Source organism: Thalassospira sp. UBA4513, assembly GCF_002388495.1.
Lineage (GTDB): Bacteria > Pseudomonadota > Alphaproteobacteria > Rhodospirillales > Thalassospiraceae > Thalassospira > Thalassospira tepidiphila.
In genome coordinates this window covers 128,525-186,195 of the sequence record NZ_DGMR01000003.1, presented here as the reverse complement: position 1 = coordinate 186,195, position 57,671 = coordinate 128,525, and the positions used below count along the sequence as shown (strand labels likewise).

Genomic DNA, 57,671 nt, shown 5'->3' with positions numbered 1-57,671 from the left:
CAACGAAAACATTCCGCTGCCGCAATCGGTTGATGGTGGAGCCAATCCGGTGACAAAGCCGAACCCCATCGGCATTGATCAGGCCGTCGCAACCTTTAACGATATGGGGCTCACACCGGGATATGTCGTGGCCCTGCCGCGCTCGGAAACCGGGGTTTATTCGGCGTCGATCTATCCCGATGACCTGTCGCTGCAACGGGTCATTCACTTGGATCAATATTCCGGAAGGCCCCTGATCGATATGGGCTATGCCGATTACGGGCCGTTCGGCAAGATCATGGAATTTGGCATCAATGTTCACATGGGTCAGGAATTTGGCATCGCCAATCAGATCATCCTGCTGGTGATCTGTGCCCTGATCATTTTCATGTCGGTATCGGCTGGTGTGATGTGGTGGAAACGACGCCCAGCCGGTGCCCTTGGCGTCCCGCCGATGCCGCGCGACACAGGCAAGCTTAAAACGGTCACCGCCATCCTTGTCATTGGCGGCATCATCTATCCGACCGTTGGCGCATCCATGATTGTCATCTGGCTTCTGGATTACCTGCTGGTCGCCCGCCCGCAACGCAAATTGCGCACGGCATAACCCTGCTATTTCGTCGCGGTCCGCAAACATATTCGGGCCGCGACTTTCCATCTCAGTCGCTCTAGTCCTCGACAATATCCGCATCAATATTATGCCGGATCGCCAGTCGAAGCGCATTAAGGATCGCGATGATATCAATGCCTTCCTGCAAAAGAGCCCCGGCGACCGGGGTGATATAGCCTGCCGCTGCAAAGCCCATGGCGACGATGGAAAGCACCATGCCGCCGATGACACTTTGCAAAAGGATGCGGCGCATCGCCATGCTGATGTGAAGTAGCTCGTCAACCGTTACCAATGAGGCTTCGGGGATCACGGCACCAGCGGCGTCAGCAGTGACGGCACTTTCCTTGCCAAAGGCAATGCCGACGGTGGCAACGGCCAGTGCCGGGGCATCGTTGATGCCATCGCCCATGAACAGGGTTGGGGCCTTGGCAGTTTCTGCGCGGACGATCGCGACTTTCTGTTCCGGGCTTTGCGATGCCAGACTTTCCGAAATGCCCAGCAGTTCCGAAAGATAGCTGACCTCGCTTTCCCGGTCGCCAGAAAGCAACATCACCTTGTTGAAATGATGGATGTCGCCCAGATGCCCGACGAAGCTTTCGCCCTCTGCGCGCGGGGTATCGCGGAAGCGGAAGGTCGCGCCATATTTGCCATCCACCAGCACCACGCATTCAAGCCCGGCTGCCGTTTCCGGCAAAAGCCCCGCGATCTCGGGGTCGGATTTCATCAGTTTATTGCGGTGGGTCACGGCAACTTCATGCCCGTCCACCTGCCCGCTTAAGCCCTGCCCCGGTTTTTCCGAGGCATGATTAACCTCATCAAGCGGCAGTTTGCGATCCCGCGCCGCATTCAAAACCGCCGAGGCCAGCGGATGTTTCGAATAACGTTCAAGGCTGGCGGCCAGTCGCAAGACAAGGTTGCCATCCATGTCGGGCCCGGCCAGCACCTCCACCAGCTCCGGTCGGCCATAGGTCAGCGTGCCGGTTTTATCGAAAATCGCCGTTTGACAGGTTGGCAAGCGTTCCAGAACGGTCGGGTCACGGATGACGATACCGCGTCTGGCGGCGATTGAAATCGCACTCATCACCGTGATCGGAATGGCAATCAAAAGCGGACAGGGTGTCGCCACTACCAGCACCGCCAGAAAGCGTGATGAATCGTCACTCAGATACCCGACCAAGATCGCAAACAAAAGCGCTGCCGGGGCAAACCACGCGCCGATCTGGTCACCAAGACGGCGAATGCGCGGGCGTTTTTGTTCGGCCTCGGCCATGACATCCATGATCTGGGCATAACGGGAATCCCGCGCGCGCTTTTCCGCCCGGATGATCAGGACGGCCTCGCCATTGATCGCGCCCGACAGCACATTGGTGCCCGGTGCCTTGGCAACCACATAGGGCTCCCCGGTCAGGTAGCTTTCATCCATGCTGCCATGGCCATCAACAACGATGCCATCGGCGGGCGCAGTTTCATGCGGAAAGACCGCGATCAGATCGCCAATGTCGATCTCATCAATCGCGATATCCGTAATCTCGCCATCGGAGGATTTGCGATGCGCGACACTTGGCATGCGCTTGGCCAGGGCATTCAGGGCCGACGACGCCTTGCGCATGGCAAAGCCTTCAAGAACCTGCCCGCCGGTCAGCATCAGAATGATCAGGCTGGCGGCAAGATATTCCGCCAGCACCACACCGGTAACAAAGGCAATAGCGGCCAGAAAATCAGCGCCCATTTCGCGCCGCAAAAGCTTGATTGCAAGCTGCGCCAAAATGGGGATGCCACCCAGCAAAAACAAAACCAAAAGCGGCAGGTCTGCGGTGCGTTGGCCCAGCATCATGTCGGGTAGACCAAACACCCCAGGAAACATCAGGATAAAATGCCCCGCCATGGCAAGCAGGGTAATGATCAGAATGGTGCGGTTAAGGCCCGGGGCGGACAAGGCATCATCACACCGTTCAAGAACACCAACTGGTGGCGTGTTTGCCATGCCTTACCCCTTATGTGTTTATGGTTTTCAGGCCTGCGAAACCTTGCCCATCGCCATCGATACCATCAGATAACTGAAACCCGACGACAACAAATTGATGCCAATCAACAGACCAATCGCCCAGGTGGCGGAGCTTGGCAGTTCGGCAAAGATCAGGACACCGGCCAGAACCGAAATCCCGCCAGAAACCAGCATCCACTTCCAACCGGGAAACTGTTTGAGCCACAGCGCCATCAGGGTTTCAAAAATCCCGTGCAGCAAAAAGGCAATCGCCAGCAACACGGTCAGTGTCACAATGCCACCTTCTGGCATGAAGGCCAGCCAGCCGCCAATCAGGGCAAAGACAATCCCCTGAACGACATCAAGGCTGCGCCGTGTCGGGGTATCGGCATTCCAGGCCCCGTAAAAATGACCAAGCGCCCCAAACAGGAACAGCCAGCCAATCACGGTTTTAAAGGCAATTGTCGTGACAAAGGGAAAGGCCACCGCCAGTACGCCAAGGATCAGCATCACCACGCCGACGTTGCGCAGCCGTTTGCGCCCCTTTTCCAAAAGGCCACGCATTTCCGGCGTTCCGTCATTAACGATCAAGGTCATGGTAGGGTGCTCCTGACTGCTGTGGATCGCGGCAATATCAACCTGAAATTGCTGCAAATTATAGCCCATCTAACGCCTGTCGAATAGGACAAGTTCCCAAGGGGCTGATCTTAATCACAGGCCTTTGCCGCCGTGATCAGGCGCTCTGCCACCGCACGCACAGCCGGGCGCTGGTCATAGGCCGGCTGCACCAAAAACGTCGCAAGCGGGCTTCGAACCGGTGCGAAAGGCAGCATGATCAGGTCGTGATTTCCAATTGCCGTGCGCGCAAACGGCAGGCGGGCCAAAATCACACCAAGGCCGGCATCCGCCGCAGACAGCCCGACACTGTAATCCTCTAAGCGGCGATCAGATGGCTTGGGCCGATACTTAACCCCATGTTCGGCCAACCAATGCCGCCACCCGGTCGCGTCGCTGTCATTTAAAAGCGGAAGGTTGGCAATTGCATCTGCATCAAGGCTTTGCGGTTCGAGCCCGCCGAGGAGCTTGGGGGAAATCAGCGGCACCAGATCATCGGCAAACAGCAAGCTTGATTTGGTACCCGGCCATTGTCCCTTGCCACAGCGAATGGCGATGTCGGTCTGCCCGCCATCGAAATCGGCCAGCCGTTCGGTAATTTCAAGTTCAAGCCGCACATTCAGATCACGCTCGATCTCGGGCACAAGCTTAAGGAACCAGATCCGGGCATAAGATGGCAGCAAACTTATTTTGATGACATCCGGTCCACGGCGTTGCCGCCAGGGCTGCGCGCCTTGCGACAAAAGATCAATCGCCGCCTGTGTTTCGCGCAAAAACCGTTGCCCATCAGGCGTCGGGCGCACCCCGCGGCCATAGCGTTCAAACAAATCATAGCCAAGCCATTGTTCGACCTGTGCAACATGGCGGCTGATCACGCTATGCGTCACACCCATTTCACTGGCGGCGGCCGAAAAGGACCCGTTGCGCGCCGCGGCCATCACCGCGGGCAAAAGCGCAAGAGGCGGAAGGGAAAGGTCATTGCTGTGCACCATATGCACATCTGATCCCCAAGCTATGTTCTATGTCAACACTCATGATCGCGCTATCAGCAAGACAGAAGACAAATTCATTCGCATAGAACGAGGGGAATGCTGATGTTCTCACAAGCCACTTTGGGCCTTGCCTGTGCCCTGATTACGGTTCTGTCCTGGGCGGCGGCCTTTCCGTTGATCGGGGTTGCGCTTTCGGGGCTTGATCCCCTGCCCCTTGCCGCTGTGCGCTTTACACTGGCGGCCTGTCCGGCTGTGATCTGGCTTGCGATCAAACGCCCGGAAATGCCCAAGCTGGTTGATCTTGCACGGCTTGGATTGGGCGGTGCGCTTGGCATCAGCATCTATAACTGGTTGCTCAATACCGGGCAGCAAACGGTATCACCGGGCGCGGCAAGCTTTATCATCAATACATTACCGATCTGGACGGCGATGCTCGCGACAGTGTTTCTGCGTGACCGGTTCGGGATTGGTGCCTGGATTGCCACAGCGGTGAGTTTTTCCGGCGTTGTCCTGATCGCCGTTGGTCAACCCGGCCCGATGCGTTTTGGCAATGGCAGTTCGTTGATCTTGCTGGCATCCATGCTGTCAGCCACCTATTTCGTTCTGGTGCGTGGGGTGATTGCGCGATATGGCCCGGCCACCTGCACCTGCTGGACACTGATCACCGGTGCGCTATGGCTAACACCCTGGTTGCCCGACGGGATGGCACAAATCAGTGTGGCTTCGGTTTCGGTGATTTCGGCGGTGTTGTTCCTTGGTCTTGTTTCCGCATCCCTTGGCTATGCCACCTGGAGCATCGCAATCGGCCATTTCGGGCCGGCATCGGCGGCAAACTTTTTATATCTGGTGCCACCCATTGCCGTTGTGCTGGCATGGACTCTAAACGGTATTACGCCCGATATCCTGACCCTGATCGGCGGCGCGGTGGCGATAACCGGTGTGGTTATGTTGCGCATTTCCATGGCAAGATCGGCCCGCAAGGCAACGGCGTAGCCAAGGGTGTGCCGGGCCTGGCCCGGCATATCAGAACGATTATAAAGAAAAACTGATAACTGGTTCACAATTCGATGCTTTGACATGGGGGTTTCAAGGGTCTATCAAATTCCAGACCTTATCCAATCTGGATGGAAACCCGTGTATTTCACACCGCTCAACAGCTTGGTTGCACGACGCACCCTGTCACTTTGTGTGGCGTGGCTGTTGCTGGTCAACGCGCTGTTTTTCGGGTTCATGCACGCGCCTGTCGCCCTTGAAACAGTGCCGACGTCGAACACGGAAGTTTCCCAGACCTATGTCCCGCTGATTATCTGTACCGCAAATGGCATCAAAACCATTTCGGTTCCAGCCGACCTTGCCGCAGATCGCACTGCCAATCCGCACAGTTCCGACGCCTTTGATGGCTTCCAGTGCGCCAGTTGCGGCCTTGGCAACCACGTGGTCGGCATGCCGGTTGAACCTGAATTACCGTTGATCCATCGGATCCGGCTGTCTAATAAGGTCACGGCCCTTCACATTACGGCACGTCTGCACGATTTCTGCCCGATTGCCGCATCCCCGCGCGCACCGCCGGTCGCCATCTGACCGGATTTCCAAGCACTGTCTTTCAGGGCCTTGTTGGCGGTTTTACGCCACAACTGTATCTGACGGACGTGGTTCTATCCGATCATCATCCCATGCCAGCCGGTAAAGCCGGCGACTTCCGGGACATCCCGGTTCACAGACTGGTGTCGATACGCGACGGCATTGCCGCGTATCTGTAAGGTTGCCAATGGGAGATCCCCATGAACAAAGACGACGCCTTGCTTGTATTGGAAAAACTTGCCGAACCCGCCGTTTTGACTTTGCCATCCGATGCCAGCATCGGACATCACAGCCAGGACCACACATATGTTTACATTGTGCAGTCCGGGTTAGCACTGCGCTGCAAATACACTGAACAGGGGGAAAGGCAGGTCTGCCGGGTTTATCGCCCTGGCGATCCGATCGGCCTTGAAATGCTGGCGGTGACCGACCCGTCGCTTGTGATTGAAACCATCGCACCCTCGGTAATCAAACGCATCCCGATCCAGCGGATCCGTCTTGCCCAGCAAAACGATGCCCGCACGCAATCGGCTGTGACATCTCTTCTGGCAAGCGAGGTCATGGATGGTCAGCAGCTTAAGATCAGTTTTGGCACCGGATCGGCCATGCGCCGGATTTGCCGGTTCCTGTTGTGGTCTGCCCACAATGATCTGGTATCGCTGCCCAACCGTGAAAAGCTTGGCAATATCGTTGCGACCACGACCGAAACGGCTAGTCGCATGATCGCCAATCTGAGGCGTGAGGGCGCAATCACCCGAAACCCGCGCATGCCATCGACCATGCGGATCGATCGCGACAAGCTGTGCAAGGTCGCAGGCGACCCGCAACAGCAATCCGCGGCATAACTGGCCGTCACGATCATCAAACAACAAACGCACCGGGATACCGTTCCGGTGCGTTTTCTTTTGGACCAACACTAATGCTGATTATGAACTGGGTTGGGCAACCGGGAAACGGGCGGGCGAGGTCAGGTTGGCCTTAAGCAGACTTTCCATATCGCTGGCACTGATCGGCTTGCTGAAATAGAAGCCCTGAACTTCATCGACACCCTCGGACGCGATATGTTCAAGCTGGGTTTCGGTTTCAATGCCTTCGACATTGACCGCCATGCCAAATGATCGCGCCAGGAACACAACCGCGCGCACAATCGCGGCATTGCCATCAGAACTGTCGATATCAATGATGAAGGACCGGTCGATCTTGATCTTGTCCACCGGGAAGCGTTTGAGATAGGCCAGCGACGAATACCCCGTCCCGAAATCATCAATCGCAATGCGAATGCCCTGATTTCGCAGGATACCAAGCGTGATGGCGGCTTCGCGCGGATTGTCCATCACGGCCCCCTCGGTCACCTCGAACTGCAACTGATGGGGATCAAGTTCCGTGCGCGAAAGCACTTCGCCGACACTTTCAATCAGGTCTTCGTGACGGGCCAGTTCAAGCGGCGAAAGATTGACCGATATGGTCAATTGGCCATAGCCGGCATCGCGCCATGCCTTGGTCTGTTCGCAGGCACGTTTCAGCACCCATTTGCCGATATCGGCAATGATGCCCATGCGTTCAGCCACCGGGATAAAATCAACCGGGCTGACCTGGCCGCGTGACGGGCTGAACCAGCGCACCAGTGCTTCCATGCCGATGATGCGATGACCGACGATATCAATGATCGGCTGATAGAACAGCTCCAGCTCGTCATTTTCAATCGCATGGCTCAGATCGCGTTCCATCGCCTTGCGTTCCTGAACCTCGACCTGAAGTTTCGGTTCAAAGAAGTGATAGCGATTGCGCCCCTCGGCCTTGGAACAATAAAGCGCCAGATCCGCATTGCGTAGCAGGTCCTTTTCATCGCGACCATCCTGCGGATACATGCAAATCCCGACCGAGGTCGATGCCTGCACTTCATTGCCATCCAGCATGAAACGTTCGGAAATGCGTTCGATCAGGCGCTGGGCGACAAAGGTCACTTCCTCGACCGAGCCCGGCTCGTGGATCAGAACTGCGAATTCATCACCGCCAAGACGCGCGACCACATCCTCGTTGCGCAGGCAAACCCGCATACGTTCGCCAACCCCCTGCAAAAGCAGATCGCCAATCGGATGGCCAAGCGTGTCGTTGATGTCCTTGAAGTTATCAAGATCAAACATCATCAGGACAAAGTGGCAGCGTTCGCGTTTGCTGCGCGCAACGGCCGCCGCCAGCCGTTCCTGGAACAGGGTCCGGTTCGGAAGCCCGGTCAAGCCGTCATGATGGGCAAGGAACTGAATGCGCGCTTCGCTGCGTTTGCGATCGGTAATATCGGTGATCGATCCGTCAATGAGGGTCGGACGGCCCTTCTCATCGCGGACAAGACGGGCATTTTCCTCGACCCAGATGATTTTGCCGTCTTCGCGGCGCATCTCGGTTTCAAAGCCCTGCACAATTCCATCGCGCAGCAACCGGCCGATAAACCGCAAACGATTGACCGGGTTCAGATAATGAAACGCCCAGTCATGCTCCTTGGCAATCAGACTTTCGACCGCGTCATAGCCCAAGATGGATGCAAAGGCCGGGTTGGCCGACAGGATCGGGCCAAGCGGAATACTTTGAAACAGGCCTTCTGCCGAATTTTCGAAAATACCGCGGAATTTTTCCTCGGCATGGCGGAGTGCTCGTTCGACCGACAGTTTTTCTGTCACGTCCTGACCGATACAGATCACACCGGCAACATCGCCATCTTCGCCGAAATGCGCGCGCGCATTCCATTGCAACAGGCGGGTTTCACCGTCGCGGCGCTTGAATGAAAGGACCTCATCCTTGATGATTTCGCCCGACAGCAACCGGCGCACTGCCATCCGAACACGCGCCCGGTCTTCTTCAACCAGCAAAAAGTCAAAGAAGTTCTGACCTGCCGCCTCCATCCAGGAATAGCCGAACGTCCATTCGCATTCGCGGTTATATTCCAGAATGCGCCCCTCGGCATCGAGGAACAGGATGACGCTGCCCGCCGTCTGAACCAAGGCGCGATAGCGTTCCTGACGCCGACGCAGATCATATTCCGCCTGACGGTTCTTGGTAATGTCGGTGATGGTAACGCTATAGCCCAGCAGCATTCCGCCTTCGCCACGAATTTCGGTGGCATTCACCCGCACCCAGATCTGGCTGCCATCGGCTCGGCGCATTTCAATATCGCGGGCCTGAACCCCCTTGCCGGATGCAAGATCACGACGCAGCTGAATGCGGTCGCTGTCGCTGGCATAAAAGGTTTCGGGATGGCGAAAATAGGCCTGGGTCACTTCGCGTACGGAATCATAATTGAACAGTGACGCGGTTTCTTCGTTCACATTGGTAATCGTGCCTTCAGCATTCAGCTCGATAATACCATGCACCGCATGTTCAAGGGCACGGCGATAGCTTTCCTCGCGCGTGCGTTCCTGACCAAACAGCACCAGACAGCCCGAATTTTCCAGCGTGATATATTGCCACTGGAAGAACCGCTGCCCGTAATGGACGGTGCGCGGACTGTCGGTGTCAAATTGCGGACCTTCGTCACTGACCAGCGGGCGCTGGTCGCTTGGATGCATCAGATCAAGCGGCGATGCCATGCCCATTTCAAGGGCAAGCTGCTCTGCTGCGCAATTGGTGCTGCGCAGGCGACCGTTGGTTTCCACCAGCAACACCGGTTGCGGTGAAATCAACGATCCGATGCCCGATGAAACGGTGGCTTCAATGGTTGTAAAGCGGATATAGGTGCGCCGACCGATACTCAGCTTCCAGCCGAACAACACACATGCAGAGTCCCGGAACCCGCATTCGATATAATGGTAGCCGCCAATATCAAGAAGCCGTCCGGAAAGTTCGGCCAGCGGTTTCGACAGACCTTCAACCGCGTCCGGAGAAACCCATTCGCCGACCTGGACACTCTCGTCATAGGCTTCGCGCCATGCTGAATTTACGAGCAATCGTCCTTCGTCTGGATCATATGCTCCAGACGGCAAACACAGGTGGCTGATCAACGCCGTCAACATACCGACGGAATCGATTGCGTTGATGTCTCCCATAGCGGCTTTATTCGTCATGTTTGTTGTCGCTGCGCGACCATAACTGCTACCCCATGCAGTGCAAAGCCAAATTTTCCCCGACGAGAGCCACCAACCCCAATCATTTTGCTTGTATTTTTGTAGCGGCTTCATTTTTTGTTCTTTTGGTCGCGCATGCCGCCTTTTTCACGGCTTTCAACGCCCGCGCGACCGGTGCCGACAGAATGAACGCGATTTCACTACGTAATCCTTAAAATCCTTGAAAATTCATCGGTTAACTGTTGCCCGTGGAAGTTTATCGGCATACCATCGCTCGGCTCGGTGGTTTTCACACTGTCCGGATCCCAACGTCAAAGTCCGGATAAAAGCGTTTCAGGGAACCATCCTCGATAAGGAGTAACCAACGTGATTTCGCATCAGGACGCCTTGATCTACACAATGGTTATGGTATCGGCCGCCGATAACGATATCACCGACGCCGAACTTTCCGCGATGGGCCGCCGGGTCCGTTATCTTCCGATTTTTGCCGGATTTGACAATGATGGCGTCACCAGTGTTGCGCGCGATTGCGCCAAACTGCTGGGCGAAGAAGACGGCATGGACCGCACGCTGGATATGATCCGCGATGCCCTGCCGCGCAAACTGCGCGAAACCGCGTATGTCTTCGCCTGTGAAATCGTCCTGTCCGACAGCGAAATCAGCCAGGAAGAACTCCGCATTCTTGAATTGCTTCGCCACCGGCTTGATATTGACCGGTTGGTCGGATCGGCCATCGAACGCGCCATGGCAGCGCGCTATGTCCGGCCCGGTGATTTTTGATGTTTGCAACGACGGCTGCGGCACCTTGCCAGCACGGCCTTGTTGAGTGAAAAACGGTTAATTCAGCATTCCAACTTTGTGTTGGGCCTGTCTGATCGAATTTGTGGAACACAAAGCGCATTTTGGGCGTTACGCCCTGAAACTGCTGCTCTTGGTCATCCACAATGGGTCAGGACCCAGCCAACAAAACTTTCCGGTTTCGGGCCAATGGGCGCGGACCGTTTTTGCGTCGCCAATTCAGATATCGCTACCGTCACACAAAGGGATCGCCGTCATGACCGCTCTTTCCGGGGAAAACATCGCCTTTATCGGACTTGGATTGATGGGGCGTCCGATGGCGCTCAATCTTGAAAAGGCCGGTGCAGTCCTGACCGTCAATACCCGTAACCCCGAAACCCTCAATGCCTTCGAAGACCTTGGCATTGCAACGGCCGGCACCCCGGCCGATGCCGCGGCCGAGGCCGATATCGTCATCATTTGTGTTGCCAACACGCCCGCACTTGAAAATGTCCTTCTGGGCGAAGAAGGCATTATTGACGGCCTCGAAGAAGGCACCATCGTCATCGACATGGGCACAACCTCGGTCGAAGCCACACGGCGCTTTGCCGATGTGGTCGAAGAAGCCGGCGGCACATGGATTGATGCCCCGGTTTCCGGCGGCACCCACGGGGCTGAGAACGGCACCCTTTCCATCATGGTCGGTGCATCACCCGAAGATTTCGAACGTGCCCATCGGGTGTTTGACGTCCTTGGGTCGCGCGTTACCCATGTCGGCGATGTCAGTTCCGGCCAGATTGCCAAGGCGGCCAACCAGATGATTGTCGGCATCACCATTGGTGCGGTTGCCGAAGCCTTTTCCATGGCCGATGAAGCCGGTGTCGATCTTGATAAATTGCGATCTGCGCTGACCGGTGGTTTTGCCGATTCCGCCATCTTGCAAAAGCACGGCGAACGCATGATCGAACGCAATTTCGAGCCGGGCGGCAAGGTCGTCACCCAGCGCAAGGACCTGTTCCAGGCGCTTGAATTTTCCGAAGGCGAACTGGGGGTCGAACTGCCCATCACCCGTCTTGCCATGGAACTTTATGACGAATTGATCGACATGGGTCATGCCGATCTCGATCATTCAGCATTGATCAAAGTCTATGAAGAAGACTGATGCCGATAACGTCGAACTGGTCTCGGTTCTGACCTGCCCCGAATGCGGGCATGTCGAAACCGAAACCATGCCGACGGATGCCTGCCAGTATTTTTATGACTGCAAGGGATGCGGTGCGGTTCTGCGACCCAAGGCTGGTGATTGCTGTGTTTTCTGTTCTTACGGCACCGTCCCCTGCCCGCCGATCCAGTTGCATGGGCGGAGTCAGGACGGTGGCTGTTGCGGGCATGGCAACTAAGCCGCCCAATTGATCAGACAACACAGATTAGGCAACACAGGTCAGGCAACAATGCCCGGCTTGTGACTGCCGATCCGATACAGGTAAAGATGGTCCGATCCGGTTTTCATCGGCACCTCGCCAAACGCCTGCCAACCAGGAATGGCAAAGGCGCGTGATATCAAAATGCCGCCATTTGTCATGCGCTGATCCAGCACATCGCCAACATCTTCCATAACCCTTGGGTCAAGAAAACACACCACAACGTCGCCCGGATCGCGATCAAGGGCTTTGAAATCACCCCGGATGAAATCAAGGTTGGTCTGCGCCGCCAAAACCGCCCGCATCCGGCTGATGGCATAGGGGATTGGCGAAAGCTCGATACCGGTGACTTTGACCTCCGGCCTTGCCCGCGCAATCGCCAGTGCCAGATCCCCCCAGCCAGATCCGAAATCCGTCACCGCCTTGGTATCACCCGGGATATAGGCGATGATTTCGTCGGCTGCCTTGGCCGATGTCGGCATCGGAACGGCCTTTAGACGGATTGCATAACCCGCAATCAGCGCCAAAATAATGCCGACAAGGGCCAGTACGGATAAATCAGTCATCAACCATCCAGATATGTTAGGGTCCGTGCCGCGCAGTGGTGCCACAGGCATGCGCGTACCGCAAGTCACGGCATACACAGCCAACTGAACACATTTGCAGAAGATACCGGAATGAGCCACGAAGAAACCGACACCCGCATAACCGAGCTTGAAATACAGCTTGCCCACATGGAAACCGTCGTCACCGACCTGTCCGACATGATCAAAAAGCAGTGGAATCGCATCGATCTGCTTGAACGTCAGAACAAATTAATGTCGTCTGATATTAAACGCATGATCGATTTCCTGCGTACAGCACCCGAAGACGATGCACCACCGCCGCATTATTGATGGCACGCAGGGTTTGCTGGTTTCTGGCGATCGCGCCTGCCAATGAAAGATCGATTTGACCAACCTTTATCTCGACATACCGACCTTTGACGACTTCGGAAAGGTCCTTGATGGCACGGTGTATCATGCCCTTCCCGATGACTGGTGGGTTGGCACATCCGATGTCATTGGATCGACCAAGGCGGTCGAAGCCGGTCGGTACAAGGACGTCAATATGGTCGGGGCATCAGTGATTTGCGCGGTCAGCAATGTGCTTGGCCATTCAGATTACCCGTTCCTGTTTGGTGGCGATGGCGCAAGTTTTGCCTGCCCCCCGGATCAGATTGACGCGGTGCGCGATGCCATGGCATCGACGGCCACCTGGGCGCTCGAAACCCTGAACCTTGAATTGCGTGTCGGTCTGGTGCGGATCGGCGATATCCGGGCTGCTGGCCATGATGTCCGGATTGCGCGCTATGCCGTTTCCAATCCGGTTTCCTATGCCATGTTTGCCGGCGGCGGCATGCAATGGGCCGAAGATCAGATGAAACAGGGCAACAACATGATCCCGCCCGCCCCACCCGGCAGTCGACCGGATCTGACCGGGCTTTCATGCCGCTGGTCCCCGATCCGGGCCGAGGGTTCAGACGTCATTCTGTCGATCATTGTTGCAGGGCGTGACGACCGCACCCGGTTTGATGCCACGGTTCATGAACTGTTTGCCATTCTAGATGACAGCCCGCGCAAAAGCAGCCCGATCCCCGAAAACGGACCAGGTGTCGCCTTCCCGCCGCCCGGCATGCATCTTGAGGCAGAGGCCACCAAACATAAGGAAGGCGGTTATATCAAAGCATGGCTCAAGGCGCTTTATATCGCGCTGATCGCGGCCATCCTGATGAAAACCGGCTGGAAACTGGGCGTGTTTGATCCTCGGCGCTATCGCGATTACACCGGCTATAACACCGACTTTCGCAAGTTCGGTGATGGGCTGTGGATGACGGTGAATTGCAGTTTGACCCGTGCCGAGGAAGTCGAAGCCCTTTTGCATGCAGCAGAACTGCAAGGCGATGTTCATTTTGGCACCCATCGCCAACGCAGCGCGATCATGACCTGCATCGTGCCCTCCATCACAAGTGATGCGCATTTCCATTTTCTTGATGGCGGCGAAGGCGGCTATACCGCGGCGGCCACCGCGTTCAAGGCAAAAAGAAAACGCGATCCGGTCCTTGGCGCATCATCGGCCAATGCATGAAACGCATCGATTGTGGCGCTACAATAGATTTCTTGCATGACCATGGATTATCCCGGAAACTTCCCTGATCCCGAACGGATCAGGATAGCCCCATGGACACCCGCGAGCTTGAAACCCTTATCGCCGTTGCAGACGCGCAATCCTTTCACGGTGCGGCGGATCGCCTTGGCCTGACGCAACCGGCCGTCACCCGCCGTATTCAGCGCCTTGAAGAACGCATTGGCAAAAGCCTGTTTGACCGGGCCACAAAACCCCTGCAACCAACCATCGCCGGGCACCGGGCGCTTACCGAGGCACGCGATCTGTTGCGCCGCCTTGAAGGTTTCAGTGACTCGGTTCTTGGCAACACCAAACGCCACGGCCCGTTCCGATTGGGCGTAAGCCACGGGGCCGCCCCGCTTTTGGCCGCCCAAGAACTCCGTTCCCTGCATCGGGCCTTCCCGGATATGTCGCTTTCGATCAAAAGCGGCTGGTCAGCCGAACTTCTTCCGCTTCTGCGGCGGGGCGAAATTGATGCAATGCTGTCGCTTGATGGGCCAAACGGTATTGTTGGCGGGGTACAAAACCGCGATCTGCCTGCAAGCCTGTCGCCGCAAACCCTGCTGGATGATGAAATCGTTGCCATTGGCCCGAAATCATCCCGTCCCCATCCGACCACCATCACAGAACTTGCCAAACACCCGATGATCCTGATGCCCGAAGGCTGCACCTTCCGCGCGCTTGGTAATGCATGGGCGCATAAAAACGGGGTCGAATTCACATCCGTGCTTGAGGTATCCGCCCTTGAATTACAGATCGAAATGGTCGCCGCCGGAGCCGGTTACGGGATCATGGCACGGCGATTTTGTCAGCACAGCCCGGCTGCAAACCGGATCAAGATCCTGGATATCCCCGGCATGAACTGGGGTATGGCCATCACCCTGATCCGGCGCGCATCAAGTTCTGATCTTGACGATATTATCGACAAGGTTGGCGAACTGGTGATTAATGCGGGCAAAGCATCCGATAACCCCCATGCAGAAATGTTATCAGCATCATAATCCGAATGAATTGGACGCATAGCGCCACCGCGTTCAATATCGCCACCAAACAATAATCCCTCTCGGAGGAACGCCTATGAGCCCCACTCAAAGCTCGCCCCAAAGTCCGCCCCACAGCCCCACACGCATGACCATCATGCGGGCAAAAAAATGGTTCCCGTGGCTGGTTCTACTTTCGGGCTGCCTTGTGTTGTCGTTAAACCTTGGTGTGCGTCAGTCGCTTGGCCTGTTTATCCCTGATATGCTCAATGACACGGGCTGGAACGCTGCCACCTTTGGTTTGGCCTTTGCCATTCAGAACCTGATGTGGGGTATTTCCGCCCCGATCGCCGGTGCCATTGCAGACCGGTTTGGCACGACCCGGACACTGATTGGCGGTGGCATCGTTTATGCGCTTGGGCTTTATCTGATGGGCACATCCGCCTCCCCCGGCGAGCTTTACCTCACTGCAGGTTTCCTGATCGGCACCGGTGTTGGCATCACGAGTTTTCCGGTGGTGCTTGCCGCAATCAGCCGCGTTTTCAGCAATGAAAAGCGAAGCTTTGCCCTTGGTTTGGCGTCCGCTGGTGGTTCAGTTGGTCAGTTGGTAATGGCTCCAACCACCCAGGCGCTCAACAGCTCGCTTGGTTACGTATCGGCGCTTGTTATCCTTGCAGCCATTTCGATGCTGATCATCCCGGCCGCCTTTGCCATGACCGGCAAGGCCGAAGGCAACAGCCCGACCGCCACCCCCGATCTGGGTCCGCAGGGCTTGGCCGCCGCGTTCCACGAGGCCCGCAAACATCGCGGCTTCGCACTGCTCAATGCCGGTTTCTTTGTCTGCGGTTTCCACATCGCGGTGATCGCCACCCACCTTCCAACCTTTACCGAACTGTGCGGCTTGCCTCGTTCTGTCGCGGCCGAAGGTCTGGCATTGATCGGTCTGTTTAACATTGTCGGAACGCTTACGGCCGGCTGGGCCGGTGGCAAATGGCGCAAGAAATATGGCCTGTCGTTTATTTACGGCATGCGTGCGCTGGTCATCGTGATCTTTATCTTCGCACCCAAAACATCTGAAACCATCTTGCTGTTTTCGGCATCGATGGGCGCACTTTGGCTTTCGACCGTGCCGCTGACCAGTGGCCTGATCGCACAGGTCTTTGGCCCGCGCTACATGGCGACCCTGTTTGGTATTGTCATGCTGTCCCACCAGATTGGCGCCTTCTTTGGCGCCTGGATGGGCGGCATTGTCTATGACCTGACCGGTAATTTCGATGCCGTTTGGTGGGCATCCGTCGCACTCGGCGTCTTTGCCGCCATCGTGCATATGCCGATTGACGATCGCGAACTTCGGGTCGCGGCCAGAGGATAACCGACAAGACCAAACTTTGCCTTCACAAAGCAAAGCAGTACCGCAATACAAACGGGCCGTGACGCACAATTTGGCGTCACGGCCCGCTTTTCATTGAAACACTGTGATCAGGCCATCGTGACAATGACCTTGCCGCGTGCCCGGCCCGATGATTGTCGCGCAAAGGCTTGTGCGAAGGCATCAAACGGCACAGTCTGGTCGATCAGAACACGCACATTGTTCTCGTGCAGTGCCGAAGCGACCCGTGCCAGGCGATCCGTGTCAGACATATGAAACACAAATTGCGCATCGACATTGTGGGCATTTGCCAATGCCTCGTCAGGCGGTGCAACAAGCGATAGCAACTTGCCGCCCCTTCGCAAGACGCCGAACGATTTTTGCTGTGTCTCTCCGCCAATCGTATCAATCACCAGATCGATATCCGCAAGCGTTTCGGCAAAGTCGGTGTGGCGATAATCGATCACCTGATCCGCGCCCAGTATTCGGACAATATCAATTCCGTCACCCGATGCGGTTGCAATCACGCGCGCCCCGGCAGCACGTGCGAACTGAATGGCGAAACTGCCGACACCGCCCGCACCGGCATGGATCAGAACCGTCTGCCCGACATCAAGATTGCCTATCTCAAACAAGGCTTGCCAGGCTGTGCCCGCTGCGGTCGGGATTCCCGCCGCAAGTTCAAACGCCATACCGTCCGGCACCTTCACAAGATAATGCGCCGGAACACAGGCAAACTCGGCAAAAGCACCGCCCGCAACCGGATCCAGTCGGGCGATAACCTTATCCCCCCTGCGCCAGTTCGTCACATTTGCCCCGACTTCTTCAATCGTTCCGGAAAGATCCGTTCCCGCCGTATATCCGAATTCCAATGGGAAATATCCATGCAAGACACCGCTTTGCAACTTGATATCCAGCGGATTAAATGCGGCTGCCCGGACCCGGACCAGAACGTCATCCGGACCAATATCAGGTGTGGCAATATCGCCGATTACCGGTGCCCTATTGTAGCTATCAAGTCTGATCGCTTTCATCGTGCATCCCCCTGATCGGCGGTAGGCAATGCGCCCACTTGATGCAGCCAACCAAACCAGTCCTCAAGATGCCAGGTATGGGTCACCTTGCCATTTTCGACATAGTGGAATTCGTGGATCGGCATGCGAAATTCCCGTCCGCTCGCAGCAATTCCGAACCATTCGCCTGAATGCGTGCCTGTGATTTCAGCCCGCACTGCAACTCGGCCCGGCCCACCAATCATCTCATGGATGATGATGTTCAAGTCTGAGAATGCAGCCTGAAACGCCGTGATCAATGGCTTCATGCCATCGCGTCCCGGCTCCTGCCCGGGCGCAAGCGGAATATCCTGCCAGTCGCTGGTCACCGCCTCGTCGAGAAAGTCCACACATTCTGTAAAGGCGCGATAAAGTGCCTCGACCGCTTTGCGGTCCGGGGCCGACACCCCGGAAATCACCGGTGTATTAAGTTGATCTGTCATTTTGATTACCCATTCAGGATTGTTGAATATCGGGCAATGCTATCGGCCCCTTCAGCATACTTGAAATCAATATAAATTATGCAGTAACATCCACCTGATGGATTTACATGGCATCGACCTTAATCTGCTGGTGGCTTTCGATGCGCTGATGAAAGAGCGCAGCGTCACAGGTGCGGGCATTCGCATTGGCCGCACACAACCGGCCATGAGTGCTGCGCTGTCGCGGTTGCGCGGATTGCTAAATGATGAACTTTTCATCCGCAGTCCTTCTGGCCTGCAGGCCACCCCGCGTGCCCTTGAACTTGCAGAACCACTTGGTCATGCGCTGGCCGAAATTCAGCGCACACTTGATTTTACCCAGACCTTCGATCCGACGACATCCACCGCGACGTTTTCCATCGCAGCCTCCGATCATCCGACCTTCAAGGTTCTGCCTGTCCTGTTTGAAGCCCTGCGCCAGAAGGCACCGGGCATCACGCTTAGGGTCGGGAATTTTACGGCGCGCGACGATGCCATTGCGCTGCTTGATGCGGGCGAGGCCGACCTGACGATTGGTGTACCACCGACGGCAACCGGGCGCATTCTGAACCAGCCGCTTTTTTCGGAAGACTTCGTTTGTGTTCTGCGCCGTGACCATCCGGCAACCAAGACACCGCTGGATCTTTCGGCGTTTTTGTCGCTATCGCATTTGCTGGTATCACCGGAAAATGACCGCTTTGGTCTGGTTGATGCCGCGCTGGCAAAGATGGGGCATAAACGCCGCCTTGCCGTAACCCTGCCAACCCTTTATGCCGCCCCGCTTATGATTGCGCGTTCTGATCTGATCGCAACCCTGATGGCTGGCGTCATACCGGCATCGGGTCAGGCCGACGCGCTTGCGATCCGGCCGCTTCCTTTTGAACTTGAGCCGGTCGTTTTTTACATGTCCTGGCATCGCCGCAATGACGTACACCCCGCCCAACGCTGGCTGCGTGATTTCATCGCGGATCTGTCGCTGGATGGCTGACAAAAAGGGACCTGGCGTGAATGCACAGGTCCCCTGTCATAACGATCGGAATATAAAGTGACGGCCGATCAGCCCGCCTGCATGAAATAGCGCAGGGTCGGCGCGACAAAATGCGGATTTTCCCAGGTGGCATAGTGCCGACGGATTTGCTGTTCCAGTGCGGCGGGATCGCCGGTGGCATTTTGCACACGCTGTCTGACATCGGCGAAATAGGCCAGAACCGCCTCGGGCAATTCAGTACCGGCAAGATTGCCATGGCCGGGCACAATTGTGTTGGGTGCAAGGCTGATGATATCGCGCAGAACCGTCTCCCAGCGGGCGATATCGATTTCCTCGGCCTCGATCATCGGCGGGAAGAACGGAACGATTGGAAACATGCGCTCCTCCAGCAAATCACCGGCAAAAACGATCCCCTCGTCTGGCAGATGAATGATCTGGTCACCCGGGGTATGCGCCGTCCCCCATGTCCGCATGTCAACCACTCGATCGCCAAGATCAATCCTTGCCGTTGCACCGTCATACGTCTCATGCGGCCCTGTCAGAACCACACCATCGAGAAGATGGGTCTGCTCGGGTGGCAGAACCCCGTTGCGAAAACCGTCCAGAAGAATATCGCCACGTCGCGCAAGATGATCGCGCTGTGCACTGTTGTAATATATGCGCGCATCCGCACTGAAAACCTGTGCACCAAAGCCGTGTTCGGGATGGGCATGGGTCACTGTCAGAATGATCTTGCGGCCCGGCGCCAACCGCCGCGCGACATCAAGAACATTCTCGGCACTTTCAATACCCAACCCGCAATCAACGACAAGGACACTATCGCGCCCGACAATGATCCCGACATTGGGCACGAGCGTGATCCGCTTGTCCGGCAGGATGAAAACACCGGGCGCGATTTCAGACGGGAACCGGGCATCGACAATCGGCACCGGATTCGACGAAACCGGCGGATCAACGTTGTCACCTGCTTCCTGCGCCATGGCCGGAAGGCCTGGCAACATGCCCGCCAGACCGGCGAACAACGAAAGTTTGAACAAGTGTCGACGGTCCATCGTGGCGAGATCAAACGAGGAGGATTTTTCCATTTCAGTCACCTTTGCAAACAATGATCGGGGTGCGGTGGCACCGGAGACATTTACACAGTGGATAAAGTTTGAGATCGGTGACCATTCCTCTCAAATCGATAATCGATATATGGCTGCATCTACGATTACGATGTCGAAATCACCTCTTTCCCGCGACACGGCCTTGCGTTAAAACCCGCGAATGGACAGACCGATTTACATCACCCCCGAAGGGCTAGACGCCCTTAAATCCGAACTCGACCACCTTTGGAAAAAGGAACGGCCGGAAGTCGTGGCTGTTGTCCACTGGGCAGCGGGCAATGGCGACCGTTCGGAAAACGGGGATTACATCTATGGCAAAAAGCGCCTGCGCGAAATTGACCGCCGTGTGCGATACCTGCGCAAGCGGATCGAAGATGCCGTCGTTGTCCGCTCTGATGAACAACCCGATCATGCCCATATCTTCTTTGGCGCCACCGTCACCTATGTGAATGCCCGCGACGAAGAAAAAACCATCCGCATCGTCGGCGAGGACGAAGCCGACAGCCTAAATGGCAAGATCAGCTGGATTTCGCCGGTGGCCCGTGCCCTAATGAAATCAGGCGTCGGCGATGTCGTCACCGTTCGCACACCGTCGGGCGAGGATGAGCTGGAAATTCTTGAGATCAGCTATCCCGGCTAATCATCACGAACCGTGCGAAGAACGGCCAAAACCGCGGTCGATTTGAATAACATGTTGATATCATGTACACTTGCCCCATTCAGGACAGATGGAGAGCAAGCTTATGGGGACCGAAAACCCACTTTTGACGCGCGCCTATGCCCTGGCCGGGGACCGCGATGATATTCGCGCGGTATATGCCGATTGGGCCGAAAGCTATGACGATGACACCCTGATTGGCATGGGCTATGTCGCCCCGGCGATTGCCGCGGAAACACTGGCATCCGAAATCAGCTCATCGGACCGGGTGCTTGATGCCGGGTGTGGCACCGGACTGGTTGGCAAGGAACTGCACGAACAGTGCGAACCCACGATTGACGGTGTCGACCTGAGTGCTGACATGCTGAGAAAGGCGCGCCAAAAGGGCGTTTATGACGCACTTGAAACGGCCGATCTGACCCAGAAACTTGATATCAAGGATGATGCCTATGACGGTGTCATCAGTGTCGGCGTTTTTACATCGGGCCATGTCGGCCCGAGTGCGATGAATGAACTCGTGCGCGTGATCAAGCCCGGCGCACCGGCTGTCATCACGGTTCATGAAAAGGTCTGGGACAAGGATGGCTATGCGGAGCATCTTGAGCAGATGGAACAGGACGGTATCGCCAAGATCCGCGAAATCCGCGAGGCGCCGTATCATCAGAAAGAAGGCTATTCCTGCAAGCTTTGCATCCTTGAAGCGGCCTAGGCCCGCTCACCCTACATCCGGCTTTTAACCCGACGCGTTGGTTCGGCGATCAGGGGATCGTCGGGCCAATAATGTTTGGGATAGCGCCCCTTCATCTCGGCTTTCACCTGCGCATAGGACCCATTCCAGAACCCGATCAGATCACTGGTGACCTGAATGGGCCGTTGTGCGGGGGATAGCAGATGCAAGGTCACCGCGACCTTGCCATTCGCCACCTTTGGCGTTTCGGTGGCACCAAACATTTCCTGCATGCGCACCGGCAAAGCAGGTGTTTCACCGCTATAATCAATGCGGATGTTTGAGCCCGTGGGCACCTGCCAATGGGTGGGGGCCAGACGATCCATTTCCTGTCGCTGGTTCCAGTCAATCCCGGCGAGTAACGCCTCGGACAGATTGATCTGTTTAAGCTGGCCTCGTTTGGTAATGCCGCCGAGATAGGGTGCCAACCAGTCTTCAAGCGATCCCAAAAGCCCGTCGTCAGAAACATCGGGCCAGGCATCGCCCTCCACCCGATGAAGAAACGCCAGCCTTGCGCGCAAGCCTTCTGATGCCTTGTCCCATGGCAGGCAATGCAGGCCAAGTTTGCGGATACCCTCCATCATCGCTGCAACAATCGCATCGGGATCGGCTTCGTCATGGGTGGCTTTTTCATCCAACACCAGCGCGCCGATCCGGCGTTGCCAGCGGGCGGCAACCGCATCGCTTTGCGCGTCCCAGAAGACTTCCGTGCCCTCGGAAATCTGATCGGCAAAATGGGTTTCAAGAGTTGCACGCGCCACCGGGGCAGCAAGGTAAATCTTGGCCTCGCGCGCCTGCCCGTCCAGTTCGGCCACCGCGATATAGGGCTCCGACGCCAAGCTATCTTCATTGGGTAAAACACCGCCGCGCCCGCCCGAAAGGCGATAGCGCGCGTCCGCCCCCTTGCGCCGCTCCCCGATCCGGTCGGGATAGGCAAAGGCCAGAAGCAATCCGACCTCATCGGCGCGATCCACGCGCGCGGTATCGGGTTTTGCCAACCCGCTCTGCTTTGCAGCATCGCGCAAACGGCGGGCAAGTTGCTTGGCGGCCTCCGATATCATTTTGGGCGCCCGGCCCTTGATGATCGCCTCAACCCGGATGCGCAAATCCGCCCCGCGCCCGCGCATGAAATCACGATCAGACAACAACGCCGCCAGCGCACAGGCGACATCATCAAGGCCAAGCTGAGCGCCGCGCAACATCATATGCGCCAACCGCGGATGGACCGGCAATCCGGCCATGGCAGTGCCCATCGGGGTAATGCGGTTTTCGCCATCAAGTGCTTCAAGGCCGCGCAAGACATCGCGCGCCTGATCAATCTTGGCGCGATCCGGTACATCCAGCCACCGCAGCGTTTCGGGATCGGTAACACCCCAGCGCGCCAGCTCCAACGTCAGCGGCGCCAGATCGGCCTCGGCAATTTCGGGCGCGGTAAAGGGCGCACGCGCACGATGTTCGTTTTCCGGCCACAGGCAATAGCACACGCCCGGCTCCAGTCGCCCGGCGCGGCCACGGCGTTGCTCGGCACTGGCTTGCGATGATTTGACCGTGACCAGCCGCGTCATGCCCGACGCCGGATCAAACCTTGGCAGGCGTTGCAGGCCGCTATCAATCACCACCCGGATGCCATCAATGGTCAGCGACGTTTCGGCAATCGCGGTGGCCAGAACGACCTTGCGCTTGCCGTCCGGGGCGGGCTGGATCGCTATGTCCTGCGCCTTTGTATCCATCGCGCCATAAAGCGAGGCGATGATGACATCACTTCCCACCGCATCCTTAAGCGCACTTTCAACCCGGGTGATTTCGCCCTGCCCCGGCAGGAAGACCAGGATCGATCCGCTTTCCTCGCGAAGGGCGGTTTTGATCGCGCCGGTCATTTCCACATCAATGCGGAAATTGCCCCATTTATCGGGCTTGGGGGCCACGTATCTCGTTTCAACCGGATAGGCGCGGCCTTCGGATGTGATCACCGGGCAATCGCCCATCAGTCGCGCAATCGGATCACCATCAAGGGTGGCCGACATGACCACAAGGCGCAGGTCATCACGAAGTGCTCCCTGCGTTTCAAGGGCAAGGGCCAGGCCCAGATCGGCATCCAATGATCGTTCGTGAAATTCATCAAACAGGACGGCGGCAATGCCGGAAAGTTCAGGGTCATCCTGAATCATGCGGACCAGGATGCCCTCGGTCACGACCTCGATCCTGGTGTCCTTGGAAATCTTGCTGTCAAACCGGACGCGATAACCCACACGCTCGCCAACCGCCTCGCCTAGTAACTGCGCCATGCGCCGCGCACTGGCACGCGCGGCCAGACGACGGGGTTCGAGCATGATGATCTTCTGATCCCCGCGCCACGCGCAATCAAGCAGCGCCAGCGGCACCTTTGTCGTCTTGCCAGCACCCGGTGGCGCCTGCAAAACCGCATTGGTGCCGTTTTCCAGCGCGGAAATCACCTCCGGCAGGACAGCATCAATCGGCAGGGCGGGAAATCGGGAACTCATATGTTTTCAATACTCAGCTTGGCACAGCAGATGTCTGTTTGCGGGCATCGCCTAGCAATATCCCCGCGGGGTTGGCCGGGGCAATGAAAATCACGCCAGAATTTACTCTGGCAGCGGATGCCGATTGATCGGCCTCAATGCGCGCGCCCCTGATGATGATAGAATGATTTTATTGTTTTGGGCAGTTTCCCGCCTTCGATCCGCAAAAATGCGACGGGTCATCTGCACATAATGGTCTCATCCCTTCGGAACAGGAGACTTATGATGAAAAGATATCTCGCAATTACCGCAATCGGACTGATGCTTGCCGGTGCGCTTGGCGTCGCCCAGGCCCAACAAGGCCCGCAAATGATGAACCCTAACGGCCAAGGCATGATGCAGGGCCAAGGCATGATGCAGGGCCAAGGTATGATGCAAGGTCCGGGCATGATGGGTCAGGGATATGGCCCGGGCAACGGACAAGGTTACGGTCCCTGCAACACGATGCCGTGCAATAACGGTGCGATGGGCCCCGGTATGATGAACGGTGCCATGATGAATGGCGGCATGATGATGGGTGGCATGATGGGCAAAATGCATGGCCCGGAAATGATGATCGTCATGATGGACACCAACGGCGATGGCCAATTGGCGCTTGAAGAATTCCAGGCCGTCCATAACCGGATGTTCAACTATCTTGACAAAAACGGCGATGGCCAACTGACCGCTGACGAGCTGCGCCAACGCTAACCGCCGAGTTTAGCCACCGCGCCTGATGCCAAGGATGACGCCCTGCTCCGCCCCGATGCGCTGCAGGGTCTTCATCCCGCGCGTCAGGCCATAAAGCGTTTCCATCGCGCCCTCAGCCTTGGCCCGCGATGCTGCCGCGCGTGTGATATCATAAAGCCCGCGAAACACAGGTTCGGGCAAGGCACGCAAGGCCGCCTCCTTCTCCGCCCGGTTCGGATCGGGATGGGTAAAACTGAGTGGCGTGGTCGGGTCAAAATTCGACATGGTTTGATCTTGCGGGCTCGACGGGTTCGGCTTGGTGTTTTCTATCACGATTGACAGTGCCCAGACCATCCATGCCTGCGTCCAGCGCATGTAATTGCGCCGATCTGGCCGGCCGCCTTTCTTTATCCCGGCAAAGAACAGATCACGGCTCGGATCAAAAAGATTTTCTGCTGCCCATTCAGATACCCGGATCGCCCCGTCGCGGTCCCCAAACCGGCAAAGACTTGCCATCGCCTGTGCCACTGCATGGGCATCAAGGTAGCCATCCCGCCCGGCAAAGCTGCGCGGCAGGTCCTTTTTATCGAAGCACGCTGCGCGATAGAATTGCCACCCACATTCAATGGCTTTGTCCAGCCCGTCCATCCCCGACGCCCGCAAGCTGTCGAGAAGATCAAGAACATAGCCCGTGTGAAACCCGTCCACGAACTGGTGATGGGACCGCGTGCCATAGGCCCAACTGCCATCAGACTGTTGCGCATTGATAACGCGCTCCACCGCCAGTGCGGTTTTGTCATTCAGTCCTATCACCCGATGCAGTGCAAAGGCCGCCCAAAGGCTGGCATTATGGATTTCAACGACAACATGATCGAAATAGGCGAAATAGCCTTCCCGCCAGAGCTTGTCTTCAACAAACCCGGCCGCATGAACCAACGCCGGGTGATCCTTTTGCATCCCGCTTTGAAGTAACGCATCAACGACAAAGCTTGTCACAATCGCATTGCTTTGATGACGTTTGGCGTAAAACGCCCGCGCCTGCCATTCAAAAGGATATCCCCACCCGCCATCCGGGTTTTGCATTTCAAGCAGGCGTCCCCGAACATCACAAAGGACCACACCCTGCGCGGCCCCACCCAGCAGGGCTAGTGTCTTCGGATTGACCATATTGGGAATGCGAACAACCTTGCGCAAGCCTTCCGGGCCACGCTTGATTGCCTGTAACCAGACCAACCGCGCCAGTCGGAACCGGCCAAGGCCGCTTGCGCGGAATAAAGCACTCTCAAGCCCGTCAAACGGATCGGCCCCGGCAAAGCCATCCGCGACCATGCGGTCCATCACACGATCCCGGATATCGATCAGACGATCCCTATTCATGCGCACACCTCGCACGGGCGTCAATCCCGGCAGCCATACCGCAACAGATCAGATAATGCCCGTAATTCAGCGTATTATCCGTCACCATGGTCAGCATCACCGAAAGCAGGATACAGACGGCAAGACGCACATGGCGCACGGTCCAGAGCATCACAATCCATCCCGCCGCCCAAAGCACTAGCCCGACAATGCCGGTTTCAAACAGCATGCGAAAATGATCGTTATGCAAAGCGCCAAAGGATGCGAAGGATTGATAGCCGGACAGGATTTCCTCCACCGACCCGGTCCCGAAACCAAGCCATCTTTGCCCGCCAGAGCCGCCTTGCCACATCCCCCAGAAATCCTGCCAGAACGCCAACCGCCCACTGCCATGGGTCAGAAACAGGCGCGGTAGATGCGACATTGCAAACCAGCCAGCCAAGCCCAAGACGACACAGGCAACAATCCACGTCATCGCCCGCGAAAACCGGATCATCCCGATCAGATTGACCAACATCGCCAACACCGCAATCCGCGTTTGACTGAGCAACACGGCCAAGGCCGATCCCGCGACAAGCAGTCGACAGCCCCGCCACCCGGCCACCGAACAGAGCGCAAAAAGCCCCAAAAACAAGAACGGCTGATTAAGGCGCATGCCTTCATGGGTCATCTGAAACGAACTAGATAGCAGCAGATAAACCACCAGAACCGGCATCATCACCCGAAGACTGTCCCGGCCAATTAACAGCCCGACCAACAGCCCGACCGGCAGCATCATAAGGTTGCCGATCAGACGGAGTTTTTCGATGCTGGCCCCGTTGCCAGTGGCAATGACACCAGTCAGCCCGGCAAGAGACAAACAGCCCGCAAGCAAACCCGGCGTAATTCGAACCGGGCGGGCGTAACCACACAGCATCGCAATCCAGAAACCAAGCAGAATAAGCTTGGCGACCATTCCGCCCGCTGCAATCAGCCAGAACGAGGCGCCCATCAAAAGATTGCCCGCAAATACCAGCCAGATCGGCAGTGAGAGTGTTTGGCTTGCGGTTCCCTGCCCCTGCCCGGAGTACTGTATGACCTCGAACGGAAGAGTTTTCATGGCGCTGCGCCTCGCGCAAGCCGCGCGACACGCTGCGAAAATTCGGTTAGTCTGAAGCTCTTGATTTCAAAGCAGATTGGCTGACCTTGATGCTCTGGCTGGCGCAAACCTGTCTGATGGTGCAGATCATTCTGGCCCCGCTGTTGCTCGGCGGATTGCGGCCATGGGCGCTTGCCCTTTTGGCGATCCTGACCGGTATCGGCGTGCTTGCGATCTGCCTGCGTCTCGGTCCTGTCCAAATCGGCAAGCACCTGCTGTATCTTTGGATCGGGATCGCCGGGCTGATTGGTTGGTCGATCCTGCAAAGCCTGCCGATCTGGCCAGTTCGAACCTATCCGTTCAATGCGCCGCACATTGCACTCGCCCCGTATGGTTGGCTGAATATGGCGACCTATCTGATCTGGCTGGGCAGTGTGGCGAGCCTGACCGCGCTTTTGGCGCGCCTTCACAACCATCTGAATATCACCATCGCCCGCACAATTGTCATCACATGCGCCGTTCAAGTGGCGCTTGCCGCAGGTGCCGATGTGATGGGCTGGCAGACGACATTCTGGTTTGCCAAACAGGCCCATCTTCACGACTGGACCGGCAGCTTCGCCAATCGCACAGCGTTCGGAATTCTGATGGGGTTCGGTATTCTCGCCTGCCTGTTTTTGTATAATCAGAGCCGGGCGCAGAGCACATCCAAGCGCCTTGATCAGGCCGGAGGCTGGCTGGCGATTGCTATGCTTTTGGCAACTGCCGTTGTCCAGAGCCATTCGCGGCTGGCCTTTATCATGGCGCTGGTTGGCGGTGTGATTTTCATCATCTTGACCCCGCGCGAAAACGTGCAAAGCATTAAGCGGCTGATTGTGATCGCGCTTGGCATCATCGCGACCATTGCCGTCACAGCCTTCGCATCGCCGGAACTTTTCACGCGCTTCACCGACCTTGCCCGCAGTGATCTGGTCCAGCGCGATGATTTGTGGATCACCGCCCTGCATGCGATTGCAGAACGGCCATTGACCGGATGGGGTGCCGACAGCATTGGACTGGTCATTGCTCATTTCGCCACCCCGGACCTGAACGCAAATGCCAAATGGTTTAGCAGCCATAACCTTTGGCTCGATGGCGCAATCGTGTTTGGTGTTCCAGTCATGCTGATCCTGCTGGCAGCCCTCGTCATCGCGATCAAAACGGTGCTTGCCACCTGCCTACAACCCGACACGCGTGCGCTTTTGATCGCCCTTTTTGCGATGGCAATGCTTGGCAGCATGGGTGATTGGGTCATGGTCATGCCTGCCCTTATTCTGCCGGTGGTGATGCAGGGGATGGCAAGCTTTGAAGCCGCACTTGCAGCCCATCGCGCAGCACCTGCACGCGGGGATCGCGCGGGGCAATCGCCTGTGCCTGATCGAAAAGCTTTGCGCTAAGCGCCAAATCATCGTCGGCCACTATTTTAGCCTTCAGCCCCAGCAAAACTGGATCAAACGGCCGTTCGATCAGCTGCTGTTTTAGCAGTTTGTCAAACGCTGTGCCATCGACCACCATCGCATCACGCTCTGCACCAAAGCCGTCTCCGTTGGCAAAGGCTGCGCGTTTGTTTTCAAGCTGCGATAGCGCCCTGCCTTCCGAAACCAGGACCACGCCGCCAGAGCCAATCAACAGCAGGGCAATCACAATCAGGGCAGCCTTCATGACGTCGCCCCCTCGGTTGCCATGGCCGTCTGTGGCTTGCCATAGGCGGCACGCGGCTTGGCACCGTTCAAAACAATGCCCTCTGGCACAATATTGGCTGCGCGCAATTGCGACAGGGCCTGGGTGATATCGCGGCGCTTGCTGTGGCCGCAGCGCAGGGCAAACAGCCTGACATCGGCCAGTCCCAGCGCAATCACACCATCGGCAACCGACAGGATCGGCGGCGTATCAATAATCACATGATCAAACCGGGTGCGCAGGTGCTTGATCAAATCGGGCAATTGTCCGTCAATCATGCCTGTTGCGATGTTTCCCGGCACCGGCATACGCGCACCAACATATCGATACCCCTCGCCGTTCTCTGCTCCGCTAAGGGTGGCATCCAGATCCACAATCCCTGACATCACATCAGTCAGATCAGCAGTCATTTCACCATCATGCCGCGCCCGGTTAGGCGGTGCCGGGTCATGCAAATCCGCATCAAGGACAATCACCGATGCTCCTAGTCCAGTCAGCTTTTCGGCCAGCGCATGAACGATGTGACTTTTGCCATCGCCCGAGAGTGCTGAGCCAAGTGCAATCACCTGTCCGTCCTTTTGACGTTGGTTTGAGACGTCTCTGCCCTGCACCATGATCCGCATCAAAACCGCCAGATGGCCTGCGGCCTCGTCATGGGGAGCGGCGCTGGCGGTCTTGTTCGCCCTCGACCGTTCCGGAATACGGGCAAATAACGGGATGCCGAATGCCGCCTGAGGATCAAAGTCGTCATTAATGCTTTGATCGAAATAGTGACGCAGCATTGCGGCAACCACGGCGGCAAACAACGCAATCATGATCGCCAACACGGCAAGATCGTGCTTGGCCGGAAATTCGGTTGCCGTGGGCAAAGTAGGCGCACGCAGGATCGCGGCATCCCCCTGAAATGCTGCCATTTCACGGCGCAAGGCTTGCACCTGCTGTCCCAAATCCTGAACATTGGCGCGCGCCATGGCGACAGATCGCACCAGGGCAGCCTGCCCCTGAACGCTTGTATTGCGGAGAGCCATCCGATCCTGCCAACGATCCCGTTGGGCCGTGATCAGATGCAGCTTTTCTTCCGCCCCGGCAAGGGCGATATCCATTTGACCGGCGATATTGCTGGCGACAGCAGCCAGTTGGTTATGCAGATCGTTCAGTTCTTGCTGCTTGCCCTGCATGGTTGGATGCTTCGGGCCGTAACGCTGATCAAGCCTGACGAATTCCTGTTTTGTCGTCTCGAACTGGGCCGAGATTTGCCGAACCACTGGATGGCTTGCCACATCGTCAATCGCCAGAAGATCATCAAGGTTTGCCGCCTCATTGCGGCTTTGGCGCGCAAGCCTGAGGCTGACAACCTCCTGCCCCAGTTTTTCAGCCTGCTCATCGAGTGCATAGATGCGATCCAGCATCCGCGCATTCTCATCCGGGTCCAGAATACCGGCGCTGTTTTGCAAGCTGGCCAGATCCCCTTCCAGACCATCCAATTCAGTTTGCGCAGATTGAAATTGTGCCTCCGCCTCTTCAAGTTGTCTTCGAATGGCGGCTTTTTGCCGGTCTTCGCGCTGCCAAAGATAACTTTCAACAACGGCCATCAACGCCTTTTGCGCTGTTTCCGGATGGCTTGCGGTAAAGGCCACCTCAATGACCGCCGCATTGCCAACCCGGGCGGTTTCCAAAGCATTGCGAAGATGAGAGATCCCGTCTGTTTCGAGATCACTGGATACCGGCATATCCGTCAGCGAAACACCCTCTCCGCGCATAACCGAAAGTGCGGTGGAAAGTGTTTTCTGCCCTTTGATTTCCGCAATTGCCGTTTCGATTTCCTGGGAGGTTACAATGCGCCGGTCGGTGTTGAATGCCGCTGGCATCTGGCGTTCCGCGATTTCCACATTTGCAGAAAGCCCGATTTCGGTGACGGATCGATAATCCCCCTGCCAATTGGCGATCCCGCTCAGAAGCGCGATCAGGACCACAACAAAGGTCAGTGCGACAACCCCGCGCCTTTGCCAAAGAATGCTCAACAAATCGCGCAGGGACGGATCAAACCGTTCTTGCGTGACGCCGGTAATCGCGACGGGATGGTTGGGATGCTCTGTCATCTCGGGCTTGCATCCTCAAGTTCTGGAATTCCGATTGGTTCCTGATAATCCTCAACTCCCCAATAGCTATCGACGACGGGGTTTCGCGGGCCACCAACAAAAAGAAGCGAATAACGCAGCGCCCGTTCGGTTTCAGGTGGCCGCACGGAACCGACAACACGCGGTGCGACTTCGGGCTCGATGCTTGCGGTAAATGATTGTTGTTCGCCTGCGAATATCAGTGCTTGATTGGCATTGCGTTCAAACAGGCGCTCTGCCAAATCCGAAGAATTACCCCGGACGATTTCCGAAAGGCGCCCCGGGTCGGGATGAAGATCAAGCAGACGCAGGACCACCCCACCCAGCACGGTCTCCAGCAAAAAACGGCTACTGCCGCCGCCCAGAACCACATCAAACAGACCAAGCAATACTTTAAGGCTGTCCTCTGCCACCTGCCAATCGATGTCAGATTGTTGGTTGGTGCCATCCTCTGACAGCACAGCTCCGATAAGTGCATCAATCAATTTGGCGACGTCTTCGGTGGCTTCGACCTTTGCGATTTCGGCCTCTATCCAGCTGATCGCCGCCTGCCGGTTTTCCAGATCAAACGTCGCTGTGGTTGTTGGCTGCGCCTGTAAATCGGCGGCCGTTGTCAGCATCATAAAGATGAGCGAAATGGTTGCCACTTTTTGTAGGGCACACCAAAAGCGCCGGAGTTGAAAACGCACAATCCGTGGCGCGACAAGGCGGGCAAATGCCCAAAGCCCAGGCCCATAGCGCGGGATCATGTAGCGTGGCTGACAGAAGATACGCCAAAGGAACTCCAACCCGCACCGCTGCCAGATAACCGGGGCCCGCCGGACATTCCCGGCCAGAACATCAAACGCCCCGCCAACACCCATGGCAAAACGGCATCCGGTCTTGGCCGCGTACTGGTCAACGAACAGCTCCTTGCGCGGCGATGGCAAGGCGACAAAAACGGCATCTGGTGTGGCCTGTGCAACACAATCAGCCAGCTTTTCATCATCGGGCTCATAACCGTGATGGGTACCCGCGATGATCAGTCCGGGAAAACGTGCAGGCAATGTCCCCTGCAACTGATCCAACACATCCTGACGCGCCCCCAACAGGAAAACCCGCGTGCCATCCTGTGCGAACTGCGCCAGAAGATCGGTCATCAGATCAATGCCAGTGACGCGCTCGGCAACCTTGATCCCCAACAGGCGGGCTGCCCACACAATCCCCATGCCATCAGCCGACAGGCAATCTGCGCGCGAAAGTGCCGAAAACAACCGATCATCGCGCAATGCTGCGGGCAGTTTGGTCGCATTCAGGCAATGGTGGCGAAAACAGGCTTGGTTGGCCGTCGCCGTACCTTTGCGAAGCCTCAAGGCGATATCAGCACAGACGACACGGCGTCGTCTCGTATCGAGCGGCAACCCGAAGAAGGCAGCTGTGTGCCCTTTGAGTTCGTCACGCATGCGCCACCCCTGTCACCCCGGTCGGACAGTTAAAAACGGCAGAAACACAAAGTTCCTGCTGTTGGCGTCCGTCTTTCGCCGCCGTCAACGATTTAAGTGACGGCTAATTGGTTGAATTGAATGGTAACTTATGATTGAGTTACAGGCAATATTAGCATCTCAAGGTGATCGCCGCGGTGAGGGTGACTTTACTGACAAACCTTGTGCCACCCTACCGATCTGATGCCTATAACGCGCTTCATCATCGCGCGATGGCCGCAGGCGGAGGTTTGCGTGTACTATGTACCCAACATCGCGAACCACAACGCAACTGGTCAATCACAACACCCGCATTTGATTATATCACCGTGCCGGGCGTGCGAATTCCCCTTGGTGAAAACCGAACCCTGTCACTTCCGTTTGGCGCCACACGGGCTGTTTGCCGTGAACCAAGTGATGCGTTGATCATAAACGGTTTTGGCATCGCGCAATGGCAGGCGCAAAACTGGGCACTGAAACACCGCATTCCGACCGTGATGCAATTCGATGGCTGGGCAGGCTCCGATGCCAACTATGACAATCCGCTTCGGCGCAGATTACGCCGGGTCATGATTGCCCGTGCCGATGGCTTTGTCGCCGCCAGTTCGCGCGGGGCGGGTTGGTTTGAAAGCCATCGCGCATCGCCAGATCTTATTTGGATCGCCCCCATCCCCCCGTCATTTCCCTTGCCCGATATTTCCACCAACCAAAACTCGGCGGAACGACAATACGACATCGTTTGGTGTGGTCGTACGACGGTTTCAAAGGGCTTTGACGTCTTTATTCGGATCGCAGCAGAACTGTCGAAGGCAGACATTGCAAAACGCATCGCCATTGTTGGCAGTACCAACATTAAAAACACCGCAAGGCTTACGCAATCATCCGGTCTTGGTGATCAAGTGGATATATTCGGACAACTTCCCCCCGATCAACTCCCGCCCATTCTGACCAAAAGCAAGATCGCTCTTTTCCCCAGCCGAAACGATGCTTATGGCGTTGGTGTAATTGACGCGATTGCCTGTGGTGCGGTTGCACTCGCAAGCCCATTCACCGGCTGCGCACCAGATGTTTTGCGCGGTCCCGAAATCCTGCCGATCGATAATCCGCAAGGTTGGATCACGGCCTGCAAACGCCTTCTTGATGCGCCGCAACTTCTCGAGGACACGCGTCTGCATCAAGCAAGGGAAATTGCCAATAGCACCCCCGCCCATCACAGCGACACCATGTGGCAGGCAGTTCATCAGGCGGTTAATCATAACCCGGACGTGCGGCGGTGGGGATGATCACGCCACATCGTAACCGCAGCATGAAATCCGAGCCATCCGTCTGGATGATCAGCCGTGTCGATCAGGCCAGAATTCTGGCCAAACACCTCGCCGATCAGAAACGGCTGGTACGTTGGGACAGTTTTTGGCGCCATGACGGTACGGGTCTTGTCCGCCCGCCATCACGCCATGTCGGTACTGCACTTTGCGATATCCCCGGCCGCCACCTTCTGCCCGATATGCTTGGCAAAACGGCCCAAAAGCTTCGGTTACCGGCGCGCAATCTTTATTCCGACATTCCACTGTCGCTGCTGGCCGCCTTTCAAATGCCAAACGCCGACATCCTGCATGGGCAGGGCAATTACAGCCTGCCTGCCATGCGTCGCGCAAAGGCACGAAATATGATCACGATTTCCGATGTCACCGGCCAACTGGCCGAAATCCGCCATGTTCAGCTTGTCGGCGAATATGCATCCCACGGCCGCACCCACCGCGAAATATCGGCCTTCCTTGCCAGTCGGCGCACAGCCGAAGCACGATTTTCCGACGCGGTATTTGCGCCCTCGGATACGGTCGCGGACGGCCTGCAAAGAACTGGCATCGCGCCTGACAAGATATATCTCGTCCCCTTTACGTCACCACATTGTCAGGCGCTATTGGATCGAAAACGTTTCGCGCGCGACGATACGGTCATCCGGCTTCTTTATGTTGGCAACCTGTCGCTTGCCAAGGGCACAGCCCATCTTCTGGCGGCTTGGAAAACCATCCGCCGGCAATTCCGTTTAAGGACCGAACTAACCCTGATCGGCGCGGCACAACCCTGTGCCAAGGACCTGCTTTCAAATCTGCCCGACGGGGTGAAGTGGTTTGGCCCCCTGCCGCACGATCAGGTTGCCAATCATATGTTGGCTTCCGAAATCTTTGTCTTTCCCAGCCTGACGGAGGGCAGCAGCCTTGCCACCATGGAGGCGATGGCAGCCGGCTGTGCTGTCATCACCACCTTCGATGCTGGCAGCCCGGTGATCAATCAGAAAAGCGGCCTGATCATCGCGCCACGGGATCGAAATGCGCTTGTAAGTGCAGCAACAAACCTGATCACACAGCCCGAGATGCGCCGAACCATCGCCCAAACGGCCCGCGCTCAAATCGCCCGTGACCTTCGCCACACTTATGGAACGCGGGTTGATCGAGCCTATGAAACCATTCTGTCACGCCATGGTTAGATGGTCAGCCCTCCTAAAATCAGCGGGTTCTCGGCTATATCCAGTGTGGATGATCGGCGCCAATATGATTGCGCGGCTGGGCGGTATGGCAATCCTTGTTCTGATCGGTCACGCCTATTCAGAGGCCGATCTTGGCGCCTATTTCCAATTGCTCGCCATGGTCGGTCTTGCGGTTACCGCGACGCAGGCTGGCAGTGGTCCACTTCTGGTGCGACTGGCACAAAATGCAGCCTTCGGACAGGCCATGCATGTTGTCTCCACAAGGTTCCTGATTGCAGGGTTCACCTCGATCCTGATCGTCACGACAAACAGCGTTCCGCTTGCGCAATATTGGCCACTAATCCTGATCCCGATTGCCGCCGCCCTTTCGCCCGACTGGATGATTGCGGCCAAAACCCGGTTTTCACGGCTCGGTATGATTGCGGTTATTGGTCAGGGATGCGGGATAGTGGTGGCGGTTTGGGCTTCGCTCAGCCAATCAGATTTGGCGCTTTACCTCATTGTGCCTGCGGTTTCTCTGACAAGCCTTGCCCTCGCAATAGCATTTGCATTTGAACAGTCGCCATGTCATTCCACCAACGCCGAGCCTGCCCCCAAGTCCAGCGTATTCGGCCTTGTCGGCTTTACCCTGCTCGCCGGGTTTCTGCCAAACCTCGACTTTGTCCTGTTGGGCACAGACAATGATCCACTGTTTCTGGCGCAACGCGTTTTCCTGTTTTGCGCCGGCCTGATTGCAGCCATTGCCTCAACCCTGTTTGCCAAAAACGAGGTGGGCCAAATACGTGACATCTGGCTTTTGGCACCGATGGTATTGATCGCGGGCCTGCTGTTGTTCCTGCCAGACAAATTGGCCGATCTATTCTTTGCCAGCCCGTCTGATGATCTGATCACGATCCTTCAAATCGGTGCAGCCTGGCCGGTATTGATGGCATTCATCGCCCGACAGATCCTGATCTTGCAGGAAATATCAGCGGTAAAATGGCTGGGTTGGGGATGCCTTGCACTGATGATCATCTCGGCATCGGCCATACCGCCCCGCGACCTCGCACCCGACATCATGATGCTGATCGAACTCCGCTTGGCCTATCTGGTTCTGATCCTGCTGGCCTGCCAAAAAGTCGCAACAAGACGGCAGGTCATGGCATGAGGCAACTGACCACCACCATCACCCACAATAAGCTGATAAAAGGCCAGTATGGTGACATCACCTTTGGTCCGTGGGGACTGGAATGCTCGGACCAGCATTCCTTTGTGACACTCACCGACCAACCGCGAAACGCCAGACAGATCGGTGATATCTGGCACCTTTCTGGCGGGCGAATATGTACCACGTACGAAACCCGCAAGCCCACCCCAAACACAATCGGGCTTAAGCTACGCATTCAGGCACTGGACGATATCCTGCTGCAAGATGCCGTCATCCGGCTGGTATTTGACAAAACCGCCATCAAGCACGGGCGGATCGCAAACAAAACAGTTCACCACACCAACGGCGACAAATACCGCCTTTATCCAACCAACAAGGTCGCGCTGATCGGGCAGGATGGCGCAACCATTTCCGTGAGTTTGGATCACGCGGACGGGGCGGGCCGGTTTGATCCATACATGTATCTGCGCGATCGCGAGGATCACTGGATCATTCATGCCCGCCTGCTGCCAAGTGATCCGGTTGATCAAGTCTGGTTGCGCTGGGCAAACCGATTTTTCACGCTATCGGCACCCGGTTGGTTTTCAGCTTTGCTCTGGCGTATGCCACCTCTCAAAAGGCTGATCTGGCGCTTGCGCGAACGCATGGGCCGTCACTGCCCTGAAATTCAGGCTGTGCCGCTTAATCGCCTCAAAGCGGGGCAGTCGTTGTCGATGGAGGTGACATGTCACTTTCAGTGAGCCAGGACATGCTTCGCTTACGCTGCCTCAATCTAGCCAAGCGGATTGCAGACGATCTCGCAACACGTCAACTGACGACTGGGCATTTTGAACAGCCGGACTTTTACGCCAAGGCCTTTGCCGTAAATCTCTGGACGCGGATTGATCCCGTTCAATTTGGTTCAAATATTGCCCGCGCCCGTCATGCCCTGAAATCAGAGCCGCGCGATAAAACCTACCACCGCGAATTCATCGAATATGCGTTGCTGGATACGCCGGGCCTGTCATCGGAAGCCATCACCGACATCCTTCGGGGTGCGAAACCGCAACGTCCCGATGTCGCGAACTGGCAAATACTTGAGCTGATCAATCGGCAGAAACGAAATGCTGGACTAACCGCAAAGCTCCTCAACCTCGTCCATTTCACCTTCATCTCGTTTCGCTATTGCCGCGCACCAGTTTTCATGGACCGACCAGCCTGCTTCTCCACGCAGTACCACGCCTTTTGCGCAGCTCTTCTGTCTGACAGTCCCCATAAACGCCATAAACGTATTGCCAACCGGGCCACTGAAATGCTGGCACAACTTGCTGGGACCCATGGATTTGTCAATCTGCTCGGACGTGGTGCTGGGCAAAGTTTTGGCGCGGCCTGCGCGCTTTATGTGTTGCTAAAAACCGGATACCGCGACGAAGCAGAGGCAATCCTGCATCGGCTGGAAGATGCTGTTCTCACGGCAGGTGAACTGCCGCTCAACCTGCTCGCCCCTGCGCCCTTGCCCGAAAACCCCGGCCCCGAAATTCCACAAACACCGGGATGGTACAGCTATAACCGCCACGATGATTACCTTGCCTTTGCAGGTTATTGGCTGCTGAAGGCCTCACAACTGCCAGTGCCAAAACGGATCCGTTCACCTGCTTCGGCAACTATCGCCCGAAACACCATCGCGCAGTTTTCATCCTCCTACTATCACGCGCAAATGACGCTTTGTGGCAGACAGAATTTTGATGTCTCCGGCGCCCCCGTCATTGTTTCGGACCAAGGAAAACCTGCCCGCATCTTCCTGCCACCAACCGGCGGAGAACAGGATGCGCCCAGCCTTAATGACCAAGCCTCACAGCCGCTTCCCGCGATTGGCGAGACCGAATTTGCCCGCTTTCTTCAGACCCGCCAGATATCTGAGAACAAGATTGATGTAAGTTTCGAGCTTGCAGGTATTGTTGGTCATCGAACGATCGAGTTTCAAAACGCGCGTGTTATTGTCTCTGATCAGATTCCCGACTGCGCAGCTAACGAAGTCGAACTGTTCCGAATTCTGATTGATGGCAACATCGGCCTGACCCAGATCGCGAAAAACACCATCATCTGTCCAGAACTCGGAATAAAGCTGATCGCAAGCGCCCCGCTTCACATGATCCCACAAGCAACATTCAGCGCTGCTGGTCCGGCAACAAGGATCAGTGCGAAGACAGGGCAAGGGCATAACGTCACTCTAGCCATCTCATGGGGAGATTCTGATGCGTGAGCCGATCACCATCATCACGACCGTGCGCGATGGCGACGCCCATATGGATCGCTATTTCGGCAATCTGCGCCAGATACTCGGTCCCCGTGATCATGCGTTTATTGTCGATGACGGTTCAACCGCGCCCCTTGCAACGCCATCAGACTGGCACAACGAACCGAGACTGATCGTCCTTTATCCCGGCAAAATTGGACGCGGTGCTGCACTTAACCTCGCGATTGAGAACAGCCCGACCGATCTGATTGCCATTCAAGATATCGATGACATTTCCTTGGCCAGTCGACTGGATCGGCAAGTTGATGTGCTTTGCAATAACCACAATCAACTTGTCTTCGCGCGCGCCATGTCCGATCCGTGGCGACCGACTATGGCAGCCGTCCAGCACTTTTCAGCCGCACGGCTTTGTTTCAGTAATCCACTACATCATTCGTCACTTGTCATGCATCGCTCTGTCTGGGCGCGTGCGGGTGGTTATGCGACGGATTTACCCTGCTGCATTGATCTGGATTTTTATCTGCGCGCCTGCTGTGTTACCAAGGCCCGCATCAGTCGACTTAACAGGCGCCTGATCGAACGTACCCTTGATGCGGGCACCCGCCATTTCGCAAGGATACCGAACGCGCTTTATCAGAAAACACGTGCTTCCGTTCTTGCGCGTTATCGACCTGACCTGCCTTGTTCGATCTGGCTCGCAGCTGCCAAACTTCGCGACTTGCAATTGTTTTCGGCAAGGGACGTTCGATGACCAACCGCCCGAAAATCATCGCCATGGTTCAGTTGCCACCGCCCATGCACGGGGCGGCCCAAATGAACCAGTTTGCCATTACGGCCTTGGCGAAAGACTTTGATTTGCATGTCATTGAAATGCGCTTTGCCCGGACATTGTCCGACGTAAATCAATTTTCGCTGCGCAAGATCGGGTTGGCAGTTTGGTTACTGCTGCGCCTGATCTTTGCATTGCCAAGCGCCAAGGCGCTTTATATCTGCTTTGCACCAAATGGTTTCGCCTATTATCGCGACTGCATTTATGTGCTTTTGGCCAAGCTCCTGCGAGTGCCCACAATCCTGCACCTGCACGGTCGCCGTCTTCCCGAAACGCGAAGATCAAAATGGTCTGACTTGCTTCAGAAGACGGTTTTTAAAGGGCAAACCGTCATCCTGCTCGGCGAGAGCTTACGCGCCGAAATAGAAGGCCTTGATTGCAAGTCTGCCATCATCGCCAACTGCCTGGATGATAGTGCCTTCGTCGGCCCAGCCACCAAACAATGGGTGCCCCATGATCCGATCCGGCTTTTATGGCTGTCCAATCTGTTTCAGGCCAAAGGCATCGAAACCCTGCTTGCTGCCTGTGAGATCCTGCACGCCCAAGATGTCGCTTGCCATTTGACGATTGCCGGGGCCGAAGGCGACATCAGCAAAGCCGAGCTCGCCACATTACTTGAAAAATATCAGATGCATACGGCAGCGTCATATTTGGGGCCGGTTTCCGATCCTGAACGGCAGGGAGCCTTTGAAAACTCCGACCTCTTCATCTTTCCCAGCCACTATCCCAACGAAGCCCAACCACTTGTGGTGCTCGAAGCCATGGCGGCCAATGTGCCAGTGATCACCAGCGACATCGCAACCCTGCCCGAGTTTGTCCGGGACGGTGAAACCGGTCAGCTTTGTCCGCCACAAGACCCTGAAGAACTGGCAAATGCGATCAGCGCAGCAATCCGTTCACCGGAGAAAACAACCACAATGCGCGATGCCGCCTATCAGATGTGCCGACAGAACTTCCGCCAAGACAGGTTTGCCGAAAAACTGCGCCAACTGGTTCACAGCACTATCGAAAATCACTGACGTGCCGTGGGCGATTGCGTACCATCAACACCGACGGCAAACGCATGAACAGGATGGCCAGAATGGATCGGGACGAATTCAACGCCTTTTGCAAATCCCTGCCACAGACAACCCACGTTGTTCAGTGGGGGGACGCGGATGTCTGGAAGGTCGGCGGCAAGGTGTTCGCCATTGGTGGCTGGGCCACAAAAGAGACATTGGGTGTCACATTCAAGACATCCGAAATCGGCTATGAGGTCTTGAAAGATATGCCTGGCCTGCGTCCTGCGCCCTATCTGGCATCGCGCGGCATGAAGTGGATACAACACTATGATGCGCCGGGCTTGAGCGATGATGACTTGAAGGACCATTTAAAAAGCTCGCACCGCATCGTCGCCAAGGGTTTGACGAAAAAACTGCAGCGCGAGCTTGATCTTTATCAGGACGAATAGGAGCGGAAGCCTAGAGACGCCACAGGTCGATGCCGGTCGGCACAGCATTACGCGGCAAAACCGCACGTACATCAGCAACAAAACCCTTGCCATCTTTAAGCAAGCTGCTGACAAGCGGCCAGCCCTTAGCCACATACTCCTTGTGCGACACGGCCAGAACGACCGCATCGGCGGGTTCCAAGCAATTGTCCGAGCAAAGCTTCAAGCCATCAAATTCGTGTGCCACTTCGCCAGCATCCGCATGCACGTCATGGACCTGCACAGTGACCCCGGCCTCTTCGAGTGACCGAACGATATCGATCACACGCGTATTGCGAATATCAGGGACGTCTTCCTTAAAGGTCAGACCAAGTACCGTGACAGTCGGGTTCTTGGTTGCCCCTTCACGCAGTAGTGCCCGGATAACCTTGTTGGCCACCACATCGCCCATACCATCATTAACCCGGCGACCGGCCAAAACCACTTGCGGATAATAGCCGAGCTCTTCGGATTTATGGGTCAGGTAATAGGGGTCAACACCGATGCAATGCCCACCGACAAGACCCGGGGTGAACTTCAGGAAATTCCATTTGGTGCCTGCAGCTTCAAGCACGTCGCGGGTATCGATACCAGCCCGGTCAAAGATCAGTGAAAGCTCGTTCATCAGTGCGATGTTCAAATCACGCTGGGTGTTTTCAATCACTTTCGCCGCCTCGGCCGCCTTGATCGTCGGCGCCTTGTGAATTCCAGCGGTCACCACACTGCCATAAACATCGGCGACGATATCAAGCGTTGCCTGATCCTGGCCTGATACAACCTTGGTAATGGTCGTAAAGCGGTGTTCGCGATCACCCGGGTTAATACGTTCCGGAGAATAGCCGACCGTGAAGTCGGTGCCCGATTTCAGGCCCGAAAGTTCTTCGAGGATCGGCACACATTCTTCTTCGGTCGCCCCCGGATAAACCGTGCTTTCGTAAACAACAATGTCGCCCTTTTTAAGGATGGCGCCAACGGTTTTCGAAGCAGAGCGCAGCGGCGACAGATCCGGACGGTTGGAACTGTCGATCGGTGTCGGCACGGTTACGATATGGAAATCGGCTTGCGCGAGATCCTTGGCGTCCGCGGTCAACAAAAGATCGGCTGCGGCAAGTTCATGGTCATCGACTTCGCCCGTCGCGTCATGTCCCGCTTTAAGCTGGGCGATGCGCGCCTGATTGATATCAAAGGCAACAGTGCGACCACATGATGTGCCAAATGCAACCGCCACCGGCAATCCGACATAGCCCAAACCGATAACTGAAATCTTGCGCCCGTGGCTCATTGGTAAAACCTTGCAAATAATCTGGTCGCCGATTTGTAGCCAGCCGACCATGCCCCGTCAATTGCTAAGCGCTTTGCGGCAAAAGAGAGCGCCCTTGTGCCGTCTCCCGGAACGTGATCTAGTTTCTTCTCATGCTCTGCAACTTGCGACCTTATTTTGATGCGCTTTGTCTTCCTCGCCTTTGGCTGTCTGCTTCTGATCACCAGTCATGCACTGGCGAGACCATCAACGTCACCAATCCGGGTGGTTTTTCCCTATATTCCGTTGATGGCAGAAAGCAAGGATCACGGTGTTTTCATTGATATGTATGCGGAAATAGCAAGGCGGTCGGACACTGACGTCGTAATTGACATTCTGCCGGTACGGCGCGCGGTACAGGACTTCATAAGCGGTAAATATGATGCGCTGGGCGCATATCCGTCGCTTTCTGAAATTCCGGTCTCGCTGGCCTCTGTCCCGTTTTATCGCCGCGAAAATCTGATTTTTTACAGCACTAATCAATTTGGTCATGGCAATGTCACCAAGCTCGAAGACCTTGATGGCACGCGCGTTGGGCTGGCCGCTTATCATTACCCTGACTACATTCTAGATCGTCAGGAACTCAACCTTGAGCGCGTGCCCGACGATGCGTTTTTGTTGCGCATGATTGCCAGCAACCGCCTCGATGCCGCCATCATCGAACGTTTTTCGGGCAACCATGTCCGAAAGCTGCTTGGCCTTGAAGACACCATCTCTGTCACCGAGGATCCGGTCACCAGCGAAAATGTCCTGATCCTGTTCAAGGCCGATCTTGCCGGTATTGAAAACCGCAAGGCCTTTAACAAGGCGATCTACGAAATGCTGTGCGACGGGAGCCTGGCAAAACTGTTTGGCCGCGCAAGCCTCCTGCCAGATCAGGAGATCATTGAACGCGAATTGCCATCCTCCGCAATCATCAGCGATTGCGATCCCAAGGCCATCTTTGCAGACCGCTAACCCGCGACGAAAAAAGGGCACGCTGCCGAAGCAACATGCCCTTCTCGTAAAATCCATCCTCGCGGTCTGGGCTTAGCCCTTCACCACGATATTGACCAGTTTCGGCGTCGGCTTGGCAACATAGATCACCTTGACGATCTCCTTGCCCTCAAGATGGCGGGCAACGTTTTCATCGGCCTTGGCCAGCGCCTCGACCGTTGCCTGATCGGCATCGGCTGCCACCATGACCGAACCACGCTTCTTGCCATTGACCTGAACCGGCACTTCGAACTCGTCATCCTTGGCCTTTTCGGCATCAAATTCCGGCCAGTCGAACTTGATCACCGATTTCTTGGCACCGAACTCGTCCGCTGCCATCCGGCTCATCAGCTCCTCGCCCAGATGCGGGGCAAACGGGGCGACCATCAATGCCAAGGCCTTGGCATGATCATCATGCACCGCATTCTGCTTGGTCAGCGCATTGGTAAGTTCGATCAATGCCGCAATTGCGGTATTCAAACGCAGGTCGGCAATATCGCCAGTCACCTTGGCAATTGTCTTGTGCAGAAGCGTCTCGATCTTGCCATCCACACTATCGGTCCGCTCCATCTGGGTCGTGACTTTCCAGACGTTGGACAGGAACCGCATCATGCCGACAATCGCATCCGACTGCCACGGTTTGGAGCTGTCAAGCGGCCCCATATACATCTCGTACGTTCTGAACGTATCGATGGTGTACTGATCGCAGATTTCCTCGGGCGGGATACCGTTTTTATAACGTTTGCCCATTTTGCCCGGCACGGTAATCAGCTGCTCGTCGGTTTTGGCGTTGAACGGCACCTTCTTGCCATCGACATCGCGCATTTCAACATCATGGATGTCGACATAAACACCGCGCGCATCGGTATAGGCATCGGCCGTAATCATGCCCTGGTTAAACAGCTTCTGGAACGGCTCGGGCGTTGCGACGTAACCAAGATCAAACAGAACCTTGTGCCAGAAACGCGAGTAGAGCAAATGCAGCACCGCATGCTCCGCCCCGCCGACATAAAGGTCAACCGCCCCCGGAAGGGCGTTGCCACCCGCATCCGTGCTGTTCGCCCAATAGGCCGCGGCATCATCTGATGCAAATTTCGCATCATTCTTGGCATCGAAATAGCGCAGGTAATACCAGCAAGACCCCGCCCAGTTCGGCATGGAGTTGGCATCGCGTTTGAACGCGCGCACTTCATATTCCGCCCCATCATGGGTGTGTTTGGTGCCAACCGCGGCATCCACCGGCAAAACCGACCCATCAGAAAGGACAATCCCGGTCACTTCCATCCAGTCCTTGGCGCGTGCCAACGGCGGCTCCGGCTCGGAATTCGGGTCTTCGTTTGATTTCGGTTTGAAATCGGTCATTTCCGGCAGGACAACAGGCAAGGCCGCCTCGGCAATGCCGTGAACCTGATCGGTTTCCTTATCGAACAGAACCGGGAACGGCTCCCCCCAATACCGCTGACGCGAGAACAGCCAGTCACGCAGCTTGTACTGCACACGACCGCGACCAATGCCCTTGGCTTCCATCCATTCGATGATCTTGGCCTTGGCATCCGGGGTGGAAAGTCCGTTGATTGAAACCTCGTCATTGGCGGAATTGATCGTCTCGCCAACTTCAGTCTGGGCAATTTTGAATGCGCCCGGCTCTGCCTCATAGCGCGCCAAAAGCGTTGCAGTATCTGCATCCGCCGCATCTGCCGGGGCGTTTTCCTTGAGCCACGCCTCGGACGGCTTGGTGGTTGCCTTGATCGGCAGATCGAATTTATGGGCAAATTCAAAGTCGCGCTGATCGCCAGCCGGAACCGCCATGATCGCACCGGTGCCATAGCCCATCAGGACATAGTCGGCAATCCAGACCGGGATTTCTTCACCGGTGACCGGGTTGGTCGCATGCGCGCCAATAAACACGCCGGTCTTTTCGCGTTCGGCATCGTCCTTGGCCGACACGGCCTTAAGCTCGGACGCTTCGGCGCGATAGGCCGCAACATCGGCCTTTTTATCGGCGGCGCAAAGTTTATCAACCAGCGGATGCTCAGGTGCCAGAACCATATAGGTCGCGCCAAAGATCGTGTCCGGACGGGTGGTATAAACGGCAATCTTGTCGTCCGTACCGTCCACGGTTTTGACCGGGAAGTTCACCCGCGCCCCGACAGAACGACCAATCCAGCCCTTTTGCATCTCGACCACGCCATTTGGCCAATCAAGCCCTTCAAGGTCTGCCACCAGACGATCGGCATAGTCGGTAATGCGCAACATCCACTGTTTCAGCGGACGTTTATAGACCGGGTAATCACCCCGTTCGGACTTGCCTTCGTTGGTGACTTCCTCGTTCGACAGAACCGTGCCCAGCATCGGGCACCAGTTGACCGGAACCTCATCGACATAGGCCAGACGCCCGCGATCAATCGCACGATCAATCTCTTTGCCTTCGGCTTTGGTTCCTTCGCCAATCACGGATTTCGGCTGTGGCACACCATCTTCATCAAGCAACCACGCACCAGATTCAAGCAACGGGCGCAGCTCGGCAATCGGGCGCGCACGGCCAGTAATCACCTGCCCCTGCGGGCCTTTCCATTCGACAGTCGGGTCATAGAAGCTGTTAAACAGCTGCAGGAAGATCCACTGCGTCCATTTGTAATAGTCGATATCGGTCGTGGCGAAACGACGATGCGGGTCATGGCCCAGGCCGATAACCTCAAGCTGACGCAGCATGTTTTCGATATTGGCTTCGGTCGTAATGCGCGGATGCTGGCCGGTCTGGATGGCGAACTGTTCTGCCGGCAGACCAAAGGCATCAAAGCCCATGGAATGCAGAACGTTTTTGCCGCGCATGCGCTCGAACCGTGCCTTGACGTCGGTCGCGATATAGCCCAGCGGATGGCCGATATGCAGGCCAACCCCGCTTGGATAGGGGAACATGTCCAGGATGACGCTTTTCTTCTTGCTTGCGTCGAAATCGGCATCGCCGGGATTTGGCGTACGATAGGTATCGTTTTCACGCCAATATGCCTGCCAGCGCTTTTCAAATTCCCGCGCACTTTCCTGATAGTTCGCCACGCTCAATCATCTCCTGCCTGTCAAACCCCGACCCTGGCGTCCGGCGCTGCCCAAACGGCGCGCCACCCCCGGATCGGGTTCCAAAATATTCTTAAGCAGTGTTCATAAGCGCGCTTTGATCGACGTGCAACATCAGATAACGAGATTTCTGGCGAAAATCGGTCGATTTCCACAAACATTCACCGGCAGTCAAAGACGACGCAAAACGCAAACCACCCTTGCAGCTGCATCAACCCTGCCTGTACATGAGGACTGGATTTTTCCGCCTTTCCATGCCATATTGAAGTTTGAATTTTATCAAGCGGTCAGCTGCATGCGTAATTGCAGCGCAGGTTTGCTTGGAAAAGTGCTGATTGTCAGCACCGCGCTTAACGCATTCCGTCCAGGGAGGACGTTTATGGATATCACCATTGGTGGTCTGTCATCCCAACAATCCGGCGCGTCTGCGCGTTCGGCACAATCCTATTTGCCGGGCCAAGGCGATTCTGAAAAAGCTGGCAACAATAATGGCACATCCGCCTTTGCCGCTGCGACGTCTGTTTCGCTGTCTTCTGAATCGGCAAACCGGCTGTCGGCGGACAATATCGTTGCCGCGATCAATGAAAGCCTGCAATCCACCGGCCTGTCGATCCAGGGTGTTAATCCCGACGATTACACGCCCGAAGGCGTTGCTGACCGCATTCTCGCCCGCGTTGGCGATCTGATTGCATCGAATGCAAGTTCCGAGGCCGAAGCACGCGAGATCTTTGATCAGGCAAGCCGTGGCATTCAAGCCGGTCTTGAAGATGCCCGCGCCATCCTTGATGGATTGGGCGCGCTGAATGACGAAATCAACGGCAATATCAACGAGACCGAAGAACGCCTTAATGAAGGCCTGCAAAGCATTGAGCAGCGCCTGACCGAGCTGTTTAACAGCAGCGCGTCAGAAGAAGCCGCCGAGGCCGCAACGCCGGAACGCGATGAACAGGTTCTGCAATCGCAGGTCACCCAGACCGCACAGGCAAGCCAAGCCTACGCCGAAGCTGGCAGCAATGCCCAGCGCAACGCGCCGCGCTACGGCACCAACGGCTAACCCTCCAAACATCTCGTTCAGCTTTACAGAAACCGGTTTCTGGTGACTATGCGCTGTTGAAAACGGTATGGTCTGAGAATTCGTCTCTCAAAAAACTAATCAACTGTTCACCTGCGTAATTTCTATCCGATAGTTGTCCGATAATACGTACACGATCCATAAATATTACGTTATCTGTGAAGCGCGCATTGACCCAGCGACCAGAAGAAGTTCTAAAACATACAGGCACAAACATAACAGGTACGGACTTGACCTTTGGCACAAACCATGACCTGTAATAATCAATATCGGCTTCAGATCGCTTTTTTTCCCAAGAGTGCTCATCTTCTTGCGCTGCGCACTGGCCAATGTATACGTTCCAACCGCCCTCCGTTTCGTCCAATCGCTGTACGCCAACCAAATCTATGCCGCCGTCACCTTGTTTGGACTCTCCTTCGTTCCATCCGGCAACTAACCCCATACCCATGAAGGAAGCTAAGTTTTCAACAGCCTCGTGCAAGTCAGTGCCAAATCGCTCTCTACGATCAACTGATCCAGAGCCAAAGGCAACAATTTCTGAGCTCGGAGGCATCAAACCAGCAAGAGCCCCTTTACATACCTCTTCAAATTGACTCGCAATTTTTTGAGTTAAACCCTTACTTCCCTTAAATGTGCGGGTTCTGGAAGCAGATAATAGAAAAATGTAAAGGAACTGCTCAGAAGAGATTTCCGCTTTCAAACTAAGGTTCTCGCCATCAACAACGAACGGATAGCAATCTCCTAAGCATGCTGCACGGTATTCTAGCTGCTCGAAACAGTCATCCACTTCCGCTTGAAGTTTCTCAACTATTCCAGCAGAAGGTAAATCATCTGGAAATTCATCTTCATCCAAATCCTCCTCGTCAAGATCAAGCAGCTCGTCGGCAGGACGAATGGAGGTCTCACCCAAAGTCAACGCATCAACTTTGGAGACATATCCAATTTCACCGAAAACACACATAATTTCTACTGCATCAGCGAATAGGTGCGGTCTATTTCTGTGAACTCTACCGAAATCAATCATCATCTTTGAAGTGATTATTAAGTTGCCGCGCTTGCTTACGAATTGAGTCCGCATCGACGATACGATCTTGTGTCACTTGTACGTCCGCAACAATTGAGTTTGCCTCGCGGAGCCCACTTAGCACTGCCGCTGTCAGTCGATCAAACTCTCGATCAATACCGTCGGTTGTCTTATAAGCTTGTTCGAGCGTAAACCCACGTTCAAATGCGGTTAAAGCTGGCTGAGATGCAACCACCTGAGACAACTTACTCAAATTGCGACTTTCGCCAAGCCTCGTCTTTCCGTTTGCTCCTTTTGCAAACATCCAGTCGAAGAGTTTTCTGAGATTTTCTTGAATTAAAGTTCTTTCGTCGAACGGCACATCTGCGTCTTCGTAGACGAAATCTTGGACACCTTCGTAGTCGAGAGCTGTAGAAAGAAGTGAAAACTTCACGCTCGTTTCATCAACCCCGTCGAGACCGAAAAACTCTTGCTCCTCCGCTACTTCGTAAGCCTCAAGTGCCTTCAATGACCTTGCAATGAAGTCTGAGCGACTACCGATCGATCTCGCAACCCGTTTTACTCGATCCTGATACCCGCCTACCCCACCAAAGTTCTCGAATAGCTGTTTGACATATCTTGCCTTGGCAAGGGCTCCCCAAGGTTTCACCCCGGCGATATGCTTGTTTCCCAGATATGTTAGTACGTCTACACGCGCAGGGTAGAGGTCAACAGGTACACTTTCTGGGTGGAAAGCCGCATCATCGACAATGCTCTGCAATTTCTTCGGCATCCCCTCAAACACGTCGCCGCCCAGAATTTTTAAGGCGGTGAGACGTCGGTTACCTTCGACAATTACTACTTCATCGTCCTCTACAACCCCGATTAAAGGCTCGGAAGCAAAGTAATCATTGGTGCCAATCGCCGACACCAGTTCGTCAATTGCAGACGATTTTGCAAGAAATTCAAATATTTGCTCTTCGTCACTAGTGTCCACATAGCTAGGCAATCGCGGGTTGTTCGGATCAAGCCGCAAATCCGTGACGGGCAAAAGTTTTTGCTCAACCATTTCAATTACCAAATATTGGGAAGATTACTCGCAACCGCCTCAAAGAGGGGTGGAGGAACAGCATTACCGACCACTTTGTATTTCTCAGTCAGGCTACCAGTATCAGGGAAATCAATGCGCGGGTCAAACCCCTGAAGTAACGCGCATTCCCGAAATGAGAACCGCCGAGCCCTAGCGTCGTTAACGAACACCCACTTGTCTACCTCTATTTTCCGCAAACGCGGACTACTTGGGTGAAGCCCAACGTGCCGACTACTTGCAACAACTGTCTTGCTACACTCGTCCCAACCTCGGTAACGATTTCGAGAGAGATAATACCAATGAAACGGCTCAGCATTAAACTCTCCCTCAGGCCACTCAGGCAAGTGCCCAATCGCATCCCGAATTGATCGGTAGGGCGTCCCGCCGGAACTACCATGTGTCGGCTTTGGAAACTCGTAGCGAAGGTCAAAATCTGATCTAATACCAACTATAAAAAGTCTGACACGATCTTGAGGCACACCGTAGTCTTTTGCGTCAAGCTTTTGCCATGTCACACGATAGCCGGCGGATCTAAATCTAACAATCTGGTTTTGCAAAAGATGTCGCAAATCACTGCGCTGCATCCCAGACACATTTTCCACAATGAAAGCCTTAGGTTTTATTCTTCTTAAGGCTCTATCAAACTCTCTGTAGAGAAAGTTAATTTTTCTATCAGCTTTTCGGACACCACCTTGGCTGAACCCTTGACATGGATAACAGCCAACCAACAAATCAGCCTCAGGAAAGTGTTTAACCTTGCTGACATCTCCCAAGTGATATTCAGTTTCCGGATGATTTGCTTCATAAAACTGCTTAGCATACGGCAAAACATCATTCGCAAAGACGACATTAAAGCCTGCCTTGACCACGCCAGCATCAGATCCGCCGCATCCAGTAAAGAGCGAGACTACGTTTTTCACTACTAATTAACCCCTGAGATCAAACCTGTCTGAACGGATTACGATTGACCAAGCCACGCCCCCCATCGGCATACATCTGCAAAGACGTTTCCGCTCGACGAAACCTATACACATTTTCCCACATCAAAGACAATTATATTGGTTGGTACGCAGTCAACGTTGTGTCGTATTCGACAACTAATTATCATGATGACCTCACTTGGTAACGATCTAATTAAAAACAGACAAATTGCGACACAACCAAAAAAACATCAAAGCCGTCGCTCGACAAGTTTAGCATCCCCTAACACAACACTTAGGCGCGGCCCCGCCCATAACCAGCCTCATGATCATCAGCAACCCGAAACAGCTTTTGCCCCGCAGCTTGAATACGGGCAAAGGCGTCTTCGGCCATGAAACCCGACACAAAAGCCATGAAGGTCACGAGAAACGGGCTGATATCGATTTGCCCTGATCCGTCGGGTCCGCCCTGGCTGACCATCAGCACCCCTGCCTCTGTGCACAGGAAGATGGCCATGGCGGCGGCGATCCCCTCACCCGTCATGACGAGCAATCTTGCGGCGGGTTTCAGGCTTTTGCCAAGCTGTGCCCATCCCTGAAGCCGCGGCAGTGTTTCAGCCTGCGGCGCTGGCACTGCCTCCGGCGCGGTTTGATCCATGGCACTGTGATCTGCGGCGTTGTGATCCGTGGCATTTTCACCGGGCGGTGTTTTTGGCGGCATTTGGGGCGGCGTTTGGGGCGTTGGCGGCTGACCGAAATTCTGTCTGGTAAACGCAACCACTGCGCCCAATCCGCCCGCCGCAACTGTGACCAACAAGGTCAGCATGATGGTGGGCAACTGGATCAAGTAGGACAGCATATGGCCTACGGGGTGTTGAAACAGGGCGACCAGCGACACCGTATCCTCGCCAAACTCTTCGTCCTGACGCCTGATCTCTGTCTCGATCTCGACCAGCTCATTTTGCAAGCTCGTCCTGAGCTTTGCGGCGTGCTGGTTTTCTGCGCGGATATTGGCCCATTCGATCTGGGCGCGGGCGTTTTTCTCGTCAAACCGGATCATTGAACTTCGGATGGCATCAACTTGCTGGCCGGCGCGATCCATCAGGGCTTCCGGGGCTTTGTCGGTGAATTTCGGGTGATCAAGCAGGGCGTGAAGCCGGGTCATGATTTCAATGCCGTCTGCGCGACGTTTCCTGTCCGCATCGCTTTCCCCGAACGGAACATCAAGCATTGGCGATCCGGCGCGACCAAGGGTTGTACCGCCGCCGCCGACCATGCCGGTTGGCGGATCAAACAGCCCGTCGGTTGGCATGGCGGTTTGTTGACTTGTCACGAATTGATGCGCCGCATTGAGCGCGCTCAAGAACGCGCCTGCGAATTCGGGGTCAAATGCATCGCGATTGCTGGCAACGGTTGCGCCAAGCTGTGAATAGCTGCCAAACGCGTCCCACCATGCGGCAATCGCATCCTTGCGCAAGGCCAATCCATTCCGGGTCTCTTCAAGGGATCTGGTATCAATCGCGCGCATATCATCGCGCAAAGTGCCGGCCTCTTCGCGCAAGGCGGCCTCGTGAAAGGCCTGCAAGACCAGTCGCTCCAACATGCCAGGCGATGACACACCGAGTTCGCGCAACAGGGAATCGCGCTGAATATCGGCAGTAAATCCGGCAAAAAGCGTAATCACAAACCCGAAATAAAGCACACAGGTCAATCCGGCCAATATGGATGAACCCGCCAACCGCCAGATGTTCAGGCCTTCTTGTGTTTCTTGCTCCATCGGGCACCTTGATGCGTTACGTCCCCTTTCGACGTGGAGCGAAAATGCCTGTGAGGGCGGGCGATATTGCGGGTTCGAGTTAACAGCCGCAAAACAGCTGATTTCCATCCGTATGAGACCCCCCTCTTTCGCGTAGGATGTTATATTTCGTATATTTTTCAGATAGTTACTATTAAGAAGATTCTAATATTAGATATTGCCATTTAAGTTTTATCTAATTAACATTGCCTTCAGCCGATCTCAGGAGGAGGTCGTCCACGCCGCCACCCTTTATCTTTGCTTGTTCAGGTAGGAACTGCGTTATGGCGTTAAATATCATATCCGACCACGCGGCCAATCTGGCGCACCGCAACCTGGCGCGTGCCGAGGAGGCCGCGAACAGATCGCTTGCCAAGCTGTCATCGGGGAAACGTGTAGTCTCTGCCCGCGATGATGCCGCTTCGATGGCCATCGGGTCGCGGCTGAACTCGACGGCCTCTGCTTTGACATCGGGGATTGTCAATATCGGTCAGGGCAATTCCATGCTGCAAATTGCCGATGGGGCCATAGCCACCATCGACGATGTGCTGGTGCGCATGAACACACTGGCCGTTCAGGCCGCATCGGAAAACCTGTCAGACACGGAACGCGGGTTTCTCAATGACGAATTCGTCGCCCTGCGCACCGAGATCAATCGCATTGCGGCCGCAACCAATTTCAACGGCATCCAGTTGCTGGGTGATGGCAGTGATGTGTCCCTTGATTATTCGGATTTGCAGGCTGGCGGCTCTGCCGAGGTTCTTTCGGTTGCCAACGGCTTTTCAAATTTCACCATCACCGATGACAATTACTGGGCGCGTGATGCCAACGACAACGGATCGGCGGATAATCAGCTTCGCTTCGATGTGCTCAAGACCGGGGATCGCATTCTGCTGAGTGCCATATCCGAAATCGATGGCACCAGCCCGCACCGGGCCCAAAGCATCGATATCACCGATTATGCGTCCGGCGGCAGCAAGGCGCTTAATGCCGGTCAAACACAGACACTCGATTTCGGGGATGTCGGTGTGAAAGTGAACCTGAACTTCAATATCGCAACCACCATCACCAACGCCCTGGCCCAGGGCTCCGATGGTGCCGGGGCCGATGGATCGACCACAGCACAGATTTTTGGCGCCAGCCCGGTCTTCTCGGTTCTTGAAGATCAGGGCAACAAACTGCCCGACAAGATCTATTTCCAGCTTGGCGGCGGCAATACCGGCGGTGCGCAGCTTTCGATTCCGACAACCGCGGTTGATGGTGCCGCCCTTGGCACGGGCAAAAACGGCACGGAGACAAGCCTTGATGAGCTGGGCAGCAATGCGCTTGCCACATCCGCCAAGGCCCAAAGTGCCATCGAGGCCGTGACGCGCGCGATCGATGATCTGCAACGGGCACGGGCCAGTATCGGCACCAACCAGAACCGTCTGGATGCTGCCAGCGAAAGCCTTGCCTCGACGCTTGAAAACGTCAAGGAGGCGCGCTCAAGCCTGCTTGATCTCGACGTTGCGATGGAATTGACCAACTACGCGTCGAAACAAATCCTGATCAAATCAAGTGTCGCGATGTTGGCCCGCGTCAGTGAAATGCGCCAGAACCTGATACGCTTGCTGGCAGGTTGAAGAGCCACCTCTCAGCGAGTGTAGGAAGCCCCGCGCCCCCGCGCGGGGCTTCTGACCCTCATTGCGCTGCAAAACATCCTTTAAACCGCATGGGGTTTAAGTCTATGGTCTTTGCGGAACGCAAAGGGAAACATATCGACCATGACCACCCCGACATCCGACAACACATCCGACACCGCCGCCGACAAATCATCCCAAACCTGGCAAAACCTCTCGACCGACTGGATCACCTGGGCCGAACGCCTGGCACCGGCGGCCGAAAAGATCAACCGCCACATGATTGAGGCCGCTGACCTTCCGGGGCTTGCGGCTTTGCGCGATGGCGCGCCGCTTGAGGTGCTTGATCTGGCATCCGGGGTTGGCGAACCGGCCTTTTCCTTTGCCCGTGCCTTGGGCGGCGGCACGGATGATAGCGCTAACATCCCTGGAATTGCGGGGCATGTAACCGCATCCGATATCGTTTCTGATATGTGCGATGCGCTGATGGAACGCGTCGCCGAAGAAGAAATTTCCAACATCAAGGCCGTTCCGGCCAACATGGAAAAACTGCCGTTCGAGGATCAGAGCTTTGACGTGGTGTCGTGCCGTTTCGGCGTGATGTTTTGCGAGGATCCTGACAAGGCGCTTCGCGAGGCATTCCGCGTTCTGCGCCCGGGTGGCAAGGCGGTGTTTATGGTCTGGGCGCCATTGGTGGATAATCCGCTGTTTGCCGCCATGGACGCGGTTCTTGGCAACATCCTTGGCATCGGGTTTGATGCCGCCGGGCTCGACCCGTTCTGCTTTGGCGATGCCGATCAATCCATGATGCGCTTTGAGAAAGCAGGCTTTACCGGGATTGAAGCGACAACCCACAGCCCGGCTGGCCGTATTCCCGAAAACGCCCCGTTCTGGAAACCGCAAATGGATATGCTGTTTGGCAATGTCCTGCGCAAATCATCGGACATGGAAGTCGGCGCGATCAATGCCGCGATGTTTGAAACATTGGCCCCCTATATCGAAGACGGCCATTTTCAGGTCCCGATTTGTTTTCATGTACTTAGCGCAAAGCGCGCCTGATCCGGCCACCCCGTCTGATCGCTGATTTCGTGTAAAACCCAAGCATTCCTGCGCCTCACGCATGGCCGCATGCGTGGATTTGTGCTTGCGTTTTGGTAACCGGCATGGCAAACCCCGCCCCCTTGGAAGGATGATCCTTCCCCTGTCGTAGCACCAGGTTAAAAACACGAAAGACTGATTACTATGAAGACGATTGTCGTCTGCTCTGGCGGGCTGGATTCCGTCACGCTGGCCTATAAGGTCGCGACCGAGCACAAGCTCCATTCCCTGATTTCGTTTGATTATGGCCAGCGCCATAAGAAGGAACTCGATTTCGCCGCCCGTGCGGCGCGTAATCTTGGCGTCAAACATCACATCGTTGACCTGACCCCGGTCGGTGCGCTTTTGACCGGATCGTCGCTGACCAGTGATGATATCGATGTGCCCGATGGCCATTACGCCGAAGAAACCATGCGCATCACCGTGGTGCCGAACCGCAATGCGATCATGCTCGCTGTGGCCTTTGGGGCGGCGGCCAGTGCCGGGGCCGATGCGGTTGCCGCGGCTGTGCATGGCGGGGATCATTTCATCTATCCTGATTGCCGTCCCGATTTCATCAAATCGTTCCAGACCATGCAGGACCACGCCCTTGAAGGCGTCAAGGACGTCAGGCTGTATACGCCTTTTGTTAATGTCTCCAAGGCCGATATCGCGCTTGAGGCAGGACGTCTTGGTGTGCCGGTCGATCTGACATGGTCATGTTACAAGGGCGGGGAAACCCATTGCGGACGGTGCGGCACCTGTGTCGAGCGGCGCGAGGCGCTTGAACTGGCGCGCGTCAAGGATCCGACCGTTTATGTCGATCGCGATTACTGGAAACAGGCCCGTGCCGACCATATGGCGCGCAAGTTTGCCAAAGGCGAAAACGACGCCGCTGAGTAACTCCTTATAACTGCCTTGCTGTATGGATGCCCGCCTGCGCGGGCATGACGTTTGGCTGTTGTATTGCCAAACGCGTATCGTCATTCCCGCGAAGGCGAGAACCCCGAGCCAAGCGCACCCTTCAGCAAGTCAAGACGACACCGAAAGAAAACCGATGTTCACCATCACCAAACAATTTGCCTTTTCCGCAAGCCACCAGCTAAACGGCCTTGAAGAAGATCACCCGTGCGCGCGCCTGCATGGCCATAACTATATTGTCGAGGTGGAGCTTAAGGGTGCCGCCCTTGATCAACGTGGTTTTGTCCGTGATTACCGCGAATTGGGCCCGCTCAAACGCCTGATTGATGACGAGTTTGATCACCGTCATCTCAATGAGGTTCTTGGTCACGATCACCCGACCGCCGAACGGCTTGCGCTGTTCTTTTATGAATGGGCACATGACCGCTGGCCGGAAGTATCGGCGGTGCGCGTATCCGAAACGCCAAAAACCTGGGCGGAATATCGTCCATGACGGTGCACGATCCAAACCTTGCCGACCTTCACGATGCGCGCGGTAAAATCCGCATTTCGGAAATCTTTGGCCCGACCGTGCAGGGCGAAGGTGCGCTGATTGGCATGCCGACGGTGTTTGTCCGCACCGGCGGCTGTGATTTCCGCTGTTCGTGGTGCGACACGCTTTATGCGGTTGATCCGGCCTTTCGGGCGGACTGGAAACCGATGTCGGCTGCCGAGGTTCTGGACGAAGTTAAAAAGCTTTCCGGTGGCAAGCCGATCCTGATTACGCTTTCGGGTGGCAACCCGGCGATCCAGCCGTTGGGCGACCTGATCGCCATGGGCAAGGACGAAGGTTTTACCTTTGCGATTGAAACCCAGGGCAGCATCGCCAAGGACTGGTTTGCAGACCTCAATTTCCTGACGATCAGCCCAAAACCACCAAGCTCCTCGACCAGTTTTGATAAGGATGCGCTTTCTGCCTGTATCGAAGCAGCCCAATCCAACGGCATTCTGAATGGTCCGGCCATTACCTTGAAATTCCCGGTGCGCGATGCCGCCGACCTGATGTTTGCCGATTATGTGAGGAACCTTCACATTGGCATTCCGGTCTGTTTGCAGCCAGTCAATACCACACCTGCCGAACCGCATCCGGATGGCGCAGACGGTGTTGATATCGATGGCCTGACCGAACGGTATCGCTGGCTGGTCGATGAAGTGGCAAGGCGCAAATGGTTTGATATGCGCGTGCTGCCGCAATGGCATGTGCATGTGTGGGGCAATTTGCGCGGGGTCTGAACCCCGGCCCCGAACTTTGCCAGTGAAGACAAAATATATTTTATCCGAAATAAGCAAGCCTTTCCCGCACGATTGCGCCAGATGACCCGTTACCGGCCGTTTGGCATGTTTGCTATTTGCCCGCACGCGCACCACTTCCCCATTAGCGGGCGCGCTTTGCGCCGGCAAATAGAAAGATCACATCATGTCATTTCGCAGTTTTTCGACAAGCCAGGGAAAAGCGGGCTCGAAGCCGGATGCAAAATCGTCAGATAGCGCGTCGGCCCCTGCTGCAAAGCCAAAGTCCGAAAATTCCCCTGCCGAAACCAAACCGACCGCGCATCAAGGCGCGAATGACTGATACCGTGTTGGCGGAGGTTATCCTCCGCCATCGCCTTTTCTGGCCGAACTTACCGAAAATCATGAACATGCAGGAAACGCCCGTTTCCCGCTTCATAAAGGGCTGGTGCCATGCAGCACAGCAGGATGACGCACAAAACCGTGACCTTTGCTCATCCGTTTCACTTGCGCGGACATAGCGATCTGTTTCCACCGGGAAGCTATGTCGTCGATACCACCGAAGAATTGATCGAAGGTGTTTCGATTACGGCCTATCGCAGGGTGTCGACCGACTTGCATCTGAAATACAAACATAACGGCATGATGGTTGATCGAATTCTTTCCATCAAACCGGTTGATCTCGATATTGCCCTGACACGCGATGCAGATCCGGACCGCCCCGAACATCATTGAGCCAGCCCTCCTTTGAAATCCGCCGCATTTTATCCCGCGTTTTTCAAACATGGATGGCGCACAGATTTGTGCGAAACGTTGTGTTTTGGCCGAAACCCCCCATATATAATGTATACACCGTGACTGTTCGCAGGCAGGGTGACACACTTGGCGCCTGACCAATGATGCCTGTGCGTCCCGAGCATATGACACAGG

At 55.8% G+C, this 57,671-nt stretch carries 51 protein-coding genes (1 of these 51 cut by a window edge); 32 read left to right on the top strand and 19 right to left on the bottom strand.

The window, feature by feature from the left end:
• Nucleotides 1-586, top strand: partial view of a PepSY-associated TM helix domain-containing protein gene (locus B2T33_RS01620; RefSeq protein WP_197146981.1) — the 3' portion only. It extends 791 nt beyond the left edge of the window; only the last 586 of its 1,377 coding nucleotides appear in the window; its start codon lies off the left edge, out of view; its stop codon occupies nucleotides 584-586.
• Between the two features lie 61 nt (nucleotides 587-647).
• Here B2T33_RS01620 and B2T33_RS01615 read toward each other — a convergent pair whose 3' ends face one another.
• From B2T33_RS01615 to B2T33_RS01605, 3 genes are all read right to left on the bottom strand, one after another.
• A complete protein-coding gene (locus tag B2T33_RS01615; protein ID WP_286790999.1) occupies nucleotides 648-2,573 on the bottom strand; it encodes a heavy metal translocating P-type ATPase in 1,926 nt (641 codons plus the stop codon).
• 27 nt (nucleotides 2,574-2,600) lie between these two features.
• Nucleotides 2,601-3,170 (bottom strand): HdeD family acid-resistance protein, encoded by a 570-nt coding sequence (locus tag B2T33_RS01610; RefSeq protein WP_040823471.1) that lies wholly within the window; start codon nucleotides 3,168-3,170, stop codon nucleotides 2,601-2,603.
• A 110-nt stretch (nucleotides 3,171-3,280) separates the two neighbouring features.
• Nucleotides 3,281-4,180 (bottom strand): LysR substrate-binding domain-containing protein, encoded by a 900-nt coding sequence (locus tag B2T33_RS01605; protein WP_064781779.1) that lies wholly within the window; start codon nucleotides 4,178-4,180, stop codon nucleotides 3,281-3,283.
• Between the two features lie 102 nt (nucleotides 4,181-4,282).
• Between B2T33_RS01605 and B2T33_RS01600 the strand changes: the two genes are divergently transcribed.
• The 3 genes from B2T33_RS01600 to B2T33_RS01590 all read left to right on the top strand — a co-directional run bounded on the left by B2T33_RS01600 (nucleotide 4,283) and on the right by B2T33_RS01590 (nucleotide 6,606).
• Complete coding sequence (locus B2T33_RS01600) at nucleotides 4,283-5,173, top strand: DMT family transporter (RefSeq protein ID WP_197146978.1); 891 nt, start codon at nucleotides 4,283-4,285, stop codon at nucleotides 5,171-5,173.
• 141 nt (nucleotides 5,174-5,314) lie between these two features.
• Entirely contained in the window at nucleotides 5,315-5,761 is a 447-nt protein-coding gene (locus tag B2T33_RS01595; protein ID WP_064781777.1) for a DUF2946 family protein, read from the top strand.
• 200 nt (nucleotides 5,762-5,961) lie between these two features.
• Complete coding sequence (locus B2T33_RS01590; RefSeq protein ID WP_008890258.1) at nucleotides 5,962-6,606, top strand: Crp/Fnr family transcriptional regulator; 645 nt, start codon at nucleotides 5,962-5,964, stop codon at nucleotides 6,604-6,606.
• Nucleotides 6,607-6,687: 81 nt separating this feature from the next.
• Here B2T33_RS01590 and B2T33_RS01585 read toward each other — a convergent pair whose 3' ends face one another.
• The gene (locus B2T33_RS01585; protein ID WP_286790998.1) at nucleotides 6,688-9,699 is read right to left on the bottom strand and encodes a sensor domain-containing protein; all 3,012 of its coding nucleotides are present in this window, start codon (nucleotides 9,697-9,699) and stop codon (nucleotides 6,688-6,690) included.
• 483 nt (nucleotides 9,700-10,182) lie between these two features.
• Between B2T33_RS01585 and B2T33_RS01580 the strand changes: the two genes are divergently transcribed.
• The 3 genes from B2T33_RS01580 to B2T33_RS01570 all read left to right on the top strand — a co-directional run bounded on the left by B2T33_RS01580 (nucleotide 10,183) and on the right by B2T33_RS01570 (nucleotide 11,993).
• Entirely contained in the window at nucleotides 10,183-10,596 is a 414-nt protein-coding gene (locus tag B2T33_RS01580) for a tellurite resistance TerB family protein (RefSeq protein WP_008890260.1), read from the top strand.
• 274 nt (nucleotides 10,597-10,870) lie between these two features.
• Nucleotides 10,871-11,755 carry an NAD(P)-dependent oxidoreductase gene (locus B2T33_RS01575; protein ID WP_286790997.1) on the top strand — a complete coding sequence of 295 codons (885 nt, stop codon included), beginning with the start codon at nucleotides 10,871-10,873 and terminating at the stop codon, nucleotides 11,753-11,755.
• Nucleotides 11,742-11,993 (top strand): GDCCVxC domain-containing (seleno)protein, encoded by a 252-nt coding sequence (locus B2T33_RS01570; protein ID WP_286790996.1) that lies wholly within the window; start codon nucleotides 11,742-11,744, stop codon nucleotides 11,991-11,993. Before B2T33_RS01575 ends, B2T33_RS01570 begins: the two co-directional genes overlap by 14 nt.
• Before the next feature lie 41 nt (nucleotides 11,994-12,034).
• Here B2T33_RS01570 and B2T33_RS01565 read toward each other — a convergent pair whose 3' ends face one another.
• Nucleotides 12,035-12,580: a class I SAM-dependent methyltransferase gene (locus B2T33_RS01565; RefSeq protein WP_286790995.1), complete on the bottom strand. Its 546-nt coding sequence runs from the start codon at nucleotides 12,578-12,580 to the stop codon at nucleotides 12,035-12,037.
• A 111-nt stretch (nucleotides 12,581-12,691) separates the two neighbouring features.
• Between B2T33_RS01565 and B2T33_RS01560 the strand changes: the two genes are divergently transcribed.
• The 4 genes from B2T33_RS01560 (at nucleotide 12,692) to B2T33_RS01545 (ending at nucleotide 16,532) form a co-directional block, all read left to right on the top strand.
• The gene (locus B2T33_RS01560) at nucleotides 12,692-12,910 is read left to right on the top strand and encodes a SlyX family protein (RefSeq protein WP_286790994.1); all 219 of its coding nucleotides are present in this window, start codon (nucleotides 12,692-12,694) and stop codon (nucleotides 12,908-12,910) included.
• Between the two features lie 55 nt (nucleotides 12,911-12,965).
• Nucleotides 12,966-14,141: a DUF3095 domain-containing protein gene (locus B2T33_RS01555; protein ID WP_286790993.1), complete on the top strand. Its 1,176-nt coding sequence runs from the start codon at nucleotides 12,966-12,968 to the stop codon at nucleotides 14,139-14,141.
• Nucleotides 14,142-14,233: 92 nt separating this feature from the next.
• Complete coding sequence (locus B2T33_RS01550; RefSeq protein ID WP_286790992.1) at nucleotides 14,234-15,181, top strand: LysR family transcriptional regulator; 948 nt, start codon at nucleotides 14,234-14,236, stop codon at nucleotides 15,179-15,181.
• Nucleotides 15,182-15,257: 76 nt separating this feature from the next.
• A complete protein-coding gene (locus tag B2T33_RS01545) occupies nucleotides 15,258-16,532 on the top strand; it encodes an MFS transporter (protein ID WP_286790991.1) in 1,275 nt (424 codons plus the stop codon).
• A gap of 107 nt (nucleotides 16,533-16,639) precedes the next feature.
• Here the strand turns inward: B2T33_RS01545 and B2T33_RS01540 are convergent, their stop codons facing one another.
• Both B2T33_RS01540 and B2T33_RS01535 read right to left on the bottom strand, forming a co-directional pair.
• Nucleotides 16,640-17,563 (bottom strand): NADP-dependent oxidoreductase, encoded by a 924-nt coding sequence (locus tag B2T33_RS01540; RefSeq protein WP_286790990.1) that lies wholly within the window; start codon nucleotides 17,561-17,563, stop codon nucleotides 16,640-16,642.
• Nucleotides 17,560-18,024: an ester cyclase gene (locus tag B2T33_RS01535; protein ID WP_286790989.1), complete on the bottom strand. Its 465-nt coding sequence runs from the start codon at nucleotides 18,022-18,024 to the stop codon at nucleotides 17,560-17,562. The genes B2T33_RS01540 and B2T33_RS01535 overlap by 4 nt, the downstream gene beginning before the upstream one ends.
• Nucleotides 18,025-18,121: 97 nt before the next feature.
• On the opposite strand from B2T33_RS01535, the gene B2T33_RS01530 reads away from it, so the two are divergent.
• Entirely contained in the window at nucleotides 18,122-19,030 is a 909-nt protein-coding gene (locus tag B2T33_RS01530) for a LysR family transcriptional regulator (protein WP_286790988.1), read from the top strand.
• 68 nt (nucleotides 19,031-19,098) lie between these two features.
• On the opposite strand, the gene B2T33_RS01525 is transcribed toward B2T33_RS01530, so the two are convergent.
• Nucleotides 19,099-20,115, bottom strand: a complete 1,017-nt coding sequence (locus B2T33_RS01525; RefSeq protein ID WP_286790987.1) for an MBL fold metallo-hydrolase — start codon at nucleotides 20,113-20,115, stop codon at nucleotides 19,099-19,101.
• Between the two features lie 181 nt (nucleotides 20,116-20,296).
• Here B2T33_RS01525 and greB point away from each other — a divergent pair, with 181 nt between their 5' ends.
• Together greB and B2T33_RS01515 are read left to right on the top strand one after the other, a co-directional pair.
• Entirely contained in the window at nucleotides 20,297-20,776 is a 480-nt protein-coding gene (greB, locus tag B2T33_RS01520) for a transcription elongation factor GreB (RefSeq protein ID WP_008890268.1), read from the top strand.
• A 103-nt stretch (nucleotides 20,777-20,879) separates the two neighbouring features.
• Nucleotides 20,880-21,503 carry a class I SAM-dependent DNA methyltransferase gene (locus tag B2T33_RS01515; RefSeq protein WP_286790986.1) on the top strand — a complete coding sequence of 208 codons (624 nt, stop codon included), beginning with the start codon at nucleotides 20,880-20,882 and terminating at the stop codon, nucleotides 21,501-21,503.
• 11 nt (nucleotides 21,504-21,514) lie between these two features.
• On the opposite strand, the gene hrpB is transcribed toward B2T33_RS01515, so the two are convergent.
• A complete protein-coding gene (gene hrpB, locus B2T33_RS01510; RefSeq protein WP_286790985.1) occupies nucleotides 21,515-24,022 on the bottom strand; it encodes an ATP-dependent helicase HrpB in 2,508 nt (835 codons plus the stop codon).
• Nucleotides 24,023-24,286: 264 nt separating this feature from the next.
• Here hrpB and B2T33_RS01505 point away from each other — a divergent pair, with 264 nt between their 5' ends.
• Nucleotides 24,287-24,751, top strand: a complete 465-nt coding sequence (locus tag B2T33_RS01505) for a hypothetical protein (RefSeq protein ID WP_286790984.1) — start codon at nucleotides 24,287-24,289, stop codon at nucleotides 24,749-24,751.
• A gap of 9 nt (nucleotides 24,752-24,760) precedes the next feature.
• On the opposite strand, the gene B2T33_RS01500 is transcribed toward B2T33_RS01505, so the two are convergent.
• Nucleotides 24,761-26,107, bottom strand: a complete 1,347-nt coding sequence (locus B2T33_RS01500; protein WP_197146966.1) for a prenyltransferase/squalene oxidase repeat-containing protein — start codon at nucleotides 26,105-26,107, stop codon at nucleotides 24,761-24,763.
• Nucleotides 26,100-27,185, bottom strand: a complete 1,086-nt coding sequence (locus tag B2T33_RS01495) for an O-antigen ligase family protein (RefSeq protein WP_197146965.1) — start codon at nucleotides 27,183-27,185, stop codon at nucleotides 26,100-26,102. The genes B2T33_RS01500 and B2T33_RS01495 overlap by 8 nt, the downstream gene beginning before the upstream one ends.
• 89 nt (nucleotides 27,186-27,274) lie before the next feature.
• Here B2T33_RS01495 and B2T33_RS01490 point away from each other — a divergent pair, with 89 nt between their 5' ends.
• Nucleotides 27,275-28,597: an O-antigen ligase family protein gene (locus B2T33_RS01490; RefSeq protein WP_286790983.1), complete on the top strand. Its 1,323-nt coding sequence runs from the start codon at nucleotides 27,275-27,277 to the stop codon at nucleotides 28,595-28,597.
• 261 nt (nucleotides 28,598-28,858) lie between these two features.
• On the opposite strand, the gene B2T33_RS01485 is transcribed toward B2T33_RS01490, so the two are convergent.
• Both B2T33_RS01485 and B2T33_RS01480 read right to left on the bottom strand, forming a co-directional pair.
• Entirely contained in the window at nucleotides 28,859-30,979 is a 2,121-nt protein-coding gene (locus tag B2T33_RS01485; protein ID WP_286790982.1) for a GumC family protein, read from the bottom strand.
• Complete coding sequence (locus B2T33_RS01480; RefSeq protein ID WP_197146962.1) at nucleotides 30,976-32,439, bottom strand: WecB/TagA/CpsF family glycosyltransferase; 1,464 nt, start codon at nucleotides 32,437-32,439, stop codon at nucleotides 30,976-30,978. Before B2T33_RS01480 ends, B2T33_RS01485 begins: the two co-directional genes overlap by 4 nt.
• 176 nt (nucleotides 32,440-32,615) lie before the next feature.
• Here B2T33_RS01480 and B2T33_RS01475 point away from each other — a divergent pair, with 176 nt between their 5' ends.
• The 8 genes from B2T33_RS01475 to B2T33_RS01440 all read left to right on the top strand — a co-directional run bounded on the left by B2T33_RS01475 (nucleotide 32,616) and on the right by B2T33_RS01440 (nucleotide 40,607).
• Complete coding sequence (locus B2T33_RS01475; RefSeq protein WP_286790981.1) at nucleotides 32,616-33,740, top strand: glycosyltransferase family 4 protein; 1,125 nt, start codon at nucleotides 32,616-32,618, stop codon at nucleotides 33,738-33,740.
• Nucleotides 33,737-34,945 (top strand): glycosyltransferase family 4 protein, encoded by a 1,209-nt coding sequence (locus B2T33_RS01470; protein WP_197146960.1) that lies wholly within the window; start codon nucleotides 33,737-33,739, stop codon nucleotides 34,943-34,945. The genes B2T33_RS01475 and B2T33_RS01470 overlap by 4 nt, the downstream gene beginning before the upstream one ends.
• Before the next feature lie 43 nt (nucleotides 34,946-34,988).
• Nucleotides 34,989-36,092, top strand: coding sequence for a hypothetical protein (locus B2T33_RS01465; protein ID WP_197146959.1), 1,104 nt, complete (start codon nucleotides 34,989-34,991; stop codon nucleotides 36,090-36,092).
• Entirely contained in the window at nucleotides 36,089-36,832 is a 744-nt protein-coding gene (locus B2T33_RS01460) for a hypothetical protein (RefSeq protein ID WP_197146958.1), read from the top strand. Before B2T33_RS01465 ends, B2T33_RS01460 begins: the two co-directional genes overlap by 4 nt.
• A complete protein-coding gene (locus B2T33_RS01455) occupies nucleotides 36,817-38,334 on the top strand; it encodes a hypothetical protein (RefSeq protein WP_197146957.1) in 1,518 nt (505 codons plus the stop codon). Before B2T33_RS01460 ends, B2T33_RS01455 begins: the two co-directional genes overlap by 16 nt.
• Nucleotides 38,327-39,079, top strand: a complete 753-nt coding sequence (locus B2T33_RS01450; protein ID WP_197146956.1) for a glycosyltransferase family 2 protein — start codon at nucleotides 38,327-38,329, stop codon at nucleotides 39,077-39,079. Before B2T33_RS01455 ends, B2T33_RS01450 begins: the two co-directional genes overlap by 8 nt.
• 284 nt (nucleotides 39,080-39,363) lie before the next feature.
• Nucleotides 39,364-40,176 (top strand): glycosyltransferase family 4 protein, encoded by an 813-nt coding sequence (locus B2T33_RS01445; protein WP_286790980.1) that lies wholly within the window; start codon nucleotides 39,364-39,366, stop codon nucleotides 40,174-40,176.
• Nucleotides 40,177-40,238: 62 nt separating this feature from the next.
• The gene (locus tag B2T33_RS01440; RefSeq protein ID WP_120226580.1) at nucleotides 40,239-40,607 is read left to right on the top strand and encodes an MmcQ/YjbR family DNA-binding protein; all 369 of its coding nucleotides are present in this window, start codon (nucleotides 40,239-40,241) and stop codon (nucleotides 40,605-40,607) included.
• A gap of 10 nt (nucleotides 40,608-40,617) precedes the next feature.
• Here B2T33_RS01440 and B2T33_RS01435 read toward each other — a convergent pair whose 3' ends face one another.
• Nucleotides 40,618-41,907, bottom strand: a complete 1,290-nt coding sequence (locus tag B2T33_RS01435; protein WP_197146954.1) for a nucleotide sugar dehydrogenase — start codon at nucleotides 41,905-41,907, stop codon at nucleotides 40,618-40,620.
• A gap of 159 nt (nucleotides 41,908-42,066) precedes the next feature.
• Here B2T33_RS01435 and B2T33_RS01430 point away from each other — a divergent pair, with 159 nt between their 5' ends.
• Nucleotides 42,067-42,882 (top strand): substrate-binding periplasmic protein, encoded by an 816-nt coding sequence (locus tag B2T33_RS01430; RefSeq protein ID WP_197146953.1) that lies wholly within the window; start codon nucleotides 42,067-42,069, stop codon nucleotides 42,880-42,882.
• Between the two features lie 72 nt (nucleotides 42,883-42,954).
• On the opposite strand, the gene B2T33_RS01425 is transcribed toward B2T33_RS01430, so the two are convergent.
• Nucleotides 42,955-45,957: a leucine--tRNA ligase gene (locus B2T33_RS01425; RefSeq protein ID WP_286790979.1), complete on the bottom strand. Its 3,003-nt coding sequence runs from the start codon at nucleotides 45,955-45,957 to the stop codon at nucleotides 42,955-42,957.
• Between the two features lie 397 nt (nucleotides 45,958-46,354).
• Between B2T33_RS01425 and B2T33_RS01420 the strand changes: the two genes are divergently transcribed.
• Entirely contained in the window at nucleotides 46,355-47,029 is a 675-nt protein-coding gene (locus B2T33_RS01420) for a DUF5610 domain-containing protein (RefSeq protein ID WP_286790978.1), read from the top strand.
• 46 nt (nucleotides 47,030-47,075) lie between these two features.
• On the opposite strand, the gene B2T33_RS01415 is transcribed toward B2T33_RS01420, so the two are convergent.
• The 4 genes from B2T33_RS01415 to B2T33_RS01400 all read right to left on the bottom strand — a co-directional run bounded on the left by B2T33_RS01415 (nucleotide 47,076) and on the right by B2T33_RS01400 (nucleotide 51,837).
• Nucleotides 47,076-48,074 carry a hypothetical protein gene (locus B2T33_RS01415; protein WP_286790977.1) on the bottom strand — a complete coding sequence of 333 codons (999 nt, stop codon included), beginning with the start codon at nucleotides 48,072-48,074 and terminating at the stop codon, nucleotides 47,076-47,078.
• Complete coding sequence (locus B2T33_RS01410) at nucleotides 48,064-49,119, bottom strand: hypothetical protein (RefSeq protein WP_286790976.1); 1,056 nt, start codon at nucleotides 49,117-49,119, stop codon at nucleotides 48,064-48,066. The genes B2T33_RS01415 and B2T33_RS01410 overlap by 11 nt, the downstream gene beginning before the upstream one ends.
• A 5-nt stretch (nucleotides 49,120-49,124) precedes the next feature.
• On the bottom strand, nucleotides 49,125-50,060 hold the full coding sequence (locus B2T33_RS01405) for a DNA cytosine methyltransferase (RefSeq protein ID WP_286790975.1): 936 nt from the start codon (nucleotides 50,058-50,060) through the stop codon (nucleotides 49,125-49,127).
• A gap of 295 nt (nucleotides 50,061-50,355) precedes the next feature.
• On the bottom strand, nucleotides 50,356-51,837 hold the full coding sequence (locus tag B2T33_RS01400) for a hypothetical protein (protein WP_286790974.1): 1,482 nt from the start codon (nucleotides 51,835-51,837) through the stop codon (nucleotides 50,356-50,358).
• 302 nt (nucleotides 51,838-52,139) lie between these two features.
• On the opposite strand from B2T33_RS01400, the gene B2T33_RS01395 reads away from it, so the two are divergent.
• From B2T33_RS01395 to B2T33_RS01370, 6 genes are all read left to right on the top strand, one after another.
• Nucleotides 52,140-53,477 carry a flagellin gene (locus tag B2T33_RS01395; RefSeq protein WP_286790973.1) on the top strand — a complete coding sequence of 446 codons (1,338 nt, stop codon included), beginning with the start codon at nucleotides 52,140-52,142 and terminating at the stop codon, nucleotides 53,475-53,477.
• 141 nt (nucleotides 53,478-53,618) lie between these two features.
• A complete protein-coding gene (locus B2T33_RS01390) occupies nucleotides 53,619-54,533 on the top strand; it encodes a class I SAM-dependent methyltransferase (protein ID WP_286790972.1) in 915 nt (304 codons plus the stop codon).
• A 183-nt stretch (nucleotides 54,534-54,716) separates the two neighbouring features.
• On the top strand, nucleotides 54,717-55,454 hold the full coding sequence (gene queC / locus B2T33_RS01385) for a 7-cyano-7-deazaguanine synthase QueC (protein ID WP_286790971.1): 738 nt from the start codon (nucleotides 54,717-54,719) through the stop codon (nucleotides 55,452-55,454).
• Between the two features lie 154 nt (nucleotides 55,455-55,608).
• The gene (queD, locus tag B2T33_RS01380) at nucleotides 55,609-55,965 is read left to right on the top strand and encodes a 6-carboxytetrahydropterin synthase QueD (protein WP_286790970.1); all 357 of its coding nucleotides are present in this window, start codon (nucleotides 55,609-55,611) and stop codon (nucleotides 55,963-55,965) included.
• Nucleotides 55,962-56,744, top strand: a complete 783-nt coding sequence (gene queE, locus B2T33_RS01375) for a 7-carboxy-7-deazaguanine synthase QueE (protein WP_286790969.1) — start codon at nucleotides 55,962-55,964, stop codon at nucleotides 56,742-56,744. Before queD ends, queE begins: the two co-directional genes overlap by 4 nt.
• Before the next feature lie 465 nt (nucleotides 56,745-57,209).
• Nucleotides 57,210-57,476: a hypothetical protein gene (locus B2T33_RS01370; RefSeq protein WP_008890299.1), complete on the top strand. Its 267-nt coding sequence runs from the start codon at nucleotides 57,210-57,212 to the stop codon at nucleotides 57,474-57,476.
• Nucleotides 57,477-57,671 lie beyond the last annotated feature (195 nt).

Bases quoted from the DNA above. Each gene is read 5' to 3' on its own strand.
- B2T33_RS01615 (WP_286790999.1), bottom strand. From the start codon at position 2,573: ATGGCAAACACGCCACCAGTTGGTGTTCTTGAACGGTGTGATGATGCC.
- B2T33_RS01610 (WP_040823471.1), bottom strand. From the start codon at position 3,170: ATGACCTTGATCGTTAATGACGGAACGCCGGAAATGCGTGGCCTTTTG.
- B2T33_RS01605 (WP_064781779.1), bottom strand. From the start codon at position 4,180: ATGGTGCACAGCAATGACCTTTCCCTTCCGCCTCTTGCGCTTTTGCCC.
- B2T33_RS01600 (WP_197146978.1), top strand. From the start codon at position 4,283: ATGTTCTCACAAGCCACTTTGGGCCTTGCCTGTGCCCTGATTACGGTT.
- B2T33_RS01590 (WP_008890258.1), top strand. From the start codon at position 5,962: ATGAACAAAGACGACGCCTTGCTTGTATTGGAAAAACTTGCCGAACCC.
- B2T33_RS01575 (WP_286790997.1), top strand. From the start codon at position 10,871: ATGACCGCTCTTTCCGGGGAAAACATCGCCTTTATCGGACTTGGATTG.
- B2T33_RS01570 (WP_286790996.1), top strand. From the start codon at position 11,742: ATGAAGAAGACTGATGCCGATAACGTCGAACTGGTCTCGGTTCTGACC.
- B2T33_RS01565 (WP_286790995.1), bottom strand. From the start codon at position 12,580: ATGACTGATTTATCCGTACTGGCCCTTGTCGGCATTATTTTGGCGCTG.
- B2T33_RS01560 (WP_286790994.1), top strand. From the start codon at position 12,692: ATGAGCCACGAAGAAACCGACACCCGCATAACCGAGCTTGAAATACAG.
- B2T33_RS01550 (WP_286790992.1), top strand. From the start codon at position 14,234: ATGGACACCCGCGAGCTTGAAACCCTTATCGCCGTTGCAGACGCGCAA.
- B2T33_RS01545 (WP_286790991.1), top strand. From the start codon at position 15,258: ATGAGCCCCACTCAAAGCTCGCCCCAAAGTCCGCCCCACAGCCCCACA.
- B2T33_RS01540 (WP_286790990.1), bottom strand. From the start codon at position 17,563: ATGAAAGCGATCAGACTTGATAGCTACAATAGGGCACCGGTAATCGGC.
- B2T33_RS01535 (WP_286790989.1), bottom strand. From the start codon at position 18,024: ATGACAGATCAACTTAATACACCGGTGATTTCCGGGGTGTCGGCCCCG.
- B2T33_RS01530 (WP_286790988.1), top strand. From the start codon at position 18,122: ATGGATTTACATGGCATCGACCTTAATCTGCTGGTGGCTTTCGATGCG.
- B2T33_RS01525 (WP_286790987.1), bottom strand. From the start codon at position 20,115: ATGGAAAAATCCTCCTCGTTTGATCTCGCCACGATGGACCGTCGACAC.
- greB (WP_008890268.1), top strand. From the start codon at position 20,297: ATGGACAGACCGATTTACATCACCCCCGAAGGGCTAGACGCCCTTAAA.
- B2T33_RS01515 (WP_286790986.1), top strand. From the start codon at position 20,880: ATGGGGACCGAAAACCCACTTTTGACGCGCGCCTATGCCCTGGCCGGG.
- hrpB (WP_286790985.1), bottom strand. From the start codon at position 24,022: ATGAGTTCCCGATTTCCCGCCCTGCCGATTGATGCTGTCCTGCCGGAG.
- B2T33_RS01505 (WP_286790984.1), top strand. From the start codon at position 24,287: ATGAAAAGATATCTCGCAATTACCGCAATCGGACTGATGCTTGCCGGT.
- B2T33_RS01500 (WP_197146966.1), bottom strand. From the start codon at position 26,107: ATGAATAGGGATCGTCTGATCGATATCCGGGATCGTGTGATGGACCGC.
- B2T33_RS01495 (WP_197146965.1), bottom strand. From the start codon at position 27,185: ATGAAAACTCTTCCGTTCGAGGTCATACAGTACTCCGGGCAGGGGCAG.
- B2T33_RS01490 (WP_286790983.1), top strand. From the start codon at position 27,275: ATGCTCTGGCTGGCGCAAACCTGTCTGATGGTGCAGATCATTCTGGCC.
- B2T33_RS01485 (WP_286790982.1), bottom strand. From the start codon at position 30,979: ATGACAGAGCATCCCAACCATCCCGTCGCGATTACCGGCGTCACGCAA.
- B2T33_RS01480 (WP_197146962.1), bottom strand. From the start codon at position 32,439: ATGCGTGACGAACTCAAAGGGCACACAGCTGCCTTCTTCGGGTTGCCG.
- B2T33_RS01470 (WP_197146960.1), top strand. From the start codon at position 33,737: ATGATCACGCCACATCGTAACCGCAGCATGAAATCCGAGCCATCCGTC.
- B2T33_RS01460 (WP_197146958.1), top strand. From the start codon at position 36,089: ATGAGGCAACTGACCACCACCATCACCCACAATAAGCTGATAAAAGGC.
- B2T33_RS01455 (WP_197146957.1), top strand. From the start codon at position 36,817: ATGTCACTTTCAGTGAGCCAGGACATGCTTCGCTTACGCTGCCTCAAT.
- B2T33_RS01450 (WP_197146956.1), top strand. From the start codon at position 38,327: ATGCGTGAGCCGATCACCATCATCACGACCGTGCGCGATGGCGACGCC.
- B2T33_RS01440 (WP_120226580.1), top strand. From the start codon at position 40,239: ATGGATCGGGACGAATTCAACGCCTTTTGCAAATCCCTGCCACAGACA.
- B2T33_RS01435 (WP_197146954.1), bottom strand. From the start codon at position 41,907: ATGAGCCACGGGCGCAAGATTTCAGTTATCGGTTTGGGCTATGTCGGA.
- B2T33_RS01430 (WP_197146953.1), top strand. From the start codon at position 42,067: ATGCGCTTTGTCTTCCTCGCCTTTGGCTGTCTGCTTCTGATCACCAGT.
- B2T33_RS01420 (WP_286790978.1), top strand. From the start codon at position 46,355: ATGGATATCACCATTGGTGGTCTGTCATCCCAACAATCCGGCGCGTCT.
- B2T33_RS01415 (WP_286790977.1), bottom strand. From the start codon at position 48,074: ATGATGATTGATTTCGGTAGAGTTCACAGAAATAGACCGCACCTATTC.
- B2T33_RS01410 (WP_286790976.1), bottom strand. From the start codon at position 49,119: ATGGTTGAGCAAAAACTTTTGCCCGTCACGGATTTGCGGCTTGATCCG.
- B2T33_RS01400 (WP_286790974.1), bottom strand. From the start codon at position 51,837: ATGGAGCAAGAAACACAAGAAGGCCTGAACATCTGGCGGTTGGCGGGT.
- B2T33_RS01395 (WP_286790973.1), top strand. From the start codon at position 52,140: ATGGCGTTAAATATCATATCCGACCACGCGGCCAATCTGGCGCACCGC.
- B2T33_RS01390 (WP_286790972.1), top strand. From the start codon at position 53,619: ATGACCACCCCGACATCCGACAACACATCCGACACCGCCGCCGACAAA.
- queC (WP_286790971.1), top strand. From the start codon at position 54,717: ATGAAGACGATTGTCGTCTGCTCTGGCGGGCTGGATTCCGTCACGCTG.
- queD (WP_286790970.1), top strand. From the start codon at position 55,609: ATGTTCACCATCACCAAACAATTTGCCTTTTCCGCAAGCCACCAGCTA.
- queE (WP_286790969.1), top strand. From the start codon at position 55,962: ATGACGGTGCACGATCCAAACCTTGCCGACCTTCACGATGCGCGCGGT.
- B2T33_RS01370 (WP_008890299.1), top strand. From the start codon at position 57,210: ATGACGCACAAAACCGTGACCTTTGCTCATCCGTTTCACTTGCGCGGA.